General features: G+C 72.8%; 52 protein-coding genes and 1 rRNA gene (1 of these 53 running past the window's edge). 40 read left to right on the forward strand and 13 right to left on the reverse strand.

Features of this window, described 5'->3' with window-relative positions; translation table 11 throughout:
* From rrf to ACIPPS_RS24610, 3 genes are all read left to right on the forward strand, one after another.
* Positions 1–91: ribosomal RNA gene (gene rrf / locus ACIPPS_RS24600) — 5S ribosomal RNA — on the forward strand; the annotation flags it as partial.
* A 213-nt stretch (positions 92–304) separates the two neighbouring features.
* Positions 305–1,618 carry a hypothetical protein gene (locus ACIPPS_RS24605; RefSeq protein ID WP_401435866.1) on the forward strand — a complete coding sequence of 438 codons (1,314 nt, stop codon included), beginning with the start codon at positions 305–307 and terminating at the stop codon, positions 1,616–1,618.
* Positions 1,615–2,370, forward strand: coding sequence for a hypothetical protein (locus ACIPPS_RS24610; RefSeq protein WP_401435868.1), 756 nt, complete (start codon positions 1,615–1,617; stop codon positions 2,368–2,370). The genes ACIPPS_RS24605 and ACIPPS_RS24610 overlap by 4 nt, the downstream gene beginning before the upstream one ends.
* A gap of 55 nt (positions 2,371–2,425) precedes the next feature.
* Here the strand turns inward: ACIPPS_RS24610 and ACIPPS_RS24615 are convergent, their stop codons facing one another.
* Positions 2,426–3,700 carry a DUF1015 domain-containing protein gene (locus ACIPPS_RS24615; RefSeq protein ID WP_401435871.1) on the reverse strand — a complete coding sequence of 425 codons (1,275 nt, stop codon included), beginning with the start codon at positions 3,698–3,700 and terminating at the stop codon, positions 2,426–2,428.
* 82 nt (positions 3,701–3,782) lie between these two features.
* Between ACIPPS_RS24615 and ACIPPS_RS24620 the strand changes: the two genes are divergently transcribed.
* From ACIPPS_RS24620 to ACIPPS_RS24635, 4 genes are all read left to right on the forward strand, one after another.
* On the forward strand, positions 3,783–4,907 hold the full coding sequence (locus ACIPPS_RS24620; protein WP_401435874.1) for an HAD hydrolase-like protein: 1,125 nt from the start codon (positions 3,783–3,785) through the stop codon (positions 4,905–4,907).
* A 131-nt stretch (positions 4,908–5,038) separates the two neighbouring features.
* Positions 5,039–6,094 (forward strand): FecCD family ABC transporter permease, encoded by a 1,056-nt coding sequence (locus ACIPPS_RS24625; RefSeq protein WP_401435876.1) that lies wholly within the window; start codon positions 5,039–5,041, stop codon positions 6,092–6,094.
* The gene (locus ACIPPS_RS24630) at positions 6,091–7,140 is read left to right on the forward strand and encodes a FecCD family ABC transporter permease (protein WP_401435879.1); all 1,050 of its coding nucleotides are present in this window, start codon (positions 6,091–6,093) and stop codon (positions 7,138–7,140) included. The genes ACIPPS_RS24625 and ACIPPS_RS24630 overlap by 4 nt, the downstream gene beginning before the upstream one ends.
* Positions 7,141–7,196: 56 nt before the next feature.
* Complete coding sequence (locus ACIPPS_RS24635; RefSeq protein ID WP_401435882.1) at positions 7,197–8,030, forward strand: ABC transporter ATP-binding protein; 834 nt, start codon at positions 7,197–7,199, stop codon at positions 8,028–8,030.
* Positions 8,031–8,091: 61 nt separating this feature from the next.
* On the opposite strand, the gene ACIPPS_RS24640 is transcribed toward ACIPPS_RS24635, so the two are convergent.
* Positions 8,092–8,439, reverse strand: coding sequence for an SCP2 sterol-binding domain-containing protein (locus ACIPPS_RS24640; protein WP_401435885.1), 348 nt, complete (start codon positions 8,437–8,439; stop codon positions 8,092–8,094).
* A gap of 43 nt (positions 8,440–8,482) precedes the next feature.
* Between ACIPPS_RS24640 and ACIPPS_RS24645 the strand changes: the two genes are divergently transcribed.
* From ACIPPS_RS24645 to ACIPPS_RS24670, 6 genes are all read left to right on the forward strand, one after another.
* On the forward strand, positions 8,483–8,920 hold the full coding sequence (locus ACIPPS_RS24645; protein ID WP_401435887.1) for a hypothetical protein: 438 nt from the start codon (positions 8,483–8,485) through the stop codon (positions 8,918–8,920).
* 7 nt (positions 8,921–8,927) lie between these two features.
* Positions 8,928–9,743, forward strand: a complete 816-nt coding sequence (locus ACIPPS_RS24650) for a TlyA family RNA methyltransferase (RefSeq protein ID WP_401435890.1) — start codon at positions 8,928–8,930, stop codon at positions 9,741–9,743.
* Positions 9,740–10,657: an NAD kinase gene (locus ACIPPS_RS24655; protein ID WP_401435892.1), complete on the forward strand. Its 918-nt coding sequence runs from the start codon at positions 9,740–9,742 to the stop codon at positions 10,655–10,657. Before ACIPPS_RS24650 ends, ACIPPS_RS24655 begins: the two co-directional genes overlap by 4 nt.
* Before the next feature lie 177 nt (positions 10,658–10,834).
* Positions 10,835–12,553 (forward strand): DNA repair protein RecN, encoded by a 1,719-nt coding sequence (gene recN, locus ACIPPS_RS24660; RefSeq protein ID WP_401436827.1) that lies wholly within the window; start codon positions 10,835–10,837, stop codon positions 12,551–12,553.
* Positions 12,554–12,895: 342 nt separating this feature from the next.
* On the forward strand, positions 12,896–13,699 hold the full coding sequence (locus ACIPPS_RS24665) for a hypothetical protein (protein WP_401435895.1): 804 nt from the start codon (positions 12,896–12,898) through the stop codon (positions 13,697–13,699).
* Positions 13,700–13,789: 90 nt separating this feature from the next.
* Positions 13,790–14,878 carry a glycosyltransferase family 4 protein gene (locus ACIPPS_RS24670; protein WP_401435897.1) on the forward strand — a complete coding sequence of 363 codons (1,089 nt, stop codon included), beginning with the start codon at positions 13,790–13,792 and terminating at the stop codon, positions 14,876–14,878.
* A gap of 300 nt (positions 14,879–15,178) precedes the next feature.
* On the opposite strand, the gene ACIPPS_RS24675 is transcribed toward ACIPPS_RS24670, so the two are convergent.
* Positions 15,179–16,801, reverse strand: coding sequence for a PucR family transcriptional regulator (locus tag ACIPPS_RS24675; protein WP_401435899.1), 1,623 nt, complete (start codon positions 16,799–16,801; stop codon positions 15,179–15,181).
* 161 nt (positions 16,802–16,962) lie between these two features.
* Here ACIPPS_RS24675 and ACIPPS_RS24680 point away from each other — a divergent pair, with 161 nt between their 5' ends.
* Positions 16,963–18,483 carry an APC family permease gene (locus ACIPPS_RS24680; RefSeq protein WP_401435902.1) on the forward strand — a complete coding sequence of 507 codons (1,521 nt, stop codon included), beginning with the start codon at positions 16,963–16,965 and terminating at the stop codon, positions 18,481–18,483.
* Between the two features lie 25 nt (positions 18,484–18,508).
* Entirely contained in the window at positions 18,509–20,134 is a 1,626-nt protein-coding gene (locus tag ACIPPS_RS24685; protein ID WP_401435905.1) for a flavin monoamine oxidase family protein, read from the forward strand.
* A 41-nt stretch (positions 20,135–20,175) separates the two neighbouring features.
* On the opposite strand, the gene ACIPPS_RS24690 is transcribed toward ACIPPS_RS24685, so the two are convergent.
* Positions 20,176–21,564, reverse strand: coding sequence for an FAD-binding oxidoreductase (locus tag ACIPPS_RS24690; protein WP_401435908.1), 1,389 nt, complete (start codon positions 21,562–21,564; stop codon positions 20,176–20,178).
* Positions 21,565–21,648: 84 nt separating this feature from the next.
* Positions 21,649–23,451: a glycoside hydrolase family 15 protein gene (locus ACIPPS_RS24695; RefSeq protein ID WP_401435910.1), complete on the reverse strand. Its 1,803-nt coding sequence runs from the start codon at positions 23,449–23,451 to the stop codon at positions 21,649–21,651.
* Positions 23,452–23,692: 241 nt separating this feature from the next.
* On the opposite strand from ACIPPS_RS24695, the gene ACIPPS_RS24700 reads away from it, so the two are divergent.
* The 14 genes from ACIPPS_RS24700 (at position 23,693) to ACIPPS_RS24765 (ending at position 39,323) form a co-directional block, all read left to right on the forward strand.
* Positions 23,693–23,911 carry a hypothetical protein gene (locus ACIPPS_RS24700; RefSeq protein ID WP_401435913.1) on the forward strand — a complete coding sequence of 73 codons (219 nt, stop codon included), beginning with the start codon at positions 23,693–23,695 and terminating at the stop codon, positions 23,909–23,911.
* A gap of 197 nt (positions 23,912–24,108) precedes the next feature.
* On the forward strand, positions 24,109–25,758 hold the full coding sequence (locus tag ACIPPS_RS24705) for a CTP synthase (RefSeq protein ID WP_401435915.1): 1,650 nt from the start codon (positions 24,109–24,111) through the stop codon (positions 25,756–25,758).
* A gap of 79 nt (positions 25,759–25,837) precedes the next feature.
* Positions 25,838–26,467, forward strand: a complete 630-nt coding sequence (locus ACIPPS_RS24710; RefSeq protein ID WP_401435917.1) for an NUDIX domain-containing protein — start codon at positions 25,838–25,840, stop codon at positions 26,465–26,467.
* A gap of 387 nt (positions 26,468–26,854) precedes the next feature.
* On the forward strand, positions 26,855–28,843 hold the full coding sequence (locus ACIPPS_RS24715; protein WP_401435919.1) for a tetratricopeptide repeat protein: 1,989 nt from the start codon (positions 26,855–26,857) through the stop codon (positions 28,841–28,843).
* 147 nt (positions 28,844–28,990) lie between these two features.
* Positions 28,991–30,106, forward strand: a complete 1,116-nt coding sequence (ald, locus tag ACIPPS_RS24720) for an alanine dehydrogenase (RefSeq protein ID WP_401435922.1) — start codon at positions 28,991–28,993, stop codon at positions 30,104–30,106.
* Positions 30,107–30,582: 476 nt separating this feature from the next.
* Positions 30,583–31,608, forward strand: coding sequence for a ParA family protein (locus ACIPPS_RS24725; RefSeq protein WP_329125763.1), 1,026 nt, complete (start codon positions 30,583–30,585; stop codon positions 31,606–31,608).
* Entirely contained in the window at positions 31,593–32,132 is a 540-nt protein-coding gene (locus ACIPPS_RS24730; RefSeq protein WP_401435924.1) for a hypothetical protein, read from the forward strand. The genes ACIPPS_RS24725 and ACIPPS_RS24730 overlap by 16 nt, the downstream gene beginning before the upstream one ends.
* A 49-nt stretch (positions 32,133–32,181) precedes the next feature.
* Complete coding sequence (locus ACIPPS_RS24735) at positions 32,182–33,660, forward strand: segregation and condensation protein A (protein ID WP_401435927.1); 1,479 nt, start codon at positions 32,182–32,184, stop codon at positions 33,658–33,660.
* Positions 33,657–34,265 carry an SMC-Scp complex subunit ScpB gene (gene scpB, locus ACIPPS_RS24740; protein WP_401435930.1) on the forward strand — a complete coding sequence of 203 codons (609 nt, stop codon included), beginning with the start codon at positions 33,657–33,659 and terminating at the stop codon, positions 34,263–34,265. Before ACIPPS_RS24735 ends, scpB begins: the two co-directional genes overlap by 4 nt.
* Positions 34,265–35,521 carry a pseudouridine synthase gene (locus ACIPPS_RS24745; protein ID WP_401435933.1) on the forward strand — a complete coding sequence of 419 codons (1,257 nt, stop codon included), beginning with the start codon at positions 34,265–34,267 and terminating at the stop codon, positions 35,519–35,521. The genes scpB and ACIPPS_RS24745 overlap by 1 nt, the downstream gene beginning before the upstream one ends.
* A 118-nt stretch (positions 35,522–35,639) precedes the next feature.
* Positions 35,640–36,296, forward strand: a complete 657-nt coding sequence (gene pnuC, locus ACIPPS_RS24750) for a nicotinamide riboside transporter PnuC (protein ID WP_401435936.1) — start codon at positions 35,640–35,642, stop codon at positions 36,294–36,296.
* Positions 36,293–37,372 carry an AAA family ATPase gene (locus ACIPPS_RS24755; RefSeq protein WP_401435938.1) on the forward strand — a complete coding sequence of 360 codons (1,080 nt, stop codon included), beginning with the start codon at positions 36,293–36,295 and terminating at the stop codon, positions 37,370–37,372. Before pnuC ends, ACIPPS_RS24755 begins: the two co-directional genes overlap by 4 nt.
* A complete protein-coding gene (locus tag ACIPPS_RS24760) occupies positions 37,369–38,301 on the forward strand; it encodes an NUDIX hydrolase (RefSeq protein WP_401435940.1) in 933 nt (310 codons plus the stop codon). Before ACIPPS_RS24755 ends, ACIPPS_RS24760 begins: the two co-directional genes overlap by 4 nt.
* Positions 38,298–39,323 carry an ADP-ribosylglycohydrolase family protein gene (locus tag ACIPPS_RS24765; RefSeq protein ID WP_401435942.1) on the forward strand — a complete coding sequence of 342 codons (1,026 nt, stop codon included), beginning with the start codon at positions 38,298–38,300 and terminating at the stop codon, positions 39,321–39,323. Before ACIPPS_RS24760 ends, ACIPPS_RS24765 begins: the two co-directional genes overlap by 4 nt.
* Before the next feature lie 141 nt (positions 39,324–39,464).
* Here the strand turns inward: ACIPPS_RS24765 and ACIPPS_RS24770 are convergent, their stop codons facing one another.
* From ACIPPS_RS24770 to ACIPPS_RS24780, 3 genes are read right to left on the reverse strand one after another with little or no spacing between them, the layout of a single operon-like run.
* Positions 39,465–40,154: a DNA polymerase beta superfamily protein gene (locus ACIPPS_RS24770; protein ID WP_401435945.1), complete on the reverse strand. Its 690-nt coding sequence runs from the start codon at positions 40,152–40,154 to the stop codon at positions 39,465–39,467.
* Between the two features lie 10 nt (positions 40,155–40,164).
* The gene (locus ACIPPS_RS24775) at positions 40,165–40,653 is read right to left on the reverse strand and encodes a Rieske (2Fe-2S) protein (RefSeq protein WP_401435947.1); all 489 of its coding nucleotides are present in this window, start codon (positions 40,651–40,653) and stop codon (positions 40,165–40,167) included.
* A gap of 55 nt (positions 40,654–40,708) precedes the next feature.
* A complete protein-coding gene (locus ACIPPS_RS24780; protein WP_401435950.1) occupies positions 40,709–41,044 on the reverse strand; it encodes a DUF952 domain-containing protein in 336 nt (111 codons plus the stop codon).
* 151 nt (positions 41,045–41,195) lie between these two features.
* Between ACIPPS_RS24780 and ACIPPS_RS24785 the strand changes: the two genes are divergently transcribed.
* The 6 genes from ACIPPS_RS24785 (at position 41,196) to der (ending at position 46,261) form a co-directional block, all read left to right on the forward strand.
* Positions 41,196–41,636: a YidB family protein gene (locus tag ACIPPS_RS24785; protein WP_401435952.1), complete on the forward strand. Its 441-nt coding sequence runs from the start codon at positions 41,196–41,198 to the stop codon at positions 41,634–41,636.
* Between the two features lie 124 nt (positions 41,637–41,760).
* Positions 41,761–42,123: a chorismate mutase gene (aroH, locus tag ACIPPS_RS24790; protein ID WP_401435955.1), complete on the forward strand. Its 363-nt coding sequence runs from the start codon at positions 41,761–41,763 to the stop codon at positions 42,121–42,123.
* A complete protein-coding gene (locus ACIPPS_RS24795; RefSeq protein ID WP_401435958.1) occupies positions 42,120–43,208 on the forward strand; it encodes a prephenate dehydrogenase in 1,089 nt (362 codons plus the stop codon). Before aroH ends, ACIPPS_RS24795 begins: the two co-directional genes overlap by 4 nt.
* Positions 43,209–43,414: 206 nt before the next feature.
* Positions 43,415–44,101, forward strand: a complete 687-nt coding sequence (cmk, locus tag ACIPPS_RS24800) for a (d)CMP kinase (RefSeq protein ID WP_401435960.1) — start codon at positions 43,415–43,417, stop codon at positions 44,099–44,101.
* A gap of 53 nt (positions 44,102–44,154) precedes the next feature.
* Positions 44,155–44,742 (forward strand): lysophospholipid acyltransferase family protein, encoded by a 588-nt coding sequence (locus ACIPPS_RS24805; protein ID WP_401436830.1) that lies wholly within the window; start codon positions 44,155–44,157, stop codon positions 44,740–44,742.
* 70 nt (positions 44,743–44,812) lie between these two features.
* Complete coding sequence (gene der / locus ACIPPS_RS24810; RefSeq protein WP_401435963.1) at positions 44,813–46,261, forward strand: ribosome biogenesis GTPase Der; 1,449 nt, start codon at positions 44,813–44,815, stop codon at positions 46,259–46,261.
* A gap of 85 nt (positions 46,262–46,346) precedes the next feature.
* On the opposite strand, the gene ACIPPS_RS24815 is transcribed toward der, so the two are convergent.
* A complete protein-coding gene (locus ACIPPS_RS24815; protein ID WP_401435965.1) occupies positions 46,347–46,619 on the reverse strand; it encodes a hypothetical protein in 273 nt (90 codons plus the stop codon).
* Between the two features lie 188 nt (positions 46,620–46,807).
* Positions 46,808–47,590: a hypothetical protein gene (locus ACIPPS_RS24820; protein WP_401435967.1), complete on the reverse strand. Its 783-nt coding sequence runs from the start codon at positions 47,588–47,590 to the stop codon at positions 46,808–46,810.
* 194 nt (positions 47,591–47,784) lie between these two features.
* Between ACIPPS_RS24820 and ACIPPS_RS24825 the strand changes: the two genes are divergently transcribed.
* The 3 genes from ACIPPS_RS24825 (at position 47,785) to ACIPPS_RS24835 (ending at position 51,104) form a co-directional block, all read left to right on the forward strand.
* Positions 47,785–48,420 (forward strand): transglycosylase family protein, encoded by a 636-nt coding sequence (locus tag ACIPPS_RS24825; RefSeq protein ID WP_401435969.1) that lies wholly within the window; start codon positions 47,785–47,787, stop codon positions 48,418–48,420.
* A gap of 230 nt (positions 48,421–48,650) precedes the next feature.
* Entirely contained in the window at positions 48,651–49,928 is a 1,278-nt protein-coding gene (locus tag ACIPPS_RS24830) for a glycosyltransferase family 4 protein (RefSeq protein ID WP_401435972.1), read from the forward strand.
* A 171-nt stretch (positions 49,929–50,099) separates the two neighbouring features.
* On the forward strand, positions 50,100–51,104 hold the full coding sequence (locus tag ACIPPS_RS24835) for a helix-turn-helix transcriptional regulator (protein ID WP_401435974.1): 1,005 nt from the start codon (positions 50,100–50,102) through the stop codon (positions 51,102–51,104).
* Here the strand turns inward: ACIPPS_RS24835 and ctaD are convergent.
* Complete coding sequence (ctaD, locus tag ACIPPS_RS24840; protein WP_401435977.1) at positions 51,025–52,755, reverse strand: cytochrome c oxidase subunit I; 1,731 nt, start codon at positions 52,753–52,755, stop codon at positions 51,025–51,027. The two genes, ACIPPS_RS24835 and ctaD, sit on opposite strands and share 80 nt — an antisense overlap.
* A gap of 329 nt (positions 52,756–53,084) precedes the next feature.
* On the opposite strand from ctaD, the gene ACIPPS_RS24845 reads away from it, so the two are divergent.
* Positions 53,085–53,288, forward strand: a complete 204-nt coding sequence (locus tag ACIPPS_RS24845) for a proteinase inhibitor I78 (protein ID WP_401435980.1) — start codon at positions 53,085–53,087, stop codon at positions 53,286–53,288.
* A gap of 102 nt (positions 53,289–53,390) precedes the next feature.
* On the opposite strand, the gene ACIPPS_RS24850 is transcribed toward ACIPPS_RS24845, so the two are convergent.
* The gene (locus ACIPPS_RS24850) at positions 53,391–54,422 is read right to left on the reverse strand and encodes a phosphatase PAP2 family protein (protein ID WP_401435982.1); all 1,032 of its coding nucleotides are present in this window, start codon (positions 54,420–54,422) and stop codon (positions 53,391–53,393) included.
* A gap of 405 nt (positions 54,423–54,827) precedes the next feature.
* On the opposite strand from ACIPPS_RS24850, the gene ACIPPS_RS24855 reads away from it, so the two are divergent.
* A complete protein-coding gene (locus ACIPPS_RS24855) occupies positions 54,828–56,486 on the forward strand; it encodes an MFS transporter (RefSeq protein WP_401435984.1) in 1,659 nt (552 codons plus the stop codon).
* Positions 56,487–56,558: 72 nt separating this feature from the next.
* Here the strand turns inward: ACIPPS_RS24855 and ACIPPS_RS24860 are convergent, their stop codons facing one another.
* Positions 56,559–56,570, reverse strand: the end of a protein-coding gene (locus ACIPPS_RS24860) for a cell division protein SepF (RefSeq protein ID WP_401435987.1). It continues 423 nt past the right edge of the window; the window shows 12 of its 435 coding nt (coding positions 424–435); its start codon lies beyond the right edge, outside the window; its stop codon occupies positions 56,559–56,561.

Genomic DNA, 56,570 nt, shown 5'->3' on the forward strand with positions numbered 1-56,570 from the left:
GCCCGGTTACATTCCGAACCCGGAAGCTAAGCCTTTCAGCGCCGATGGTACTGCAGGGGGGACCCTGTGGGAGAGTAGGACGCCGCCGAACAATCTTTCAGGACCCTTGGTCCCAGCGTTCATGCTGGGACCAAGGGTCCTTTTTGTTTTTCCTTGATTTTTTCGCAGCGCGTCGGGGTGCCGGCTGCGCGAGAATGACTGCAGCACCCGAAGACAGGAGTCACGTCGATGTCCACCAACTCTCCCGACGACCGTCCGGAGCGCGAGCCGCGTCGCAGGGACGGCGGCGAGCGGGGCGGCTTCCGTGGCCCGCGTCGTGACGACAACCGCGGTGGCGGCGGTGGCGGCTTCCGCCGTGACGACCGTCCGCGCGACGACCGCCGCGACGACCGTCCGTCGTTCCGTCGCGACGACCGTCCCCAGCGGGATGACCGTCCCCAGCGTGACGACCGTCCCCGTGATGACCGTCGCGACGACAACCGTGGTCGCGACAACCGCGGTGGCGACAGCCGCGGTGGTGACAACCGTGGTGGTTTCCGTCGGGACGACAACCGTGGTGGTGGCGGCTTCCGCGGTGGCGACAACCGCGGTGGCGGCGGTTTCCGTCGGGACGACAGCCGGGGTGGTGACAACCGCGGTGGCGGTTTCCGTCGGGACGACAACCGTGGCGGCGACAGCCGTGGCGGTGGCTTCCGTCGGGACGACAACCGTGGTGGCGGCGGCTTCCGTGGTGGAGACAACCGCGGTGGCGACAACCGCGGTGGTGGTTTCCGCCGTGACGACCGTCCGCGCGACGACCGTCCCTCCTTCCGCCGTGACGACCGTCCGCGCGATGACCGCCGTGACGACAACCGTGGTGGCGGCTTCCGCCGTGACGACCGTCCGCGCGACGACCGCCGCGACGAGCGTCCGTCGTTCCGTCGGGACGACCGTGACAATCGCGGTGGTGACAACCGTGGTGGTTTCCGTCGGGACGACAACCGTGGTGGTGGCGGCTTCCGTGGCGGCGACAACCGCGGTGGCGGCGGTGGCGGCTTCCGCCGTGACGACCGTCCGCGCGACGACCGCCGCGACGAGCGTCCGTCGTTCCGTCGCGACGAGCGCCCGCGTGATGACCGCCGCGACGAGCGTCCCCCCTTCCGCCGTGACGACCGTCCGCGCGACGACCGGGGTGGCGACAACCGTGGTGGCGGCTTCCGTCGCGACGACAACCGGGGTGGAGACAACCGCGGTGGTGGTTTCCGCCGTGACGACCGTCCCTCCTTCCGCCGTGACGACCGCCGTGACGAGCGTCCGTCGTTCCGGCGTGACGACCGTCCGCGTGACGACCGGCGTGACGACCGTCCGTCGTTCCGTCGGGACGACCGGCGCGACGACCGTCCCCGTGACGACCGGCGTGACGACAACCGGGGTGGCGGTGGCTTCCGTGGGCCCCGGCGTGACGACAACCGTGGCGGCGGCTTCCGTCGCGACGATCGTCCGCGCGACGACAGCCGGGGCGGGTACCGCGGGCGTGACGACCGTGACCGGCCCGACCGGGCGCCGATCAAGCGGCTGCCGATCCCGCCGGAGGTCACCGGCGAGGAGATCGACGACGATGTGCGCCAGGAGCTCATGAGCCTGCCCAAGGGGCTGGCCGAGGACGTCGCTCGTAACCTCGTGATGGTCGCCGACCTGATCGACGAGGACCCGGAGCAGGCGTACGCGTACTCGCGTATCGCGCTGCGGCTCGCGTCGCGTGTCGCCGCCGTGCGTGAGGCCGCCGGCTTCGCCGCGTACGCCACGCAGAAGTACTCCGAGGCGCTGGCCGAGTTCCGGGCCGCCCGGCGGATGACCGGTGGTGTCGAGCTGTGGCCCGTGATGGCCGACTGCGAACGTGGCCTGGGCCGGCCCGAGCGGGCGCTCGCCATGGCCGGTGAGCCCGAGGTGCAGAAGCTGGACAAGGCCGGGCAGGTCGAGATGCGGCTCGTCGCCGCCGGTGCCCGTCGCGACATGGAGCAGCTGGAAGCCGCCATCGTGACGCTCCAGAGCCCCGAGCTCGCGTCCAGCGCCGTTCACCCGTGGACCGCGCGTCTGCGGTACGCCTACGCCGACGCGCTCCTCGCGGCCGGTCGTGAGGCCGAGGCCCGTGAGTGGTTCGCCAAGGCGCTGGAGGCGGACAAGGACGGGGCCACGGACGCCTCCGACCGTCTCGCCGAGATGGACGGTGTCGAGTTCGTCGACGCCATCGACGAGGACGAGGACGAGGACGCCGACCGGGGTTCCGACGTCGTCGATGACGATGCCGATGCGGACGACGTCGACGTCGATGTCGCCGACGAGGCGGGACACGGCGACGAGGACCTCGACGAGCGGGACGACCGCGACTGATCGTGTGGCAAAGGGCGGCACCCCCTTCCGGGGGTGCCGCCCTTTTTCCATGCCCTCAGTCGATCGCCAGGCTTCTGAGCACCAGGCCCGTGGCCGGTTTCGGGCCGAAGGACGTCGACTTGCGGGGCATGGTGACGCCTTGTCGTGCCAGGTCCCGTACGACGTCCTCGCGTACCGGATGCATGAGCACCGCCGTACCGCCCCGGCGTTCCGCCTGGGCGACGGCCGCCTCGGTGTCGTGGATGTAGCTGATGTCGTCCGGGGCGTCCGGGATGCTCCAGAGGTGGTCGAGGAGCGTGGCGTGCAGCACCGTAGCGTCCAGGGTGCGCCAGGCCTGCGGGCGGTCCGTCGGGATCGTACGGGCCAGGAGGTCCGGGGCGGGCCGGTCCACCAGGTGGAAGGTGCCGTCGCCGGCGAGGAGGAAGGCGTTGCCTTCCGAGACGGCGGAGGCCAGGGACTCCATGGCTTCCGGGAGGCCCGCGTCGATCCTGCGGATCCGGAAGTCGTCGCCGAGGGCGGCGAGGGCGTCCGCGACCGGGAGGCGGTGGAGCAGGCGGTGGATGGCGCGGACGCGGAGGGGGTAGCGGGCCGTGTCGATGAGCAGGACGAGGCCGTAGTTCCAGGCGCCTGGACCGGCGTGCTCCTCGCGCAGGCGCAGGTACGTCGCCCAGCGGTGGTGGCCGTCGGCGATCAGCGCCTGGTGCTCCGCCAGGCCGGCGGAGACCGCGGCGAGTTCGGCGGGGTCCGTGACCGCCCAGAGGCGGTGGCTGAAGCCGTCCTCCGTGGTGGTGTCGAGCAGGGGCGTGCGCAGGACGGTGCGTTCGACGACGTCCGCCGCTCCGTTGCCGTTGCCCCGGTAGGTGAGGAGGAGCGGCTCGAAGTTGGCGGCGGTGGTCCGCATCAGGGCGGCGCGGTCCTCGACGACGTGCGGCATGACGTCCTCGTGGGGAAGCACGATGCCCTCGGCCGGGGTGGAGAGTTCCAGGGCGCCGATGACGCCGCGCTGGAGGATGTCGCCGCTGCTCTGTTCGTACACATAGAGGGCGGGCTCGGGGTCCGGCGCGAGGACGCCGTCCGCGAGCCAGCGGTCGAGGGTGGCGGCGGCCTTGCGGTGGCGGGTGCCCGGGCTGACGGCCTGCGGCAGGATCAGCCGGACGATGTTGTGGGGGTCGGCGGACTCCAGGTGGTGCAGTCCGTCGGGCCGGACGACGACGTCGTACGGGGGAGAGGTCACGGCGGCCAGGCTGCCGACCCGTTCGGGGACGTATCGAAGTCCCCGGAACGGGACCAGGTGCAGACCGTCGTTGGCCGCAGGACCGCTGGTGTTCATTGAGCAATCGTAAGTGTGCGGTGGCAATGAGCGATGATCGGGGGAGCGGGGACGGCCGACAGGTGAGGAGTGTGTGGTGGGCATGGGCGACGGAGGTCAGGGTGGCCGGGGCGGGTCTGCCGGAACCGGTGGGCGGCCCAGGAGGCTGCTCGGCGGGAGCGCGGCCGCGCTGAGCGAGGCGTACGACACGGCACTCCTCGATCTCGACGGTGTCGTGTACGCGGGTGGTGAGGCGATCGCGCACGCCGTCGACGCGCTGGCGGCGGCCCGGGACGGCGGGATGCACCTCGCGTACGTCACCAACAACGCGTTGCGGACGCCGGACGCGGTGGCCGCGCACCTGACCGAGCTGGGCGTGCCGGCGGAAGCCGGGGACGTCATCACCTCGGCGCAGGCGGTCGCGCGGCTCATCGCCGACGAGGTGCCCGCCGGTTCCCCGGTGTTGGTCATCGGCGGCGAGGGGCTTCGGGTGGCGCTGCGCGAGCGGGGTCTGGAACCGGTGGAGTCGGCGGACGTGACGGGACTTGCCGCGGTGGTCCAGGGGTACGGGGGGCCGGACATGCCGTGGTCGCGGTTTGCGGAGGCGGGTTACGCGGTGGCGCGCGGAGTGCCGTGGTACGCGTCGAACACGGACCTGACGATCCCGGGGGCGCGGGGGATCGGGCCGGGGAACGGGGCGGCGGTGGAGGTCGTACGGATCGCCACGGGCGGTGTCGTGGAGCCGAAGGTGGCGGGGAAGCCGCTGCCGCCGATGCATCGGGAGACGGTGCTGCGGACGGGCGCGGAGCGACCGTTGGTGGTCGGGGACCGGCTGGACACCGACATCGAGGGGGCGTTCAACGGGGGCGTCGACTCGCTGCTGGTGTTCACCGGGGTGACGGACGTGCCGCAGCTGCTGGCGGCGGTGCCGGAGCACCGGCCGACGTATGTGGCGGCGGACCTGCGGGGGCTGTTGACCGGACAGCCGGATGTGGTCGAGACGGAGGGGGCGTTCGTGTGTGGGGGGTGGCGGGCGTCGGTGAGCGGGGGCTCGCTCGTTCTGGAGGGGGAGGGTGACGCCGGCGGGGGTGCTGTCGGTGATGCCGCCGAGGGCGGGTTGGACGTGATGGACGGGGTGCGGGCGCTGTGCGGGGCGGCGTGGTCGGAGGCGGGGGCGGGGGCTTGCGGACTGGACGCGGGGAAGGCGTTGGAGCGGTTGGGGATGTGAGGCCCGCTGCCCGCGGGGGTGCTCCCGGGGGTGCTTCGGGGCGCTCGGGAGGGCCGTGGGACCCGTGAGTGCCGTGGTGCTCGGGAGGGCCGTGGGGCTGGGGGGAAGATAGGGTAGGTTAGCCTAACCTCGTGTTGGTTGAGAGTTCCTCCCGAGTGAGCGCGGAGGCTGCGGAGACCCCTCAGACGAAGGTGCGCAGGCGGTCCCTGCGGGCCCTCGGCCTGCTGGTGGGGCTCGTGGTGCTGCTGCTGGTCTGTGTTCTGAGCATCATGGTCGGTGCCAAGCCCGTGCCCCTCGGCGATGTGTGGCATGGGCTGTTCCAGAACAGCGGGACCGGGAACGACGTCATCGTCCACGACGTCCGGGTTCCCCGGACACTGCTCGGACTCCTGGTGGGAGTCGCCCTCGGCCTCTCCGGGGCCGTCATGCAGGGCCTCACCCGTAACCCGCTCGCCGAGCCCGGCCTGCTCGGGGTGAACGCCGGTGCCGCCGCGGCCGTCGTCTCCGCCATCGCGTTCCTCGGGATCACCGATGTCGACGCCTATGTCTGGTTCGCGTTCCTCGGTGCCGCCGTCGTCTCGGTCGTCGTGTACGTCCTCGGCGGCAGCCGGAGCGCCACCCCCGTACGCCTCGCGCTCGCCGGAACCGCCGCCACCGCCGCGCTCTACGGGTACGTCAACGCCGTCCAGCTGCTCAACTCCGCCGCCCTCGACCGGCTCCGCTTCTGGACCGTCGGCTCGCTCGCCTCCGCCGACATGGACACCGTGCGCCGCGTCGCGCCCTTCATCCTCGTCGGCGTCGTCCTCGCCCTGCTGATCTCCCGGCCGCTCAACGCCATGGAGATGGGCGACGACACCGCCCGCGCCCTCGGCGCGCACCTCAACCGCACCCGGGTCCTCGCGATGGTCGCCGTCACGCTGATGTGCGGCGCCGCGACCGCCGCCTGCGGGCCGATCGTGTTCCTCGGGCTGATGGTCCCGTACCTCGTACGCGCCGCCACCGGGCCCGACATGCGCTGGATCCTCCCGTACGCCGCCGTCCTCGCACCCGCCCTGCTCCTCGGCTCGGACGTGATCGGCCGGCTCGTGGCCCGTCCGGCCGAGCTCCAGGTCGGCATCGTCACCGCGCTCGTCGGCGGACCCGTCTTCATCCATCTCGTACGCCGCAAGAGGATGGCCCAGCTGTGACGTCCAAGGCCGCCCCCACCCGCGCGATACGGACCGGTGGCGGGTTCTCCGTACGGTACGAGCCGCGCGTCGCGTTCGCCGTGTCGGCGCTGCTCGTGCTCACCCTCGCCGCCGGTGTCGTCCTCATCGGCAGCGGAGACTTTCCCATCGCCCCCGGCGACGTCGTCGCCACCCTCCTCGGCGACGGCACACCCGTCCAGGAGTTCGCCGTGATGGACCTGCGGCTGCCGCGCGTCCTCGTCGCCGTCCTCGTCGGCGCCGCGCTCGGCGTCGGCGGTGCCGTCTTCCAGTCGATCTCCCGCAACCCGCTCGGCAGCCCCGACGTCATCGGCTTCGGCCAGGGCGCCACCGTCGGCGCGTTGGGCGTCATCGTCCTGTTCCAGGGCAGCGCCATGGCCGCCGCGGGCGGAGCCGTCGTCGGCGGCCTGATCACGGGCGCGGTGATCTACCTCCTCGCCTGGAAGCGCGGGATCCACGGCTATCGGCTCGTCCTCGTCGGCATCGGCGCGGCCGCGATGCTCACCGCCGTCATCCACTTCCTCATCACCAAGGCCAACCTCGTCGACGCCACCCGGGCCACGGTCTGGATGACCGGGTCGCTGGAGGGGCGCGACTGGGCCCAGTTCTGGCCCCTGTTCGCCGTCTGCTGCGTCCTGATCCCGCTGATCCTGGGCCACGGGCGGGCGCTGCGGATGCTGGAGATGGGCGACGACTCCGCGTACGCCCTCGGTGTGCGGGTCGAGCGGACCCGCATCGTGCTGATGACCTGCGCCGTCGTCCTCGTCGCCGTGGCCACCGCCGCCGCCGGGCCCATCGTCTTCGTCTCCCTGAGCGCCCCGCAGCTGGCCCGCCGGCTGACCCGCTCGCCCGGCCCCAACCTCGCCGCCTCCGCCCTCATGGGCTCCGCGCTGCTGCTCGTCGCCGACTGGACCGCGACCAACGCCTTCGGCGACCGGCAGCTGCCGGTCGGCGTCGTCACCGGTGTGCTCGGCGGCTGCTATCTGCTGTGGCTGCTCGTCACCGAACGCAAGGCGGGACGCATATGACGCACCCGGCGCGTCGTACGACCGATCCGCACGAGAAGAAACCCAGGAGCACCCCCATGGACCGTCAGGCCCAGCGGCTCAGCGCCGAGTCGGTCACCCTCGCCTACGACCAGCGGGTCATCGCCCGTGAGCTGACCGTCGCGATCCCCGACAACTCGTTCACGGTCATCGTCGGGCCCAACGCCTGCGGGAAGTCGACGCTCCTGCGCGCCCTCTCCCGGATGCTCAAGCCCTCCGAGGGCCGGGTGCTCCTCGACGGGCAGAGCATCCACACGATGCCGGCCAAGAAGGTCGCCCGGACCCTCGGCCTGCTGCCCCAGTCCTCCATCGCCCCCGACGGGATCACGGTCGCCGACCTGGTGGCCCGCGGCCGCTACCCCCACCAGGGGCTGCTGCGCCAGTGGTCGCCGGAGGACGAGCGGGTCGTCCAGGAAGCGATGGGGTCGACGGGCGTCGCCGAACTGGCGGAGCGGTACGTCGACGAGCTGTCCGGCGGCCAGCGCCAACGGGTGTGGATCGCGATGGCGCTCGCCCAGCAGACCCCGCTGCTGCTCCTCGACGAGCCCACGACCTTCCTCGACATCCAGCACCAGATCGATGTCCTCGACCTGTGCGCCGAGCTGCACGAGACCCAGGGGCGGACGCTCGTCGCCGTCCTGCACGACCTCAACCACGCGGCCCGGTACGCCACCCACCTGATCGCCTGCCGGGACGGTGAGGTCGTCGCGGAGGGCCCGCCGTCCGAGGTCGTCACGGCCGAGCTGGTCGAGCGGGTCTTCGGGGTCCGCTGCCAGGTCATCGAGGACCCGGAGACGGGAACGCCGCTGGTCGTGCCGGCCGGGCGCAAGGCGCGGGATCGGCGTGTGGCGCGGCCGGCGCTGCAGAAGTGAGGGTCGCTCAAGGAGTGGTGCGCAGGGTCGGGAGTGATCGCGGCTAGAGAAGTGAGGGTCGCTACAGGAGTGCGCGCAGTTTCAGCAGGTCGCGCAAGCCGGCCTCCAGCTTGACCCGGCCGGAGGCCCAGGCCTTCGCGAAGTTCAACTCGCCCGCCACCATCGCCACCAGGTCGTCGCCCGTCATCGCCAGGCGGATCTGCGCCTTGGCGGGCGGCGGGCCCGGCACGGTGTCCTGGACCCGGATCCGGCCGTCCGCGAGGCGGCCGGTGAACGTCGTGTCGAGGTCCGTGATGTGGCAGCTCAGGCTGCGGTCGAGCGCGGCGGCGCTCCGCACCTCGCCGTCGGCGCGCGAGAGATTGTCCGAAAGTCTGTCGAGTGCGCTGCGGCACTCCTCGATCGTGGCCATCGCCGTCGACGGTACCCCAGAGCTTCGCGATAGCGTCGGGCGCATGAGCGACATGACGGACGCAGCGGCGGGGGCGGGTCGGGAGGCGGAGCCGCAGGCGGGGCGGGACGCGGAGGCCGTACGGGAGGGGCGAGGGACGGGCGCGGAGGCTGTACCCGAGCGGGGGACGGGCGCGGAGGCCGTACGGGAGGGGAGCGCGGGCGCGGAGGCCGTACCGGAGCCTGGCGCGGAGGTCGGTTTCGAGGCTGTCGCGCCGGCGCCCCTCGGGGTCGAGCGCGCGCCCACCGGCCGGCTCGGTGTCGACGCCCTCCTGGAGCGGCTGGCCGACGCCGACCGCCTTTCGGCGGACGGACACCTCGAGGTGTACGAGGATGTACACCGTGGACTGCGCGACGAGCTGACCTCGCTCGACGCCGTCCACCCCGGACCGACACCCGTTCCCGGTGCCGGACCGACACCGCCGTACGACCTCAGGAGCTGAACCGAACGTGGCAGGAGTGGCACGCCGCCGTCTGGACGCCGAGCTGGTACGCCGCGAGCTCGCCCGCTCGCGCGAGCACGCCAGCCAGCTGATCGCGGCGGGGCGGGTGAGCGTCGGCAAGACGGTCGCGACCAAGCCCGCCACCCAGGTCGAGACGGCCGCGGCCATCGTCGTCGCCGCCGACGACAGCGACCCGTCCTACGTCTCGCGCGGCGGCCACAAACTGGCCGGTGCCTTCGCGGCCTTCGTCCCGCGTGGGCTGACCGTCGAGGGCCGCCGGGCGCTGGACGCCGGCGCGTCGACCGGCGGGTTCACCGACGTCCTGCTCCGGGCGGGAGCCGCGCAGGTCGTCGCCGTCGACGTCGGCTACGGGCAGCTCGCCTGGTCGCTGCAGAGCGACGACCGGGTCGTCGTCAAGGACCGGACGAACGTACGCGAGCTGACGCTCGACGCGATCGACGGTGTCCCCGTCGACCTCGTCGTCGGCGACCTCTCCTTCATCCCGCTCGGCCTCGTGCTCCCCGCGCTGGTGCGCTGCACCGCGCCCGACGCGGACCTCGTGCTCATGGTCAAGCCGCAGTTCGAGGTCGGCAAGGAACGGCTCGGTACCGGCGGCGTGGTGCGCAGCACCCAGCTGCGGGCCGATGCCGTGAAGAACGTGGCGCGCCGCGCGGGCGAACTCGGGCTCGGGGTCCTCGGCGTGACCGCCAGCCCGCTGCCCGGCCCCTCCGGCAACGTCGAGTACTTTCTGTGGCTGCGGGCAGGGGCGCCCGCGCTGGATCCGGCGGATGTCGACCGCGCCGTGGCGGAGGGACCTCGTTGAGCTCAACGACCGCACCACCTGGTAGCCGTACTGTCTTCCTGCTCGCGCACACCGGCCGGCCGGCCGCCGTGCGCAGCGCCGAACTCGTCGTCCTCGGGCTGCTGCGCAGCGGGATCGGCGTCCGCGTCCTGGAGGCGGAGGCGGCCGACCTGCCGCTTCCGCCGTCCGTGGAGACGGTCCCGGAGGCGTGCAGCGACGCCCTGGAGGGCTGCGAGCTGCTCGTCGTCCTCGGCGGCGACGGGACCCTGCTGCGCGGCTCGGAGTTCTCGCGGGCCTCCGGTGTCCCGATGCTCGGCGTCAACCTGGGACGCGTCGGCTTCCTCGCGGAGGCCGAGCGCGACGATCTGGACAAGGTCGTGGACCGGGTCGTGACGCGGGCGTACGAGGTCGAGGAGCGGATGACCCTCGACGTCGTCGTGTACGAGAACGGTGACGTCCTGCACCGGGACTGGGCGCTGAACGAGGCGGCCGTGCAGAAGGTCTCCCCGGAACGGATGCTGGAGGTCGTACTCGCGATCGACGGCCGGCCGGTCACCGGGTTCGGCTGCGACGGCGTGATCTGCGCGACCCCGACGGGTTCGACGGCGTACGCCTTCTCGGCCGGCGGGCCGGTGATCTGGCCCGAGGTCGAGGCGCTGCTCATGGTGCCGATCGGAGCGCACGCGCTGTTCGCCAAGCCGCTGGTGACGACGCCGGAGTCGGTGCTCGCGGTGGAGGTCGAGCCGCACACGCCGAACGGCGTGCTCTGGTGTGACGGCCGCCGGACGGTGGAACTCCCGGCGGGCGCACGGGTCGAGGTCCGGCGCGGTGCGGTGCCGGTACGGCTCGCCCGGCTGCACCACGCCTCCTTCACGGACCGGCTGGTGGCGAAGTTCGCGCTCCCGGTGTCGGGGTGGCGGGGCGCGCCGCACTGAGCGGGGCCGGGCCCGGGGGCGCCGTGTCGACGTGTGGGGCGCGCTGCTCCGGGTCGGGGGCGGCCCCACCCCCACGGGTGACAGCTGTCCGTCCGACCTGCGGATTCGCCCCGTTCGGGCAGGGGCCGTCGCACAGGTGGGGCCGGACCTCGTAAGGTCGTCCCCGTGTTGGAGGAGATGCGGATACGGTCGCTCGGGGTCATCGACGACGCGGTGGTCGAGCTGTCGCCCGGTTTCACCGCGGTGACGGGTGAGACCGGTGCGGGCAAGACGATGGTCGTGACCAGCCTGGGGCTGCTGCTCGGCGGGCGTGCCGACCCCGCCCTGGTGCGGATCGGCGCCGGTTCGGCCGTCGTCGAGGGGCGGATCACGCTGCCCGAGGGCTCGGCCGCCGCCGTGCGCGCCGAGGAGGCGGGCGCCGAGCTGGACGACGGCGCGCTGCTCGTCAGCCGGACGATCTCCGCCGAGGGCCGCTCTCGGGCCCATCTCGGCGGGCGTTCGGTGCCGGTCGGGCTGCTGGCCGAGCTCGCCGACGAGCTCGTCGCGGTCCATGGCCAGACCGACCAGCAGGGCCTGCTCAAGCCGGCCCGGCAGCGCGGCGCGCTCGACCGGTACGCGGGCGAGGCCGTCTCCGTACCGCTGGCCGCGTACGCGGACGCCTACCGGCGACTGCGGGCCGTGGTGGCCGAACTGGACGAGATCACCACCCGGGCCCGGGAGCGGGCCCAGGAGGCCGATCTGCTGCGCTTCGGGCTCGGCGAGATCGAGGCCGTCGAGCCGCTGGCCGGGGAGGACGTCGAGCTGGCGGCCGAGGCGGAGCGGCTCGGCCATGCCGAGGCCCTCGCCTCCGCGGCCGCGCTCGCCCACGCGGCGCTGGCGGGCCAGCCGGAGGACCCGGAGGCCGTCGACGCGACGACCCTGGTCGCGGGGGCCGGGCGCGCCCTGGAGGCCGTACGCGCGCACGATCCGGCGCTGGCCGCGCTCGCGGACCGGACGGGCGAGATCTCGATCCTGCTCGCCGACGTGGCCGGGGAGCTGGCCGGGTACGCCGACAACCTGGACGCGGACCCGCGGCGGCTCGCGGTCGTCGAGGAGCGGCGCGCGGCGCTGACCCAGCTCACCCGGAAGTACGGCGAGGACGTCGCCGCGGTGCTGACGTGGGCGCAGCAGAGCGCGGCCCGGCTCACCGAGCTGGAGGGCGACGACGAGCGGATCGGCGAACTGACCGCCGAGCGGGACGCGCTGCGGGCCGAGCTGTCCGTCCTCGCGCAGGCGCTCACCGACGCCCGTACGGAGGCTGCGGCCCGGTTCGCCGACGCCGTCACCGCCGAACTGGCCTCGCTCGCCATGCCGCACGCGCGCGTGTCGTTCGCGATCAGCCAGACCGAGGACCCGGACGGGGTCGAGGTGGGCGGTCGCGCCGTCGCGTACTCGCCGTCCGGTGCCGACGAGGTCGAACTGCTGCTAGCCCCCCACCCGGGCGCGCCGCCCCGGCCGATCGCGAAGGGCGCGTCCGGGGGTGAGCTGTCCCGCGTGATGCTGGCGGTCGAGGTCGTCTTCGCGGGGACGGACCCGGTGCCGACGTACCTCTTCGACGAGGTCGACGCGGGCGTCGGCGGCAAGGCGGCCGTGGAGATCGGTCGCCGCCTGGCGAAACTCGCCAAGACCGCTCAGGTCGTCGTGGTCACCCACCTTCCGCAGGTGGCGGCGTTCGCCGACCGGCAGCTGCTGGTGGAGAAGACCAACGACGGTTCCGTGACCCGGTCCGGTGTCACCGTCCTGGAGGGCGAGGACCGCGTCCGCGAACTGTCGCGGATGCTGGCGGGCCAGGAGGACTCGGAGACGGCCCGAGCACACGCGGAGGAACTGCTGGCGACGGCTCGGGCGGACGGCTGAGACTCTCCGGCCGAAGGGCGACGGGGCGGACGGTGCCGCGCACGAGGCCGGACGACGTTTGACGGTGGTCTGACGGCGGACTCCCGCGCGTCCGTTCGTCCCCGGCCCGCTCGCTCGCGACCGTAGCCCGTCTCCGGCCCCCCGCGTCAGAGCGTGGACAGCCGCGCCGCCGCCCCCGGCCGACCGGGACCGGACTCGCCCGCGGCCCGGCGGCGCGAGCGACGGTCGGCCGCTTTCTGCGCGCGGGGCCGCAGCTCCAGCTTCGGCGTCTGATCCTGCTCAAGCCGGTGCCTGTACGCAGAGTGACAGAGGGCACTGACAACGGCGCCGTAGGCTGACGGCGTGATACCGAAGCAGGGCAGGGCGGTCAGGGTGGCGGGGGCCTTCGGGCTCGCGGTGGGGACGACGCGGGTGGTCTACCGGGGGCTGCGGCGGTCCCGCTCAGCTCCTCGGCGACGGCCGCGTGCTGCCGGCGGCGTGCGCTGGGAGCGGACCAACCACGCCGGGCGGACGGTCGATCTGTACGCGGGGCCCGCGGTCGTGGTCGGTTCGGTCGTCGGCGCGGGCAGCGGCCCCGCGGCGCTCGCCGCGCTCGTGGCGGGGGCCTGCGGGGCGTACGACGACTGGAAGGGCGACCACCGGCGGGGGTTCCGGGCGCACCTCGGGGCGCTGCGCGGTGGCGAGGTGACCAGTGGGACCGTGAAGCTCGTCGGGATCGGTGCGGCCGGGCTGGTGGCGGGCGCGCTGCTCAAGGAGCGGCCCGTCGACAAGGTTCTCGCGGGCATCGTGATCGCCGGGACCGCGCACGTCGTCAACCTCGTGGACGTCGCGCCCGGCCGGGCCGCGTTGACGGTGCTCGGGATCGGAGCGCCCGGGCTGCTGCGCGGGTCGGTGGCGGCCGCTCCGATGGGCGCGGCGGCGGCCGTCCTCGCCGACGACCTCGGCGAGCGGACCATGCTCGGCGACACGGGCGCGCACGCGCTCGGCGCGGCCGTCGGCAGCGCGATCGCCGCCGGGAACGGGCGGTTCGGGCTAGTCGTCCACGCGGCCGTGCTTGTCGCGGCGGCGGTTCACGGCGAGCGACGCGACGGTGCCGGTCGGCCGGAGGCCGCGCGGAGGCCGGCGCCCGCGCGCTCACCCATGTGAGTGATAGCGGGCGGCGAGTTGAGGGCCCGGACACGGCCACGACGGGGCTTCGGTGCCGGAACGTGCGTACGGACTGGCATCCTTGGGCGCGTGACACAGCTCCGTACGGTCCAAGTGCTGGGCGGCGGCAGCGCGGGCAGTAGCGCTCACGTCCGATCACTTGCCTCGGGGCTCGTGGCGAGAGGTGTGCGGGTGACCGTGTGCGCCCCGGCCGAACTCGACCGCGCCTACGACTTCCTCGGTGCCGGCGCGCACTTCGTGCCCGTGCCGCGCCGCAACGACCCCGCGACGGTCGCGCAGCTCCGGAACGCGTGCGTCGGCGCCGACGTCGTGCACGCCCACGGGCTGCACGCCTCGGTGCGGGCGACCCTCGCGCTGTCGGGCGCCGCGGTGCGGGGGCCCGCCCTCGTGACGACCTGGCACACCCGCAACCACGTGGACGGAGCGCGCGGGGGGCTGTTGCGGCTGCTGGAACGGAGGACCGCGCGGGCGGCGGCCGTTGTCCTCGGGACCTCTTCGGAGCTGGTCGACCGGGCGCGGCGGCGCGGGGCGCGGGACGCGCGGCTCGCGCCGGTGACGGTGCCCGCGTCGAGGGCGCCGGTCTGCCTGCACGACGGCAAGGCACGGGCGGAACTGGGGGCGGTCGACCGGCCGTTGCTGATGGCGGTCGGGGCGCTCGTGCCGGAGCGGGGCTACGGACTGCTCCTCGACGCGGCGCGCGAGTGGCGGGACATGGACCCGCAGCCGCTGCTGGTGATCGCGGGGGAGGGGCGCGAACGGGCGGCGCTGCAGCGGCGTATCGAGGCCGAGGGGCTTGCCGTGCGGCTGATCGGCCGCCGGGACGACGTGGCGGAGTTGCTTGCGGCGGCGGACGTGGCGGTCCTGCCGTCGCGGTGGGAGGCGCGTGCCCTGCTGGCGCAGGAGGCCCTGCGGCTCGGTGTGCCGCTGGTCGCGACGGCGGTGGGTGGCGTGCCCGAACTGGTCGGTGACGCGGCCGAGTTGGTGCCGTGGGGCGACGCGCCCGCGCTCGCCGCGGCGGTGCGGGGGCTGCTGGAGGACACGGACCGGCGCATGGACCTGGCGGCGGCGGGCCGGGTACAGGCGCGGACGTGGCCGACGGAGGACGAGACCATCGCCCACGTGCTGAGCGTGTATGACGAGTTGGCGGGGCGGCGCTGAGCGGGTGCGGCGGGTTGGTGGGGCGGCGGCGTTGAGCGGGTGCGGCGGGGCGGCGGCGGGGCGGCGGCGCTGAGCGGGTGCGGCGGGGCGGCGGCGGGGCGGCGGCGCTGAGCGGGTGCGGCGGGGTGGTGGGGCGGCGGCGTTGAGCGGGTACGGCGGGGTGGCGGGCGGCGCTGAGCGGGTACGGCGGGCCGGCGGGCGGCGCTGAGCGGCCCCGGCCGGTTGGTGGGGCGGCGCCGAGTGGGGGCGGGGCCGTTCCACCCCACCCCCGCTGCCCAGCCGGCCGCCTGTCCCGTTCCCCTACGGCGTGTGGCGTCTCGCGCGGAGGGCCAAGGAGAGGGCCAGCACCGTTTGCGGGTCGTCCAGGTCCGTGCCCAGGAGTTCCGAGATCCTCGCCAGGCGGTTGTAGAGGGTCTGGCGGTTGAGGTGGAGTTCCCGGGCCGTCTCGGCCTTGCGGCCCGCGTGGGCCAGGTAGGTCTCCAGGGTGGGCAGCAGCGGCGGGCGGGACGTGCCGTCGTGGGTGCGGAGGGGGCCGATCGCCCGGTCCACGAAGGCCGCGAGGTCCGGGTGGTCGCGCAGGCGCCAGAGGAGCAGGTCGATGTCCAGGCGCCGCGCGTCGTACCAGGGGCGGTCCGAGAGGCCCTGAGCCGCCGTCGCCGTCTCGCCCGCGTGCCGCAGGGACGCCGCCGCCGCCGCCCAGCCGCCCGCCACGCCCACCACGACCACCGGCGGATGGCCGCCCCCGCGCTCCAGGCCCGCCCGTTCCACACCCGCCCGCAGCGCCGCCGCCACCCGGTCCGCCACCGCCGTACGCTCCGACTCCGAGCGCAGGCCCAGCAGCAGCGGCACCCGGCCCTCCACGGGCCGGACGCCCAGCAGGGCCGGGACGCCCACCGAGGACAGCTCCTCCAGGACCGCCCGCGCCAGCAGCGCCCAGTTGCCCGACGGGGACAGCTCCGAGGCCAGACGCATCACGACCGGGAGCAGCGGGCCGTCCCCCGGGCGGAAGCCCAGGACACGCGCCTGCGCCGGGGCGTCCTCCGGCGTGATGCGGCCCTCCGCCAGGTCCGTCAGGAAGTCGCCGCGGCCCCGCGCCGCCAGCTCCTCCTCCTGCCGCGCCTGCATCAGGACGACCGCCAGGAGGCCCGCCGCCCGTTCCGCCGCCATGCGGTGCACCTGGGACAGGGGACCGTCGACCGCGAGGAGGACCAGCCGCGCGCGGACCGCGCCCGTGCCCGGGCCTCCTCCCGGCACGTCCACCAGGACCGCGCCCGTCGGCGGGCCCGACTCGCGTGCCGCCCGCTGGCCCCGCAGGCCGTCCCACACCTGGAGCGGATCCGCCGGGCCCGACTCCGTACCCGCCGCGTACAGCAGTTGGCCGTCCGCCGTCTCCAGGAAGACCGGGTTCGCCGTGAAGTCCGCCAGGATGCGCAGCACCTGCGGCACCCCGCCGCCGCCCAGCAGTGCCTCCGTGCACTGCCGGTGCACCTCCTCGGCCTGCCGCAGCAGCGCGTAGTGGCCGTTGACGATCTCGGTGTGGACCTCCTCCGTGACCGCCACGAACGGCACTTCCCGGTGCAGCTGCACCAGCGGCAGGCCCGCCGCGCGCGCCGTCTCCACGATCGTCGCCGGCAGCCGGGAGAAGCGCGGGCCCAGCTCCACGACCAGCGCCGCGATGCCCCGGTCCGCGAGCCTGCGCACGAACGCGCGCTGCTCGGCCGGGCGCGTACCGAGGCCGAGGCCCGTCGTCAGCAGCAGCTCGCCGCCCTTGAGCAACGACGCGATGTTCGGGACCTCGCCGGCGTGCACCCAGCGCACGGTCCGGTTCAGCCGGTCCGCGCCCGCGACCACCTCCGGGAGGCCGCTGCGGAGTCCGGGCAGCTCCAGCGCCCGCTGCACGGTGGTCCCGCCCTGACTGTCCATGGAGCCGGACGCTACCGCCGTCGCTGTTTCGGCGACATCACCTGATGGTCACGGGAGTCGACAGTTCGTCCGAACCGTCGACAACTCGTCGCCCCGTTGGGCCAATTGCGCGACCGCATGTCGATTGTGGCGTACGTCACGCCGGAGGATCCTCTCCGGCCATGGCAGACAACCCCCTCCCCGCGGTGCAGCGCCTCAAGGCGAACTCGGTCGGCGTCGTCGGCGTCGTCTTCATGGCCGTCGCCACCGCCGCCCCGATCACCGCGATGACCGGCAACCTCCCCATCGCCGTCGGCTTCGGCAACGGCGTCGGTGCGCCCGCCGGATATCTCTTCGCGACCCTGGTCCTGACCGTCTTCTCGGTGGGCTACGTGGCCATGGCCAAGCGGATCACGGCCGCCGGCGCCTTCTACGGCTACATCTCGCACGGCCTCGGCCGGATCGCCGGAATGGCCTCGGGCATGCTCGCCGTCCTCGCGTACATCGTCTTCGAGGCCTCGATCGTCGGCGTCTTCGCCTACTTCACCAAGACCACGGTCGCCGATCAGCTCGGTGTGGACCTGCCGTGGATCGTGTACGCGGCGGCGATGCTCGCCGTGACCGCCGGCCTCGCCTACTTCGACATCAACCTCACCGCCAAGGCGCTCGGCGTGATGCTCATCGCCGAGATCGCGGTGCTCTTCGCCGTCGCCACCGCCGTCCTGGTCGCCGGCGGCGGCCCGGACGGCATCCCGGTCGAACCCATCAACCCGAAGAACGCCTTCACCGGCGCCTCCGCCGGTCTCGGCCTCTTCTTCGCCTTCTGGTCCTGGGTCGGCTTCGAGTCGACCGCGATGTACGGCGAGGAGTCCCGCGACCCCAAGCGCGTCATCCCCCGTGCCACCCTGATCTCCGTCGTCGGCGTCGGCCTCTTCTACATCTACGTCTCCTGGATGACGATCGCCGGCAACGGGCTCGGCGGGTCCGTGAAGCTGTCGTCGTCCGCGAACCCGCTCGACCTGTTCTTCGCCCCCACCCAGTCCTTCATCGGCGCCTGGGCCGTCGACGCCTTCCAGTGGCTGCTGCTCACCGGCTCCTTCGCCTGCGGCATGGCCTTCCACCAGTGCGCCTCCCGCTACCTCTACGCCATCGGCCGCGAGGGCTTCCTCCACCCGGCCCTCGGCCGCACGCACCCCAGGCACGGCTCGCCCTACATCGCCTCCTACGTGCAGAGCGCCATCGCGGTCGTGCTGGTCGGCGCCTTCTGGCTCACCGGCCAGGACCCGTACATCCACCTCTACACCCTGCTCGCGATCCTCGGCACCATGGCCATCCTGATCGTCCAGACCCTCTGTTCGTTCGCCGTCATCGGCTACTTCCGCAAGAACCACCCCGAGGACCGGCACTGGTTCAGGACCCTGACCGCGCCCCTGCTCGGTGGCGCGGGGATGACCGCCGTGGTCGTCCTGCTGATCATGAACATGGAGACCGCGGCGGGGCTCGCCGCCGACTCCCTCCTCTTCAAGGCGATTCCGTGGATCGTCGGAGCGGTCTTCCTCGGTGGCCTCGGCCTCGGCTGCTACCTCAAGGTCAGACGCCCCGAGCGTTACGAGATCATCGGCCGGATCGTCCTGGAGGACGCGACCGAGCGCGGTGCCGACGAACCGAGCGCCCCCGCCCCCACCGCCGTACCGCAGAGCTGACACCCTCACCCTCCAGGAGCGCCCCATGGCACGCACGCATCCGATGCACCTCCTGAACCGCCTCGCCGCCGAGCACGCCGACGCCCGTCGGCTCGGCGTCCCCGTCGACGAGCTGAGAGGGATGAGGTCCGACCCGGTCGGCCGCCGCTCCCTCCTGAAGTACGCCGCCGCGACCGGGATCGCCGTCTCCGCGGGCACCGCCGTCTCCCGGCCGGCCGTGGCGCGGGCCGTGACCCCCGCGCGGGTCGCGGTGATCGGCGCCGGGATCTCCGGCCTCACCGCCGCCCTCACCCTCCAGGACGCGGGAGTGAGCCCGACGCTCTACGAGGCGGAACCCTCGCGCGTGGGCGGCCGTATGTGGACCCAGCGGAACCACTGGGCGTACGGGCAGACCTCCGAGATCGGCGGGGAGCTCATCGACACCAGCCACAAGAAGATCCTGGAGCTCTGCCGCCGCTTCGACCTGCCCACCGAGGACTTCCTCGGCGGCGGACCCAACGGCGCGGAGGAAGTCCTCTGGTTCAACGGCGCGTACTACCCGCGCCACCAGGCCGACGAGGACTTCAACGCCGTCTACCATTCCCTGCGCCGCGACCTGTCTGAGGCGGGCGAGGTGCTCTGGAACCGGTCCACGCCCACGGGAACCGCCCTCGACAACATGTCGGTCCACGAGTGGATCGAGTCGAGGGTCCCCGGCGGCCACTCCTCACCGCTCGGCCGCTTCATCGACGTCGCGTACAACGTCGAGTACGGCGCCGACACCACCGAGCAGTCCTCGCTCGCCCTCGTCCTGCTCATGGGCTACCAGACCAATCCGGGCAACTTCAACATCTGGGGCCTGTCCAACGAGCGGTACCACATCACCGGCGGCAACGACCGGCTCCCGAACGCCATCGCGGGCGCTCTCGCCCCCGGCACCCTGCGCCGGGGCTGGTCCCTGACCGCCGTACGGGCCAACGCGGACGGCACCCAGACCCTGACCTTCACCGAGGCCGGCGCCACCCGCACCGTCGTCGCCGACCACACGATCCTCACCGTCCCGCTGCCCGTCCTCCAGCGACTGGACCTCACCCAGGCCGGCTTCGACCCCCTGATGAGGAACCTGCTGCGGGACGCCCGGATGGGGCACTGCACCAAGCTCAACATGCAGTTCGGCACCCGCCCGTGGCGCGGCACCGGCGCCTGGCCCGGGATCTCCGCCGGTGACTGCTTCACCGACAGCGAGGTCCAGCAGACCTGGGACACCACCAAGGTCCAGGGCGGCACGGGAGGCATCCTCATCCAGTACAACGGCGGCAGCCTCGCGAAGGCCCTCACGCCCGCGGGACCGTTCTCCACCGAGTCCGACCCCTACGTACGGAGCCTGGTGACCCGGTACCTGGGCGGTATCGACGCCTTCTTCCCGGGCACCTCCCGGGCGTACACCGGCCGAGCCCAGCTCTCCGCCTGGCACCGCAACCCGAACGCGCTCGGTGCCTACTCCTGCTGGCCGGTCGGCTACCTGCACCGCTACGCCGGGTACGAGGGCACCCCGCAGGGCAACGTCCACATCGGCGGCGAGCACTGCAGCTACGACTTCCAGGGCTTCATGGAGGGCGGCGCCACCGAGGGGGAGCGGGCCGCGCGGGAGGTGATCGCCGCTCTGAGGTGAGTCGGCCGAGGTGAGCCGGTCGGCCGGGGCGGCGGGGCGAGTCAGCCGGCCGGGACGATGTTGTGGTTGAAGCGGAAGACGTTGTCCGGGTCGTACGTGGCCTTCACGGCGGCGAGCCTGCGGAGGTTCTCCGCGCCGAAGCCCGCGACCACCCGGCCCTCGCCCTCGGCGCCGATGAAGTTGAGGTACACCGCCCCCGTCGACCACGGCCGCATGTCGGCCCGTACGTCCCGGACCCACTGTCTCGCCCGCTCGTCGTCCGCCGGATCCACCCAGGTCGCGAACGGGTGGACGGCCCAGGGCGCCGAGCGCCACGGGATCGGGTGGTCGGCGGGGCCGGCCGCCACCGCGCCACCCATCATGAAGAGCACGTGCTGGGTGGCCGTGGGCAGCGGGATCCGGGCGGCGCGTGCGCAGAAGGCGTCCACCGCCTCGTCCGGGAGGCCGTTCAGATACTCCGCCGACCAGTAGTTCCGCAGGCCCGGCGGGTCGTCGATCATGCACTGGAGGTCCGCGTACGCGATGTTCGAGACCATCTCGATCGCGGGCCCCAGAGCGATCAGCGGAGCCGCGAGCTCCCGGACCTCGTCGACCGGGCCCGCGCAGGTGAGCATCGTGCCGCAGAGCAGCCGGCCGACGAGGCGCTCGGGGACGAACGGCTCGGGCGGCGCGGGGAGGTAGATGATCCCGCCGCCCACCTCGTCCGGCGCGCCCGCCGCGAGGTCGCGGAAGGTGCGGATCACCTCCGGCGCGGACTCCGGCAGGAAGAACAGCATCGCGAAGCTCATCTCGGGCAGCTCGTGCAGTCGCAAGGTGAGCGAGGTCGCCACCCCGAAGTTCCCGCCGCCGCCGTGCAGCGCCCAGAACAGCTCGGGACGCGTCTCGGCGTCCGTGTGCACGTGCTTGCCCTCAGCGGTGATCAGCTCCGCGGCGAGCAGGTTGTCGCTGGCGAGGCCGAACTTCCGCTCGAGCCAGCCCGATCCGCCGCCCAGGGTGAAGCCGCCCACGCCCGTCGTGGAGACCCGGCCGCCGGTGGTGGCCAGCCGGAAGGGCTGGGTCGCGCGGTCGAGGTGGCCCATCGTCGCGCCGCCCTCGACCCGGGCCGTCAGGTTCTCGGGGTCGGCGACGACCGCGTGCATCCGGCGCAGGTCGACGACGAGACCGCCGTCGACGAGGCACGAGCCGGCGACGCTGTGCCCGCCGCCGCGCACCGCGACGGGCAGCTCGGTCTCCCGGCCGAAGACGACCGCGTTGCCCACGTCCTCAGCGGTCGCGCACTGGGCGATGACGGCGGGACGTCGGTCGATCATGCCGTTGTGGATCTTCCGGGCGTCGTCGTAGCCCGGATCGCCGGGCACGCACACCTCGCCGGCCAGGTCCTCACGCAGTCCGGCCAGCGCCGCCGGCGGAACGCCGATCTGGGGAGCCATGGGTGAGCCCCCCTTCCTGAAGGGGGGACGGGGCCCTCTCAGCCTATTCCGGCGTGCCGGAACACGCGCCTCGTACGGTGCCCCTCAGCCGCCGTACGCCCCGCTCGCCGTCAGGCGCAGGGCCGTGTCGATCAGCGGGACGTGGCTGAACGCCTGCGGGAAGTTCCCCACCTGGCGCTGGAGCCGCGAGTCCCACTCCTCGGCGAGGAGCCCCAGGTCGTTACGGAGCGCCAGCAGGCGTTCGAAGAGCTTGCGGGCCTCGTCGACCCGGCCGATCATCGCCAGGTCGTCGGCGAGCCAGAACGAGCACGCCAGGAACGCGCCCTCGTCGCCCTCCAGACCGTCCACGCCCGCGTCCTCGCCCGCCGTCGGGTAGCGCAGGACGAAACCGTCCGCGGTGGACAGCTCGCGCTGGATCGCCTCGATCGTGCCGATCACGCGCTTGTCGTCCGGCGGCAGGAAGCCCATCTGCGGGATGAGCAGCAGCGAGGCGTCCAGCTCCTTGGAGCCGTACGACTGGGTGAAGGTGTTCCGCTCCTTGTCGTAGCCCTTCTCGCAGACGTCCCGGTGGATCTCGTCGCGCAGCTCGCGCCAGCGCTCCAGCGGGCCGTCGGCGTCCCCGGACTCGATGAGCTTGATCGTGCGGTCGACCGCCACCCACGCCATGACCTTCGAGTGCACGAAGTGCCGGCGCGGCCCGCGGACCTCCCAGATGCCCTCGTCGGGCTCGTTCCAGTGGGTCTCCAGGTAGCGGATCAGCTTGAGCTGGAGCAGGGAGGCGTAGTCGTTGCGGGACAGGCCCGTCATGTGCGCCAGGTGCAGCGCCTCGGTGACCTCGCCGTAGACGTCCAGCTGGAGCTGGTTGGCCGCGCCGTTGCCGACCCGGACCGGGCCGGAGTTCTCGTAGCCCGGCAGCCAGTCCAGCTCCGCCTCGCCGAGCTCCCGCTCGCCCGCGATCCCGTACATGATCTGGAGGTTCTCCGGGTCGCCCGCGACGGCGCGGAGCAGCCAGTCCCGCCAGGCGCGGGCCTCCTCGCGGTAGCCGGTGCGCAGCATCGACGACAGGGTGATCGCCGCGTCGCGCAGCCAGGTGTAGCGGTAGTCCCAGTTCCGTACGCCGCCGATCTCCTCCGGCAGGGAGGTGGTCGGCGCCGCGACGATGCCGCCGGTCGGCGCGTACGTCAGCGCCTTCAGCGTGATCAGGGAGCGGACCACGGCCTCCCGGTACGGGCCGTGGTACGTGCAGTGCTCCACCCAGTCGCGCCAGAAGTCCTCGGTCGCCTCCAGCGAACCCTCCGGGTCCGGCAGGGCGGGCGCCTCCTTGTGCGAGGGCTGCCAGCTGATGGTGAAGGTGACCCGGTCGCCCGGCGTGACGGTGAAGTCCGAGTACGTCGTGAGGTCCTTGCCGTGCGTCTCGGCGTCCATGTCCAGCCACACCGAGTCGGGGCCCGCGACGGCGACCGTGCGGTCGCCGACCTTGTGGACCCACGGCACCACGCGTCCGTAGCTGAACCGCATCCGCAGCGCGGAGTGCATCGGCACCCGGCCCGAGACGCCCTCCACGATCCGGATGAGTTGGGGCGCCCCGTCGCGCGGTGGCATGAAATCGGTCACCCGGACCGTGCCGCGCGGGGTGTCCCACTCGGACTCCAGGATGAGCGAGTCGCCCCGGTAGCGGCGGCGGTCCGCGGGCGCCGGGGGAGCGCCGTTGGGGCCGGCAGGACCGACCCGCCAGAATCCGTGTTCCTCGGTCCCGAGGAGTCCCGCGAAGACGGCGTGCGAATCGAAGCGGGGCAGGCAGAGCCAGTCGACACTGCCGTCCCGGCAGACCAGGGCGGCGGTCTGCATGTCTCCGATGAGTGCGTAATCCTCGATGCGCCCGGCCACGTGCTCTCTCCAGATCGAACGGCCACGTCCACCCCGAGGGGGTGGTTACTACAGGTCAACGGTCAACGGATGTTGACGATCGGCGGCGAGTGTCCGAGCAGGATACGACGCGTTCCGACACGCTCTCGTAACGCCGTTGCGCTGATCGGGTGAGCATCCCTTGACATGCCGCTCGTCACCCGGCCCAGACGCCGCTCCTCCCCGGCCTGACGCCGATCATGCCCCGGCGTCCACGCTGATCATGCCTCGGCTTCCACGCCGATCCCGCCCGGCGCAGCGGGAGCTCCTGTCCCGCTTCACACCGATCATGCCCCGGCTGTCGACGGCGCTGCTGTCCGCCTTCACACCGATCATGCCCCGGCTGTCGACGGCGGCGCTGTCCCGCCTCCACGCCGATCACGCTCCGGTGGCCGTCGACGCCGCTGTCCCGGCGCGGTCGGCGCGCCCGGAGGGCGCGTAGCCGTCCGTGCGCGCCCGACTGCCCCGTGTGGCCGGAAGCGGTCTCCCGATGTCGCTGATACCCTGGTACCCCGTGGACCGGTGGGAAACGGCGACAGCCGAGGACCCCGCAACCGCAGCGACGGCACCCCCCGATTCTTCCGGAGGGCACGCCGGAACGCACCTTCAGAACGCGACCACGGGAGCCCCCTCTTGGCGATGCCGCCCAAAACCACGACGACCAAGCACATCTTCGTCACCGGGGGTGTCGCCTCCTCCCTCGGGAAGGGCCTGACCGCCTCCAGCCTGGGTGCGCTCCTCAAGGCGCGGGGCCTGCGGGTCACGATGCAGAAGCTCGACCCGTACCTGAACGTCGACCCCGGCACGATGAACCCCTTCCAGCACGGCGAGGTGTTCGTCACCAACGACGGCGCCGAGACCGACCTGGACATCGGTCACTACGAGCGCTTCCTCGACGTCGACCTCGACGGCTCGGCCAACGTCACCACCGGCCAGGTCTACTCGCAGGTCATCGCCAAGGAGCGGCGCGGCGAGTACCTCGGCGACACCGTCCAGGTCATCCCGCACATCACCAACGAGATCAAGTCCCGGATCCGCCGCATGGCGACCGACGACGTCGACGTGGTCATCACCGAGGTCGGCGGCACGGTCGGCGACATCGAGTCGCTCCCCTTCCTGGAGACCGTCCGTCAGGTCCGCCACGAGGTCGGCCGCGACAACGTCTTCGTCGTGCACATCTCGCTGCTGCCCTACATCGGCCCGTCCGGCGAGCTGAAGACCAAGCCGACCCAGCACTCCGTCGCCGCCCTGCGGAACATCGGTATCCAGCCGGACGCCATCGTGCTGCGCGCCGACCGCGAGGTCCCCACCGCCATCAAGCGCAAGATCTCGCTGATGTGCGACGTGGACGAGGCCGCCGTCGTCGCCGCCATCGACGCCAAGTCGATCTACGACATCCCCAAGGTGCTGCACACCGAGGGCCTTGACGCGTATGTCGTGCGCAAGCTCGACCTGCCCTTCCGTGACGTGGACTGGACCACCTGGGACGACCTGCTCGACCGCGTCCACAACCCGGAGCACGAGGTCACCGTCGCGCTCGTCGGCAAGTACATCGACCTGCCCGACGCGTACCTCTCGATCACCGAGGCCATGCGGGCCGGTGGCTTCGCCAACAAGGCGCGGGTCAAGGTCAAGTGGGTCACCTCCGACGACTGCAAGACCGCGGCCGGCGCGGCGAAGCAGCTCGGTGACGTCGACGCGATCCTGATCCCCGGTGGCTTCGGCGACCGCGGTGTCAACGGCAAGATCGGCGCCATCCAGTACGCCCGTGAGAACAAGGTGCCGCTGCTCGGCATCTGCCTGGGCCTGCAGTGCATCGTGATCGAGGCCGCCCGGAACCTGGCCGACATCCCGGACGCCAACTCCACCGAGTTCGACGCCGCGACCGCCCACCCGGTCATCTCGACCATGGAGGAGCAGCTCGCGTACGTCGAGGGCGCCGGCGACCTCGGCGGAACGATGCGCCTGGGCCTGTACCCGGCGAAGCTCGCCGAGGGCTCCATCGTGCGCGAGGTCTACGACGACCAGCCGTACGTGGACGAGCGTCACCGCCACCGCTACGAGGTGAACAACGCCTACCGCGCGGAGCTGGAGAAGAAGGCGGGCCTCGTCTTCTCGGGCACGTCCCCGGACAACAAGCTCGTCGAGTACGTCGAGTACCCGCGCGAGGTGCACCCGTACCTGGTCGCGACCCAGGCCCACCCGGAGCTGCGCTCGCGTCCGACGCGTCCGCACCCGCTCTTCGCCGGCCTGGTGAAGGCGGCCGTGGAGCGCAAGACGGGCAAGTAGGACGACGCGTTAACGTTGCCGGGGTACGCAGGCCTTACCAGGCCGGTACCCCGGCTTTCGTGTGTGTGGGAGGACGAACATGGAGTTGCAGGACACCCCGCAGGAGTGGCGGGTCGTCGCGACGACGACGCCGTTCCAGGGAAACAAGACGAGTGTCCGCACGGACGACGTGGTCATGCCCGACGGCGCGGTCGCGCGCCGCGACTACCAGGTCCACCCCGGCTCGGTGGCGGTCGTCGCGCTCGACGACGAGGACCGGATGCTGGTCCTGAAGCAGTACCGGCACCCCGTGCGGGAGAAGCTCTGGGAGATCCCGGCCGGGCTGCTCGACGTACCGGGGGAGAACCCGCTGCACGCGGCGGAGCGCGAGCTGTACGAGGAGGCGCACGTCAAGGCGGAGGACTGGCGGGTCCTGACCGACGTGTACACGACGCCCGGTGGCAGTGACGAGGCGGTACGGATCTTCCTGGCGCGGGACCTGTCGGAGGTCCAGGGCGAACGCTTCGAGGTCGCGGACGAGGAGGCGGACATGGAGCTGGCCCGGGTCCCGGTCGCCGACGTCGTGCGGGGCGCGCTGGCGGGGGAGCTGCACAACAACTGCCTGGTGGTGGGCGCCCTCGCGCTGACGGCGGCGCGGGCGGAGGCCGGAGGGCTCGAGGCCCTGCGCCCGGCCGACGCGCCGTGGCCGGCCCGCCCGTTCAGCACGTAGCGCCGACCTCGACCGCCTGGGTCGCGGGCAGGCGGTCCGTACGGCGGCGGGAGCCGCCGTGCGACGTCCGGGGCCCCGCCGCCCAGCGGGACGACTGCCCCCGCGGTCGGCGGCCGAGGCCGGCCCGCCGGCCGGCGGTCGGCGGGCGGGCGTGCGGTCGACGGGCGTGCGGTCGGCGTGCGGTCGACGGGCGTGCGGTCGACGGGCGTGCGGTCGGCGGGCGGACCCCCTGACCGGGATGGTGATGTGACCATCGGTTGATCCGATCGGGGGATTGTTCCGCCGCGCTCCGCCAGGGACCGGCCACCCCCTGAACTACGCTCGGGATCGCCCGTGCGGAGACCCCCGCGGGATCGGCTCGTGCGCAGGTGGACGGGAGCGTGGCCCGTGACGGATCAGGCGGTGGCGGCGACGGGCGGGGTGCGGAACTTCTACGGCCGGCAGCGTGAGTTGAAGGCCCTGCGCGCCGACATCGAACGGACCGGACTCGACACCCTCGCCGGCCACAAGGCCCCCCGCGCCCGGGTCCTGCTGATCGCCGGACGCCCCGGTTCCGGGCGGACCGCGCTCGCCGAGGAGCTCGTCGCCCACCTCGCCACCGCCTACCCCGACGGGGTGTTCCGCGCCCGGCTCACCGAACCCGGCGGCGGCCCGGTCCCCACCGCGCGCGCCGCCCAGGGCCTGCTCCGGGACCTCGGCGTCGCCGAACCGCCCGGCGCCGGGGAGGAGGAGCTGACCGCGCTCGTGCGCGAGGCCCTCGCCGACCGCCGTGTCGTCCTCGTCCTCGACGACTCCGTCGACGCCGAGCAGGTCGACCCGCTGATCCCGGACAACCCCGACGCCCTCGTCGTCGCCGTCGCCAAGGGCCCGCTCACCGGCATCACGGACGTCCGGCCCTGCACCCTCGGCGGCCTCGACCCCAAGTCGGCGATCGAGATGCTCACCGGCTACACCGGCTCCGTACGCGTGACGGTCGACCCGCAGGCCGCCGAGAGCCTCGTGGAGGAGTGCGGCGGCCAGCCCGGCGCCGTCGTCCTGGCCGGCGGCTGGCTCGCCGCCCACCCCAAGGCCTCCGTCGCCGACCTCGCCAAGCGGCTGCGCGCCCTCTCCGGCGACCCGCTCTCCCGTGCGTTCCAGCTGGTCCACGAATCCCTCGCGCAGCCGGCCGCCCGGATACTGCGCTACCTCACCCTCGCCCCGCTCGGCCGGGCCGACGCCCACACCGCCTCCGCCCTGGCGGGCTGTTCCGTCTCCGCCGCCACGAACGCCCTGGCCGGGTTCGTCACGCTGGAGCTCGTCACCGAGGGGGCGGACGGGCAGTACGCGCTTCCCGGCCATCTCGTGCCGTTGCTGCGCGAGCAGCTGGAGGAGCGCGACCGGCCCGCCGAGGTACAGCTCGCCCGCGCCCGGATGCTGGAGCGGACCGTCCGGCTCCTCCAGTCCTGCCGTGCGGTCACCGAGCCCGAGGGGTCCGCGGCCCGCAAGAAGCTCGCCGGACTGCCCCGCGCCCTGCGCTTCCCGAACGCGCCCGCCGCCGCCGCGTGGCTGGAGAGCCGCCGCCCTGTGCTGCTGGCCTCCGCCCGCCTCGCCGTGGCCGACGGCGAGCTCGACACCCTGGCACGCCGTCTCGTCGCCGCCCTGGTCAGGGCCGAGACCGCGCACCGGGGCGCCGAGGCCGCGGCGCCCGAGCTCTACGGCCTGCACGCGCTGGTCCTGGACGTGGCCGAGCGGCGCGGGCTGCACCGGGAACGGGCCGCCGCGCTGCTCAACCTCGCCGACCTCGACGCCAGGACCGGCCGTACCGAGGACGCCCTGACCCGCTACCGGGCCGCTCTGGACGCCGGGCGGGCCGCGAACGACCCGTACGCGACCGGCCGCGCGATGGAATCCGTAGGCGGTTCCTACCAGGAGCTCGGGGACTGGCAGCGGGCCGGCGACTGGTACGGCCGGGCCCTCGCCCAGCGCCTCGCCCGCGACGAGCGCGCCGACCAGGCCCGGCTGTACGGACGGCTCGGCGCGGTCCAGACCTACGCGGGCCGCTACGGCGAGGCCCTGCGGAACTGGCGCGCGGCCGCCGCGGGCTACCGGCGGCTGGCCGATCTCCCGGGCTACGCACGGGCGTTGAGCGAGGCGGCCCGGGTCCAGGAGTACGCGGGACGGCCCGAGGAGTCCCTGCGGACCTGCGAGGAGGCGGTGGAGTGGGCCCGGCGCGCCCAGGACGTACGGCTCCAGGCGGCGCTTCAGCTCCGGCTGGCCGACACCCTCGACCGGCTCGGCGACCCCGCCGCGGCCCGTTTGCACCGGTCCGCGGCCGAAAGACTCCTTGGAAGCGAGGCTTCCGCCTGCGAAATCCGTAGTGCTTCCGTCGAAGATTAATGCTTTGCAAGGCTAGACACGGGGAACTCCTTCATTAGACTGGGTGCGCCGCGATCGACCGCGGTCTGCCCCGGTGTGCTCCGGTACATCCGGGTATGTATCGCAGTGCACCCCCGTTATCCCCTGATTCAAGGACCGTGATCGACGATGAAGGTCGGCATCCCCCGCGAGGTCAAGAACAACGAGTTCCGCGTGGCCATCACCCCCGCCGGTGTCCACGAGCTCGTCCGCAACGGCCACCAGGTCTTCATCGAGCAGAACGCCGGTGTGGGCTCCTCGATCACGGACGCGGAGTACATCTCCGCGGGCGCCCAGATCCTGGCCACCGCGGACGAGGTCTGGTCCACGGCCGACCTGCTGCTGAAGGTCAAGGAGCCGATCGCGGAGGAGTACCACCGCCTCCGCAAGGACCAGACCCTCTTCACGTACCTGCACCTCGCCGCCTCCCGCGAGTGCACGGACGCGCTGCTGGAGTCCGGCACCACCGCCATCGCCTACGAGACCGTCGAGACCGCGAGCCGCGCCCTGCCGCTGCTCGCCCCGATGTCCGAGGTCGCGGGTCGCCTGGCCCCGCAGGTCGGCGCCTACCACCTGATGCGCTCGGTCGGCGGCCGCGGCGTGCTCCCCGGCGGCGTCCCCGGCACCCACGCCGGCGAGTGCGTCGTCATCGGCGGCGGCGTCTCCGGCTGGAACGCCACCCAGATCGCCGTCGGCATGGGCTTCCACGTGACCCTGCTCGACCGTGACATCAACAAGCTCCGCGAGGCCGACAAGATCTTCGGCACCAAGGTGAAGACGATCGTCTCCAACGCCTACGAGCTGGAGAAGGCCGTCGTCGAGGCCGACCTCGTCATCGGCGCCGTCCTCATCCCGGGCGCCAAGGCCCCGAAGCTGGTCACCAACGAGCTCGTCGCCAAGATGAAGCCCGGAAGTGTCCTTGTCGACATCGCGATCGACCAGGGCGGCTGCTTCGAGGACTCCCACCCGACCACCCACGCCGAGCCGACCTTCCAGGTCCACGACTCGGTCTTCTACTGCGTCGCCAACATGCCGGGTGCGGTGCCGAACACCTCCACCTACGCCCTGACCAACGCCACGCTGCCCTACATCGTGTCGCTGGCGAACAACGGCTGGGTCGAGGCGCTGCGCCGCGACGCCGCCCTCGCCCTGGGCCTCAACACCCATGACGGCAAGGTGGTTTACAAGGAGGTCGCCGAGGCGCACGGCCTCCCGCACGTCGAGCTGGCCAGCCTCCTGGGCTGACCTTCTTGGACGTCGCGTCAACGCGCGCCGTCAACCTCACGCATCCGGCCGGACCTTGTGCACCAAGGTCCGGCCGGATGTGTATCCGGCCACGTCCGGGGCCCTGTGCAACTCGCCTCGAACGTAACCCTTTAACCGTTTCGCGCACCCCCGAAACGTGCGGATGCGTGGCTGCGCACCCTTGACAGAGAGGTGTTCGGTTGCCGACACATCGGGCCGGGTCCGGCGGATTGTGTTGCTGCGGAGCGGTGACACGCCATAGAGTCGCCAACCGTCGGCATGGTGCCACGCTGACCTATCGATAAATGTTCCTGGTGACATCCAAGGAGGTAAGACGACTTGTGAATGAGTCGACATTTACTCCCGGGGGCGGACAGCCAGGAATCCCTGTCGGCTCCGTCGCCGTCCGTACCTTCGCGTCCCACGCGAACCAGGAGACGCACGCGACGCATCAGCCCGTGACGACAGCCCACACGATGAAGATGATGGACGGCCTACACGTGAACGCCACGGCCGGCAACGAGAGTGGCCGAGAGTCCACCCACTTCGCCGCCTACGACGAGGTGCCCGAGGGGCACTTCTACGACCCTGACGCCGAGTACGAGCCCGACCCGGAGTACGCGGCCACCCTCGCACCCGACGCTGCCCGTCAGCGCCGCGAGCGGATCGGCCCCACCGGACGGCCCCTGCCGTACTTCCCGATCCCGGGCCCGCTGACCGACCACGGCCCCGCGAAGATCATCGCGATGTGCAACCAGAAGGGCGGCGTCGGCAAGACCACGTCGACCATCAACCTGGGCGCCGCTCTCGCGGAGTACGGACGGCGGGTGCTGCTCGTCGACTTCGACCCGCAGGGAGCCCTGTCGGTCGGTCTCGGTGTGAACCCCATGGAGCTCGACCTCACCGTCTACAACCTGCTCATGGAGCGGGGCATGTCGGCGGACGAGGTCCTGCTCAAGACCGCCGTGCCCAACATGGACCTGCTGCCGAGCAACATCGACCTCTCCGCGGCCGAGGTGCAGCTGGTCAGCGAGGTCGCGCGCGAGTCGACGCTCCAGCGCGCCCTGAAGCCGCTGATGAACGACTACGACTACATCGTGATCGACTGTCAGCCCTCGCTCGGCCTGCTGACCGTGAACGCGCTGACGGCGGCTCACAAGGTCATCGTGCCGCTGGAATGCGAGTTCTTCGCGCTGCGCGGTGTGGCCCTGCTGACCGAGACGATCGAGAAGGTCCAGGAGCGGCTGAACCCGGAACTGGAGCTCGACGGCATCCTCGCCACGATGTACGACTCCCGGACGGTGCACAGCCGTGAGGTGCTCGCGCGGGTCGTCGAGGCCTTCGACGACCACGTGTACCACACGGTGATCGGCCGGACCGTGCGCTTCCCGGAGACCACGGTCGCCGGTGAGCCCATCACGACATACGCGTCGAACTCCGTCGGTGCCGCCGCCTACCGCCAGCTCGCCAGGGAGGTGCTCGCCCGGTGTCACGCCGAGTGAGTCTGCCCGGCGCCGACGAACTGTTCCGTACGACCGGGGGGATGGCGCTGCAGTCGTCCTCACCCCGTGGCCGGGTACCGGCCCCGGCGGGCGAGAGCGACACGGAGGCGGCGGAGGGCTCGGGCTCCGCGTCCGGCTCGAACGGCGCTGCCGGCTCCGGTTCCGGTTCCGCCGAGCACTCGGCGGCGCAGCCCGCGGAACAGTCGGAGCAGCGGGCCCGCGCGGTGGAGTCGTCGGGCGGCCAGGCTCCCGCTCCGGCCTCGGCGCCCGCCCAGGCGCGCAGGCGCGGCCGGTCGCCGAACCGCCGGCCGAGCGGGCGTGAGCGGCACGACGAGAAGATCACGGTCTACGTCTCCGCCGAGGAGCTGATGGACCTGGAGCACGCCCGCCTGGTGCTCCGGGGCGAGCACGGCCTGGCGGTGGACCGGGGCCGGATCGTCCGCGAGGCGGTCGCCGTGGTCCTGGCGGACCTGGAGTCCCGGGGCGACGCGAGCATCCTCGTGCGCCGCCTGCGCGGTCGCTGAGGGTAGCCTGCGGGCTGCGACGCCGCCCCCTGCACCCTTCTGGACCCCGATGCCCCCACCCCCTGCCGAAACGTCCCGCCCACCGCGCCGCCGCGCCCTGGGCAAGGGCCCGGGCACGACACCTACGGCCGCGCCCTCGCCGTCGCCCTCGCCCGAGGAGCCGCTGTCGGCCGCGGACGGGGCACCTGCGCGGGAGCCCGCGTCCGCCGAGGCGGGCCCGGAGCCCGCGGCTGACGCGGCGCATGCGCCGGAGCCCGCGGCCGACGCGGCGCATGCGCCGGAGCCCGCGGCCGACGCGGCACCTACCCGGGAGCGCGCGGCTGACGCGGCCCCTGCGCCGGAGCCTGCGGCTGACGCGGCCCCTGCACCGGAGCCCGAGGCCGCAGCGGCCGCCGAGGCGGGTCCGGGGGCGAGGGCGGGTGTCGACCCCGGCGGTGAGGCGCCCGGCGGCATCCTGCCGGGGAGTGACCTGCCCGGCGGGGACCTGCCCGGTGGGGACCTGCCCGGTGGGGACCTGCCCGGCGGGGACCTGCCCGGCGGGGACCTGCCCGGCGGGGACCTGCCCGGCGGGGACCTGCCCGCCGATGACGGGCCCGCGAGCGCCCTCCCCGCCGGTGACCCGTCCGGCGGGGACCTGCCTGGGAGTGACCCGCTCGCCGCCGCCCCGCCCGCCGCCGCCCCGCCCGCCGCCGCCCAGCCCGGCGACGACCCGGCCGGCAGTGACCCGCCCGGCGCCGACGACGGGCGGTTCACCGTTCGGCTGGCGAACTTCGAGGGGCCCTTCGACCTGCTCCTCCAGCTCATCTCCAAGCACAAGCTCGACGTCACCGAGGTCGCGCTCTCCAAGGTCACCGACGAGTTCATGGCGCACATCCGCGCCATGGGGCCGGACTGGGACCTCGACCAGACCACCGAGTTCCTCGTCGTCGCCGCGACCCTGCTCGACCTCAAGGCCGCCCGGCTGCTGCCCGCCGCCGAGGTGGAGGACGAGGCCGACCTCGCGCTCCTGGAAGCGCGGGACCTGCTCTTCGCCCGGCTCCTGCAGTACCGCGCGTACAAGCGGATCGCCGAGATCTTCGGCGAGCGCTGGGAGACCGAGGGACGGCGGTACCCGCGGACCGTCGGGCTCGAGGCCCATCACGCCGACCTGCTGCCCGAGGTGGTCATCTCCATCGGCGCCGAGGGCTTCGCCCGGCTCGCCGTCAAGGCGACGCAGCCCAAGGCCAAGCCGCAGGTGTACATCGACCACATCCACGCCCCGCTGGTCAGCGTCCGCGAACAGGCCGGGATCGTCGTCGCCCTCCTGCGCGAGCGCGGGAGCGTCAGCTTCCGGGAGCTCGCCGACGGCGCCGACGACACCCTCACCGTGGTCGCCCGCTTCCTCGCCCTCCTGGAGCTCTACCGCGAGAAGGCCGTCGCCCTCGACCAGGAGGACGCCCTCGGCGAGCTCACCGTCACCTGGACCGGCGGCGAGCGGGAGACCCAGGTCACCGACGAATTCGATCAACCCGTGGAGGAGAAGGCATGAGCGACCTCAAGCCCGCCCTCGAAGCCGTCCTGATGGTCGTCGACGAGCCGGCCACCGAGGCCCACCTGGCCAAGGTCCTGGAGTGCGGCCCCCGCGAGGTCGGCGACGCCCTGCGCGAGCTCGCCGACGAGTACACCCTCCAGGGTCGCGGTTTCGAACTGCGGCTGGTCGCCGGCGGCTGGCGCTTCTACTCCCGCCCGGAGCACGCCGCCGCCGTCGAGTCCTTCGTCCTCGACGGCCAGCAGGCCCGGCTCACCCAGGCGGCCCTGGAGACCCTCGCGGTCGTCGCGTACCGCCAGCCGGTCAGCCGGTCCCGCGTCTCGGCCGTGCGCGGCGTGAACTGCGACGGGGTCATGCGCACCCTCCTCCAGAGGGGTCTCGTGGAGGAGGCGGGCGCGGAACCCGAAACAGGTGCGATCCTGTACAGGACGACGAACTACTTCCTGGAGCGGATGGGCCTGCGCGGCCTGGACGAGCTCCCGGAGCTCGCGCCCTTCCTCCCCGAGGCGGACGCGATCGAGGCGGAAACGCTGGAAGGGGTTCCGTCGTTCGATCCGGATCTCCCGGATCGTGAAGACGCAGACGACAAGACGACGGACATTTGATGCGAAGCAGCAGCGGCAGGAACAGCAGCGGAAACAACGGCGGGAGCCGTGGTGGCAACAGCGGCGGCCGCGGCGGCAGCAGCGGCGGCCGCGCCGGCAGCGGTGGCGGTGGCGGCTACCGGGGTGCCGGTGGCAGCGGGAGCGGTGGCGGCCTCGGTTACCGCGGTGCCGGTTCCGGTGGCAGCGGCAGCGGTGGCGGTGGCGGTTACCGGGGTGGCGGCGGTGGCGGTGGCCGCGACGACAGGCAGGGCGGCGGCGACCGGCCGCGCAACCCGCGCCCCGAGGAGCGCCGCTACGACGTGGGCAGCGCGTCCGAGGCCCCGAAGAAGGGCCGCGGGGCCGCGGCCCGCGGCGGCGCCAAGGGTGGCCCGAAGGCACCCCAGGGCGGCACCCCGCCCCGTCGCGGCCCGCACGGACAGCGGCAGTCCCCGGCCCGCTCGCGTGAGCTCGACGCCAAGATCGAGCAGCGCAACCGCGAGCGGTACGAGAACCGTCCCGAGATCAAGACGCCGAAGACCTTCCCGGGCGCCGAGCAGGAGGGCGAGCGGCTGCAGAAGGTGCTCGCCCGCGCCGGTATGGGCTCCCGCCGCACCTGCGAGGAGCTGATCGAGCAGGCCCGCGTCGAGGTCAACGGTGAGATCGTCCTGGAGCAGGGCAAGCGCGTCGATCCCGAGCGGGACGAGATCAAGGTCGACGGCCTGACCGTCGCCACCCAGTCGTACCTCTTCTTCGCGCTGAACAAGCCGGCCGGTGTCGTCTCCACGATGGAGGACCCCGACGGCCGCCAGTGCCTCGGCGACTACGTCACCAACCGTGAGACCCGGCTCTTCCACGTCGGCCGGCTCGACACCGAGACCGAGGGCATCATCCTCCTCACCAACCACGGTGAGCTGGCCCACCGCCTCACGCACCCGAAGTACGGCGTGAAGAAGACCTACCTGGCCGCCATCACCGGCCCGCTGCCCCGCGAGGTCGGCAAGCGGCTCAAGGACGGCATCCAGCTGGAGGACGGCTACGCCCGCGCCGACCACTTCCGGGTCGTGGAGCAGACCGGCAAGAACTACCTGGTCGAGGTCACGCTGCACGAGGGCCGCAAGCACATCGTGCGCCGGATGCTCGCCGAGGCGGGCTTCCCGGTCGAGAAGCTGGTCCGCACCTCCTTCGGCCCGATCGGTCTGGGCGACCAGAAGTCGGGCTGGCTGCGCCGTCTGACCAACACCGAGGTCGGCATGCTGATGAAGGAAGTCGGCATGTAACGCCCGTCGCCGTACGTGAGGAAGCCCGTGACCGCCGCACCGCGGTCACGGGCTTCTTCGTACTTGTGGGCGGAGCCCGCCACCCTTTATAGTCAAGATGACTCTTAAGGAGGCGGGCGTGAGCCTCGCGGATTTCCTCGAACCCCTGCAACAGCCGCTCTTCACCGTGCTCGACACCCCGGTCAGCTGGACCGAGGTGCTCGGCTTCGGCAGTGGTGCGCTCTGCGTCTGGCTGGTCGCCCGCCAGCACCTCGCCAACTGGCCGATCGGCATCGCCAACAACCTCTTCTTCGTCCTGCTCTTCACGCAGGCGGGGCTGTACGCCGACGCCTGCCTCCAGATCGTCTTCATCACCCTTGCCGCGTACGGCTGGTGGACCTGGACCCACGGGGGTGGACCAGGCTCCGACGTCCTCCCGGTGCGCCGCACCACGCGCACGGAGTGGACCTGGCTGCTCGCGGCGGGGGTGGTGGGGACCGTGGCGCTCACGCTCCTGCTGGAGCGTGCCACCGACTCGACCGTCCCCTTCTGGGACGCCCTGACGACCGCGCTCTCCCTCATGGCGACCTACGGCCAGTGCCGGAAGAGACTGGAGTCCTGGTGGCTCTGGATCGCCGCCGACATCGTCTACGTGCCGCTGTACGCGTACAAGGAGCTGTACCTGACCTCCCTGCTCTACGTCGGCTTCATGACGCTCTGCGTCCTCGGACTGCGCGGCTGGAGCCGCGACCTCGCCTCCCGGCGCGCGGTTCCGGTGGAGGTGGCGGCGGCATGAAGCGCTACGGACACGGCCTGGTCCTCGGCAAGTTCTATCCGCCGCACGCCGGCCACCACCATCTCGTGCGCACCGCCCACGACCGGTGCGAGCGCCTCACCGTGCTCGTCTGCGCCTCCTCGGTGGAGACCCTGACCCTGGACGAACGCGTCGCGTGGATGCGGGAGATCCATCCCGACGCGCTGGTCGTGGGGGCCGTCGACGACATCCCCGTCGACCTCCACGACCCGGATGTGTGGGCGGCCCACATGGCCGTCTTCCGGTCCGCGGTGCGCGAGCCGGTCGACGTCGTCTTCACCTCGGAGCCGTACGGCGAGGAGCTCGGCCGCCGCTTCGGCGCCGACGCCGTCTGCGTCGACCCGGACCGTACGCTCTTCCCCGTCTCCGGCACCGCCGTGCGCAAGGACCCCGTCGGCTCCTGGGAGTTCCTCGAAGCCCCGGTGCGGGCCGCGCTCACCCGTCGCGTGGTCGTCCTCGGTGCCGAGTCCACCGGTACGACCACCATGGCCCGCGCCCTCGCCGAGCACTACCGGGCCCGGGGCGGCGTCTGGGCGGGCACGCGGTGGGTGCCGGAGTTCGGGCGCGAGTTCAGCGAGTTCAAGCTCGCCGAGCTGCGTACCCTGCGCCCCGAGGCCTCCTGGGAGGACGTGGCCTTCCACTCCGAGGACTTCCCGCTCATCGCGTCGCGCCAGGCCGAGCTTGAGGAGGAGGCGGCACGGTCCGGTTCGCCCGTGCTCTTCTGCGACACCGACGCCTTCGCCACCACCATCTGGCACGAGCGGTACATGGGCACCACGAGCCCGGCGACCGGCGAGATCGCCGCGCGCGGCCGCCAGCACCTGTGGCTGCTGACCGACCACAGGGGAGTCGCGTTCGAGGACGACGGCCTGCGGGACGGGGAGCATCTGCGGCCCTGGATGACGGCGCGCTTCCACGCCCAGCTCGCCCACACCGGGCGCCGTAACGCCGTGCTGACCGGGCCGCACGAGGAGCGACTCGCGGCGGCGGTCGCGGCCGTGGACGCGCTGCTCGCCGAGGGCTGGGCCCTCGCCGACCCGCTTCCGGAGCGCCGATGACCGGGCCCGAGGCACCGGACGGCCACGACGCCGGCCGACGCGACGGCCACGGCGAGGGCGGCGACGCCGGCCGAGGCGACGCCGGCAGCGACGACCAAGGCGACCGACGCGACGCCGGCCCCGGTGGCGGTCGTCACGACGGCTACGGGCCCGGTGGCGGTCGTCACGACGGCTACGGGCCCGGTGGCGGCGGTCGTCACGACGGCTACGATCCCGGCGCGTTCGAGCCGTTCGCCGTCACCGTCGACCTCGCCGTCTTCACCGTCCGCGCCGAGCGGCTGCACGTGCTGCTCGTCGAACGCGGCCGGCAGCCGTACGCGGGGGACTGGGCGCTCCCGGGCGGCTTCGTGCTGCCCCGGGAGTCCGCGGAGCTCGCCGCCCGCCGCGAGCTGGCCGAGGAGACCGGCCTGTCCGACGACACCGTCGCCGGACTCCACCTCGAACAGCTGCGGACGTACAGCGAGCCGGACCGTGACCCCAGGATGCGGGTCGTCTCCGTCGCCTTCGCCGCGCTCGTCCCGGACGCGCCCGAGCCGCGCGGTGGCGGGGACGCGGCGCGTGCGCGGTGGGTGCCGTACGGGACGCGGGGCGGCCTCGGGCCGCCGCTCGCCTTCGACCACGACCGGATCCTCGCCGACGCCCACGACCGCGTCTGCGCCAAGCTCGAGTACACCTGTCTCGCCACCGCCTTCTGTCCGCCGGAGTTCACGATCGGCGAGCTGCGGCAGGTGTACGAGACGGTCTGGGGCGTCGAACTCGACCGCCCCAACTTCCGGCGCAAGGTCCTCGCCACGCCCGGCTTCGTCCGGGCCGTGGAGGGACCGCCGCGCCTCACCGGCGGACGGGGGAAACCGGCCGCTCTCTACCGGGCGGGAGAGGCCACGGCCCTCCACCCGCCGCTGCTGCGACCGGAGGGACGATCCACATGACGACACAGGCGACGAAGCAGGCCGCCACCGGCTCCTTGATCGGGCTGGCGCTCGGGGACGCGCTCGGCTTCCCGACGGAGTTTCTCGACGTGCCGGCGATCCTGGCGACGTGCGGCCCCTGGCGGGCCATGGAGCTTCCGGTACGGCGCGGGACGGCGTACATCACCGACGACACGCAGATGACGCTGGCCCTGGCGCGGGGGATCAGGACCGCCATGGACCAAGGGGTGCTCGCCCCGCTCCGCATGGCGGGGCCGGTCCGTGAGGAGTTCGTCGACTGGTACCACTCCCCGGAGAACAACAGGGCTCCGGGCAACACCTGTCTGAGCGCCTGTGAGCTCCTCGACAGCGACCGCGTGTGGCAGGACGCCAGCCAGCTCCACTCCAAGGGGTGCGGGGCCAACATGCGGGTGGCGCCGCTGGGTCTCGTACCCGGCCTGAGCGAGGAGCAGCGGGCCGGTGCGGCCCAGCTCCAGTCGGCCCTCACGCACGGCCACCCGACCGCGCTGGCGGCCTCCGACCTGACGGCCCGCGCCGTGTACCTGCTCGCGCGGGGCGTCGAGCCGACGGGCCTGGTCGGGCACCTGCGCTCGTACGCGTACGAGAACCGCTCGGTGTACCGCGAGTCCTGGCTCGGCGACCTGTGGACCCGCTCCCAGGACCCGTCGGCCCGGCACTTCGTCGAGCGCGGCTGGGACGAGTGCCTGGCGGTCCTGGAGAAGCTGGACGCCGTGCAGCGTACGGCGGACCCGGAGCTCGACCCCTGCACGTACACGGGCGACGGCTGGATCGCCGAGGAGGCCCTCGCGACCGGTCTCCTCTGCTTCCTGCTCTTCCCCGAAGACCCGGTCACGGCCCTGCGCCGGGCCGCCTGCACCCGCGGCGACTCGGACTCGATCGCCTGCCTGACGGGCGCCTTCGCGGGCGCCCACCTGGGCGCGGGGGCATGGCCCAAGGAATGGGAGGAGCGGATCGAACACCGCTCCGAACTCCTCTCCCTGGGCGCCCTCTGGGACCGCTGAGCACCCCTGGGAAGCTGGGGTCATGACCGTAGCCCTCGTACCCGAAGCCGACCTCTCCACCGTCGCCGCGCAGCAGCCCGACCCGACGCGACCGTGCTGCCGACATGCCAAAGGCCGTGCCGGGCGCGGTAGTCGGCGACGCTAAAGGGCGCGCAGGGCCGATGCGCGGCGGGCGCGGATCAGGAAGTCCTCGACGCGGGCCTGGTCCGGCGCCGCCGGGAGGGGGGAGCGGGTGGCCGCGGCGTCGGCCTCCTCGGTGAGCCGGGTCATCCAGGACTCGACCTCCGCCCACGGGACCTCGCCCCGCTTGACCGCCAGGAGGTGGTCCCGGTCGGTGCCGACGTGGATGGTCAGCTCACCGGTGCGCAGCAGGTCGCGGCAGCTCATCAGGAGCCGCAGCAGATGCATCGCGTGCTTCCAGCGCGGCTCCCCGTACTGGCGGACGTCCGCGTCGAGCTTCCTGCGCTGGCCGGCCGCGTACCGGACGAAGGTCTGGTGCGCCTGGCGGGAGAGGAACGCCTCGCGGAGCGCCACCAGTTCGCGGCCGGTGTCGTCGATGTGCTCGACGACGGGGGAGTGCAGGCACTCCAGGACGTTCGGGTTCGCGCGCAGGGCCAGTTCGCAGAATCGTTCCAGCTCCCAGCTGAACTGCTCCTTCGCGGGCCCCTCCACATGCGCCGGCGGCTTGTCGAAGCGCCAGAACAGCGGCGTCGGGGCGAGGAAGACGCCCCGGCGGTCGGTGTCGCTGTCCTCGGTCTCCAGGCCGAAGGCGCGCGACCCCATGACGCAGGAGTAGATCGTGTGGTCGCGCACCAGGTCTGCCGAAGTCATGCGGGCCAGGCTACGCGAGGGTGATGGAGTCCCCCGACACCGTGATCTCCTCCGCCGGGAGCGGGCGGGTGGCCGGTCCCACGACCACCGATCCGTCCGTGATCTTGAACTTGGAGCCGTGGCACAGGCAGTCGATCGTGCCGTTCTCGACCTTGCCTACGATGCAGCCCTGATGCGTGCAGACCGCCGAGAACGCCTTGAAGTCACCGGCGGTGGGCTGGGTGACGACGACCTTCTCCTCTTTGAAGATCGTTCCGCCGCCGACCGGGACGTCGGTGATCGTCGTGAGCGCCTCGCCGTCCTCCTCGCCCGGCTCCGTCGTCTCGGGCGAGGACGTCGCCGGCGTGCTCGGCTCGTCGGTGGTGACCTCGCCCGTGGGTGTCGGGTTGTCGGTCGTCCCGCCGCTGTCGCCGTCGGAGCCGCAGCCGGTGGCGAGGGCGGCGACGGAACCCGCACCGGCCATCAGGACGGTACGGCGGTTCGTGGCTTCTGGATTCATGCCGTACAGCTTGGCCGCGCGCCCCCGCCCGCGGCCCGCAACACGCCTGGGGGCGTCAGCTCCAGGGCGTCAGCTCCCCCGCACGGCCGTCGGAGTCCCGGCGCACCTCCAGGACCGCTGTGACGGCCGCCCGTTCGATCGGCCCGTAGACGTGCGGGAAGAGCGCGTCCTCCGAGCCCTCCCAGCGCACCTCGGCGCCCAGCCGGGACTCGTCGACGACCAGGACGAGGAGGGGGCCGTGGACGCCCCGGTAGTGCGCGTCCGCGGCGGTCAGCGCCGCCGTCTCGTCCGGCGAGCAGTGGACGAAGCCCTCCGAGGCCAGCGAGGGCGGGGCGTAGGGGAGTTCGGGGTCGGCGGACCATTCGTCCAGCGGTACGACGTGCAGCAGCATGCCGACAGTTGTACCGCGCGCTCCGGGGCGTCGTTCGCCGGGCTCGCGACCGTGCCCCGCGCGCCCCCGCGACCGTCGACTACCCCAGGTGGCGGCACGGTCCGGTCTGGGTGACATTGACCGTGTTCCATCCCGGACGAAAGGCAGGATCATGGCAGGAAACGATCTCGGCAGTCTCCTCGGGGGTCTCCTCGGAGGCGGCGGGCAGAGCGGCGGGCAGAGCGGCGGGCAGGCCGGCGGCGGTGCGAACATCCTCGGCTCGCTGCTCGGCGCGCTGATGGGCGGCAAGGGGACGGCCGACGGCTCCAACCCGCTCGGCGGTCTGATGGACATGCTGACCAGGTCGGGCCTCGCCGACCAGGCGCAGTCCTGGGTCGGCAACGGCCAGAACCAGCCCGTCACCGGCCGGCAGGTCGCCCAGGCGCTCCCCGACGACACGCTGCAGAAGGTCGCCCAGGACGCCGGCGTCAGCCCGCAGCAGGCCGCCGACGAGATCGCCCAGGTCCTGCCCTCGGCCGTCGACAAGCTGACCCCCCAGGGCCAGGTGCCGTCCGGCTCCCTGGAGGACCTCATCCGGCAGCAGCAGCTCTGACCCGGCACCCCCGGCGGCGGCCCCCTCGTCTCGGAGGGCGGTCGCCGCGACGGTGTGTCCGTAGGGCTGACTAGGCTGATCGGAGCACTCTCGCAAGGTTCGCAGGTCAGGTAAGGAGCACGACGTGGCGGTACGAGCGGTCCGAGGCGCCGTCCAGCTGGAACGGGACGAGGCCGGACACATGCGCGAGCAGGTCGAGGAGCTGCTCACCGCCGTCCTGGAACGCAACGCGCTGCAGACCGACGACCTGATCAGCATCTGGTTCACCGCCACGCCGGATCTGCACAGTGACTTCCCGGCCGCCGCCGCGCGCCGCATCGGCATGGACGACGTGCCGCTGATCTGCGCGCAGGAGCTGGACGTCGAGGGCGCCATGCCGAGGGTCGTACGACTCCTCGCGCACGTCGAGTCGGAGTTGCCCAAGTCCGCGATCGCGCACGTCTACCTCGGTGCCGCGGCCGCCCTGCGCAAGGACATCGCCCAGTGAGAACCGCGCTCGTCATCGGAACCGGCCTGATCGGCACCTCGGCGGCGCTCGCGCTCGCCGGCCGTGGCGTCGCCGTCCACCTCCGCGACCACGACCCGGCCAGCGCCCGCACGGCGGCGGCGCTCGGCGCCGGCACGGACGAGGCGCCCGAGGGTCGCGTGGACCTCGCGATCGTCGCCGTACCCCCGGCCCACGTGGCCACCACACTGGCGACGGCCATGCGGGAGGGCGTCGCGCGCGGCTACCTGGACGTCGCGAGCGTCAAGGGCGGCCCGAAGCGGGAGCTGGAGGCGCTGGGGCTCGACCTGACCACGTACATCGGGACGCACCCGATGTCCGGCAAGGAGCGCTCCGGCCCGCTGGCGGGCAGCGCCGACCTCTTCGAGGGCCGGCCCTGGGTCCTCACCCCCACCCGCGACACCGACACCGAGGTCCTGAACCTGGCCCTGGAGCTGGTCGCGCTCTGCCGCGCCGTCCCGGTGGTCATGGACGCCGACGCCCACGACCGCGCGGTCGCGCTCGTCTCGCACACCCCGCAGCTGGTCTCCTCGATGGTCGCCGCCCGGCTGCAGGAGGCCGACGAGACGGCGGTACGGCTCTGTGGCCAGGGCATTCGCGACGTCACCCGGATCGCCGCCTCCGACCCGCGCATGTGGGTCGAGATCCTGTCGGCCAACCCCGGCCCGGTCGCCGACGTCCTCGCGGGCGTCGCGGCCGACCTGGACGAGACGGTTCGGGCGCTCCGCTCGCTCCAGTCCTCCGACGAGGACAAGCGCCGTGAGGGCACCGACGGCGTCGAGGACGTCCTGCGCCGCGGCAACGCGGGGCGCGCCCGGGTCCCGGGCAAGCACGGCGCGGCCCCGGCGCAGTACGAGACCGTCGCCGTCCTGATCAGCGACCAGCCGGGCGAGCTGGCCCGCATCTTCGCGGACGCCGGCCGCGCGGGCGTCAACATCGAGGACGTCCGCATCGAGCACGCGACCGGGCAGCAGGCGGGTCTGGTCCAGCTGATGGTGGAACCCTCGGCGGCCCCGACCCTCGGCGCGTCCCTGCGCGAGCGGGGCTGGGCCCTGAGGACGAGCTGACGGGCGAGCCCGAACCGCGCAGGGGCAGGCCGACGGGCGAGGCGGGCGTCGAGCCGGGTGCGGCGGGCCACCGACGGTGCTCCGCCCCGTCGGCCGACCGGGTGAGGCCGGCGGCGGGCGGCCCTCGGCCGGACGGGTGGCCAGGACTCGGTAACCTTGGGGTGGCCCCCCGCGTCCCGCGAGGCCCTACCGCGTACCCCAGGAAGGTGTTCCCCACCGTGGAAACCGTGATCGTCGCCATCGACGGGCCCTCCGGCACGGGCAAGTCGAGCACCTCGAAGGCGGTTGCCGCCAAGCTGGGTCTGAGCTACCTGGACACCGGGGCGCAGTACCGCGCGATCACCTGGTGGATGATCAGCAACGGCGTCGACGTGCACGACGCCGACGCCGTCGCCAACGCCGCCGCCAAGCCCGTCATCGTCTCGGGCACCGACCCGGGCCGCCCCACGATCACCGTCGACGGCGCCGACGCCGCCGGGCCCATCCGTACCGAAGAGGTCACCTCCAAGGTCAGCGCCGTCAGCGCCGTCCCCGAGGTACGGGCCCTGATCACCGAACTCCAGCGGTCCATCGCCAAGGAGACCGAAGGCGGCATCGTCGTCGAGGGCCGGGACATCGGCACCACCGTCCTGCCGGACGCCGACCTGAAGATCTTCCTCACCGCGTCCCCCGAGGCCCGTGCCGCCCGCCGCTCCGGCGAGCTCAAGGGCGTCGACGTGGCCGCCACCCAGCAGGCCCTGATCAAGCGGGACGCGGCGGACTCCAGCCGTAAGACCTCCCCGCTCGCCAAGGCCGACGACGCCGTCGAGGTCGACACCACCGACCTCACGCTCGACCAGGTGATCGAGTGTGTCGTGACCCTCGTCGAGGAGAAGAGGGCGGCCGCGAAGTGACCCAGCCCTCCGAGAAGGGCGCCGCCGTCGGCCGTGGCATCGGCATCGGGCTGATGTACGGCCTGTGGAGACCGCGCGTCCTCGGCGCCTGGCGAGTGCCGGCCGCCGGACCCGTCATCTTCGCCGTCAACCACGCCCACAACATCGACGGCCCCATGCTCATGGGCACCGCCCCCCGCCCGGTGCACTTCCTGATCAAGAAGGAAGCCTTCGTCGGGCCCCTCGGGCCCTTCCTGGAGGGCATCGGGCAGCTCAAGGTCGACCGCGACAGCACCGACCGGACCGCGATAGCCAACGCCCTCGCGGTCCTGGAGCACGGCGGCGTCCTCGGGATCTTCCCCGAGGGCACCCGGGGCGACGGCGACTTCGCCTCCCTGCGCGCGGGCCTCGCCTACTTCGCCCTCCGCAGCGGCGCCCCGATCGTCCCGGTCGCCGTCCTGGGAAGTTCCGACCGCGGCGGACGGTTGGTCAAGGCACTGCCGCCGCTGCGCAGCCGCGTCGACGTCGTCTTCGGCGAGGCCTTCGAGGCGGGCGACGGCAGCGGCCGGCGCACCCGCAAGGCGCTGGACGAGGCCACCGTACGCATACAGGAGCGGCTGACCGCCCACCTGAAAAACGCCAGGCGCCTCACCGGGCGCTGAGCGAGACTCTGAGTAGTGGGCCCCGAGGCTCGGGGACCCACCGACCACGAATGATCAAGGAACGGACTTCATGAACGACCAGCACGACCACGGGGCACTTGGCGACGCCGAGTACGCGGAGTTCATGGAGCTCGCCGCGGGAGAGGGCTTCGACGTCGAGGAGGTCGAAGGCGCGATCGAGGAGGCCGGGCACGGCCCGCTCCCCGTCCTCGCCGTCGTCGGCCGCCCCAACGTCGGCAAGTCGACCCTGGTGAACCGGATCATCGGCCGCCGCGAGGCCGTCGTCGAGGACAAGCCCGGCGTCACCCGCGACCGCGTCACCTACGAGGCCGAATGGGCCGGCCGCCGCTTCAAGGTCGTCGACACCGGCGGCTGGGAGCAGGACGTCCTCGGCATCGACGCCTCCGTCGCCGCCCAGGCGGAGTACGCCATCGAGGCCGCCGACGCGTGCGTCTTCGTCGTCGACGCCACCGTCGGGGCCACCGACACCGACGAGGCCGTCGTCAGGCTGCTGCGCCGCGCCGGCAAGCCCGTCGTCCTGTGCGCCAACAAGGTCGACGGCCCCTCCGGCGAGGCCGACGCCACCGCCCTGTGGTCGCTCGGCCTCGGCGAGCCGTACCCCGTCTCCTCGCTGCACGGCCGCGGTACGGGCGACATGCTCGACGCCGTCCTCGAGGCCCTGCCCGAGGCCCCCGCGCAGACCTTCGGCAACGCGATCGGCGGCCCCCGCCGCATCGCCCTCATCGGCCGCCCGAACGTCGGCAAGTCCTCGCTCCTGAACAAGGTCGCCAACGAGGACCGCGTCGTCGTCAACGAGCTGGCCGGCACCACCCGCGACCCGGTCGACGAGCTGATCGAGCTCGGCGGCAAGACCTGGAAGTTCGTCGACACCGCGGGCATCCGCAAGAAGGTCCACCTCCAGGAGGGCGCGGACTACTACGCCTCCCTGCGCACGGCCGCCGCGATCGAGAAGGCCGAGGTCGCCGTCGTCCTGATCGACACCACCGACAACATCTCGGTGCAGGACCAGCGCATCATCACGATGGCGGTGGAGTCGGGCCGCGCGCTCGTCATCGCGTACAACAAGTGGGACGAGCTCGACGAGGAGCGGCGCTACTACCTGGAGCGCGAGATCGACACCGAGATGCAGCAGGTCTCCTGGGCTCCTCGGGTCAACGTCTCCGCGAAGACCGGCCGCCACATGGACAGGCTCGTCCCGGCCATCGAGACCGCGCTCGCCGGCTGGGAGACCCGCGTCCCCACCGGCCGGCTGAACGCCTTCCTCGGTGAGCTGGTCGCCGCCCACCCGCACCCGATCCGCGGCGGCAAGCAGCCCCGCATCCTCTTCGGCACGCAGGCCGGGACCAAGCCGCCCCGGTTCGTGCTCTTCTCCTCCGGCTTCCTGGAGGCCGGCTACCGCCGCTTCGTCGAGCGCCGGCTGCGCGAGGAGTTCGGCTTCGAGGGCACGCCGATCCACATCTCGGTGCGGGTCCGCGAGAAGCGCGGCCGCAAGAAGTAGCCGGACAGCGGCAAGGAAGAACGGCGGAGGGCCGGGGCGATGTGCCCCGGCCCTCCGCCGTACCGCTGTCTCCCGCTGCCGGGTCCTACAGCCCCCTGCGGGGCCCCGGCGGAAGTGCCGCCGGAACGTGGTGCTGCGCCGACCACGCCGTCGGCTGCGCCGTGTACCGGTGCAGCCCGTGCCCCTGGCCTCCGTACAGTCCCGCGCCCACCTGCGTCCCGAAGGCCCGGAAACCCAGGTCCTCCTCGCCGCTGCGGTCTCCCGGCAGCGCGCGGAAGGACCGGCGGTACTCCGAGTAGAGCGCGTCGTAGATCGGCGTCGCCGACTGACCTTCCACGAGGTCCTGCGCCGGGCGCATGGACGGGATCGGACTCGGACAGGGCTGGCGGGGTGGGTCGTATGTGTGCACGTATGTGCCAACGACCCCGCCCTCCGTCGGATGCGGGCGGCTCTCCGAAAGAGACGCCCGCCGGGGCCGGGGCACGGTCGGAACCCCCGCGCCACCAGGGACGTACGGGGGTCCTAAGGCGGGGCGCCCGTGCTCCGTCACGTGCCGGCCAGCGGCATCGCGGCCGCCACCAGACGGCCGTTCGCCGCCGCCTTCTCCAGGGCGTCGCGCAGCAGGTCCTCGCGCGGCTGCTGGCCGATCGAGCCGACCGGGGCGGCGAAGACCAGGACCGTGTGCGACTTGTTGGCCGCCGCGCGCCAGCCCTCGGTGACCTGGAGCGGCTGGTGCGCCTGCCACCAGGCGGCCTGCCCGCTGCCGCCCGTGCCCGGCTGGAGCACCGAGTGCAGCTGGCCCATGGCGACCAGCACGGACCAGCCCGGGAGCGTGGCCGGCTTCTGGTTCACGTCGGCGATCGGCTGGAAGCCCTGCTCCACCAGGAGCGGCAGGAACTCGTCGCTCAGCCCGTCCGTACCCGGGCGGGCGACCGGCGCGGTCGGTTCGACGACCAGAGCCGGGTGCAGCTCGCCGCCGATCAGGACGAGACCGCTGGTGACACCCAGCACCGCCTGCTCGGGGTGGGCGGCGGCGAGCTCGTCCGCCGCGTCGGTCGCGGCGATGGAGCGCACGGCGCCCTGCAACTGCTCCTCGGCGACCTTGACGACCTGGGACGGGATGCAGCTGGCGTGGGCGAACGCCAGGACGGCGGTCTCCTCGCCGACGAACAGCACCGTGCTCGTGCGCTCCTGCTCGGAGTCGCCCGGCGTGCGGCAGGAGGTGCAGTCGTAGCTGCCCGGGGCGTTGTCGCCGGCGAGCAGCCGGTCGGCTTCTTCGTCGCCGATCTCGGCGCGTACGTCCTCGCTGACGTCGAGCATGCGCGGCACGGGGGGCTCCCTGGACTCGGTACGTGCGACGCCGGGCGGTTCCCGGCACGTCTCATGACGAGTTCAACGGGGAAGGCTCGGCCGGGGTCACGCGTCCGGGTGAGGCAACTTGTGTGACTCCGACCGGGTGGGGCACGCGTGTCCTCCCGCGCGGCACCGGGCCGCGCCGCCCGTCACCTGCCTAGCCTGCCGCGATGACGATGATCAGATGGTGGACAGCCGGTGCGTCAGCCGCCGCCGCGCTGATGACGCTCCTTCCGACCCCGGCGACGGCGGCCGCGCACCAGCCGGCAGCGCACCAGCCGGCCGGGCAGCGGGCGGCGGTGCGGCAGGTGGCGGTGGAGCGGGTCGCGGTGGAGCGGCGTGTGGCGGCGGCCCCCGGGGCCCCCGCGTACGCCTGCGCCAAGGACCAGTGGCCGTGGGGCTGTGTCGCCCTGTGCGAGAGCAGCGGCCGCTGGCACGTCAACACGGGCAACGGCTTCTACGGCGGGCTGCAGTTCTGGCAGCCCACCTGGGTCGAGCACGGCGGACTGCGGTACGCCGAGCGCGCCGACCTGGCGACCCGTCAGCAGCAGATCACCGTCGCCGAGGCGGTGCTGCGCACCCAGGGGTGGGCGGCCTGGCCGGTCTGCTCCAAGCGGTACGGGCTGAGCGGGCGGGCGCATGTGGTGCAGCCGGGCGACACGCTGAGCTCGGTCGCGCGGAGGTTCGGGATCGCGGGCGGCTGGCAGGCGCTGCACAAGGCGAACCGGAGCGTCGTCGGGGCGGACCCGAACCGGCTCCTCGTCGGCACGATGCTGCGGATCTCCCCGCTCACCGCGCTGCGCTGAGACACCTCCTGCTGAGGCACCCTCGCCGCGCTGCCGGCCCTGAACACGGCGGGCGGCCGCGGGCGTTCGCGACGCGGCTCACCGTCACTTCCCCTCCGGCGGTGAGCCGCTTCACGTCGTGGTCCGGCTGTGAGCAGACCGCCCCGGAGGAGACCGCCCGTCGACCTGGGCGCCCACCGCAGTACAGTCGCTCTTCATCGACCGACTGACCACGGGGGACCCGCAGCCCGATGCGCATCTCGTTCCTGCTCCACAACGCGTACCACATCGGTGGCACCATCCGGACGACGTTCACCCTCGCCCAGGTGCTGGCCGAGCGACACGAGGTGGAGATCGTCTCGGTGTTCCGGCACCGTGACGAGCCGGTGCTCGGCGTCCCCTCCGGCGTGACCCTGCGTCACCTCGTGGACCTGCGCGGGAACAGCCCCGACTACGACGGCGAGCACCCCGACATCTCCCGGCCGGCCCGGGTCTTCCCGCGCGGCGACGGCCGGTGGAAGCAGTACAGCGCGCTCACCGACGCCCGGATCGGCGCGCACCTGGCGTCCGTCGAGGCCGACGTGGTGGTGTCGACCCGGCCCGGGCTCAACGTCCACCTCGCCCGGCAGACCCGGCGCGGGCCGGTCCTCGTCGGCCAGGAGCACCTGATCCTGGACGGCCACACCTACCGGCTGCGCCGCGAGATCGCCCATCGGTACGCGGTCCTGGACGCCGTCACCACGGTCACCGAGGCCGACGCCCGCTCGTACCGGACCCGGCTGCGGCTGCCGGGGGTCCGGATCGACGCGGTGCCCAACAGCGTGCCCACGCCCGGCCTCCCGCCCGCCGACCCCGCCTCGAAGATCGTCGTCGCGGCGGGCCGACTGACCCCGGTCAAGCGGTACGACGTCCTGGTGGACGCCTTCGCCGAGGTGGTCGCGGCCCGCCCGGACTGGAAGCTGCGGATCTACGGCGAGGGCGACCAGGGCGGCGACACGAGGCCGGCGCTCGCCCGGCAGATCGAGAGGCTCGGCCTGGGGGAGAACGTCTTCCTCATGGGCATGGCCAACCCGATGGAACCGGAGTGGGCCAAGGGCTCGATCGCCGCCGTCACCTCGCGGCGCGAGTCCTTCGGCATGACCCTCGTCGAGGCGATGCGGTGCGGGCTGCCGGTCGTCTCCACCGACTGCCCGTACGGCCCCCGGGAGATCGTCGAGGACGGGGTCGACGGCCGGCTGGTGCCGGTGGACGACGCCCCCGCCGTGGCCCGGGCCCTGCTCGAACTCATCGAGGACGACGAACTGCGCGCCAAGACCGCGCGGGCGGCGCTCACCGCGTCCGAGCGCTTCGACCCGGTCCGGATCGCCGCCCGTCACGAGGAGATCTGGAGCGAACTCGTCGCCCGGGGCGCGAGCGGCCGCGCCCACGGCCGGCTGCGCGAGACCCGCCACCGCGCGGTCGGCACCCTGGTCGACGCCGGCTACGAACTGAAGCGCCGGATCGGGGTTCTCGTACGCCGCTTCCGCTGAGCCGCGGTCGTCCGAGCCGCGGTCGTCCGAGCCGCGGTCGTCCGAGCCGCGGTCCTCCGAGCCGCGGTCGTCGTGTACGGCCCGCGGCGGACGGGCCGCGGCGCAGAGCCCGCAGCGCGCAGCCGCCGTTGAGGACCGTGGCTGTCCGCGAGGGCTGGCAGACTCGGGGCCATGTTGGAGACCTCCGCACGGCTGCTGCGTCTGCTCTCGCTGCTGCAGGCCCACCGCGAGTGGTCCGGCGCCGACCTCGCCGACCGGCTCGGGGTGACCACCCGGACCGTGCGCCGGGACGTCGACCGGCTGCGCGAGCTCGGTTACCCGGTCAACGCCAGCCCCGGCACCGGCGGCGGCTACCAGCTGGGCGCCGGTGCCGAGTTGCCGCCGCTGCTGCTCGACGACGACGAGGCCGTCGCCGTCGCGGTCGGGCTGCGCACGGCCGCCGGGCAGGGCGTCGAGGGCATCGGCGAGGCCTCCGTACGCGCCCTGGCCAAGCTGGAGCAGGTGCTGCCCGGCCGGCTGCGCCGCCGCGTGAGCACCCTCAACGCCTTCACCGTGCCGATGCTGCGCACCCCCGTCGACGTGGTCGACCCGGCCGTCCTGACCGAGCTGGCCAACGCCTGCCGGGACAGCGAGCGGCTGCGCTTCGCGTATCGCGACCACGGCGGTGCGGCCACCCGCCGCACGGTCGAGCCGCACCGCCTGGTCTGCACCGAGCGCCGCTGGTACCTGGTCGCCTGGGACGTGGACCGGGGCGACTGGCGTACGTTCCGGGCCGATCGGATCGAGCCGAGGCCGCCGCACGGCCCGCGCTTCCCGCCCCGCGAGCCGCCCGCCGAGGACCTGGCCGCCTATGTCGCGAAGGGCGTCTCCCGTGCGGCCTACGCGGCCGAGGCGACGATCCGGCTGCACGTCCCGCTCGCCGAGGCGGCCGCGGCCGTCGGGCCGATGGACGGCGTGCTCGAGCCCGACGGGGACGGCGCCTGTCTGCTGCGCGCGGGTGCGGGCAGCCTCGCCGGCATGGTCGTCCATGTGCTGATGCTGGGCCTCGAGTTCGAGGTGGTGGCCCCGGCGGAGCTGGACGACTGGGTCCGGGTGCTCAGGGACCGGCTGTCCCGTTCGCTGGATCGCTCGGCGGACTCGGCGGCTCATCCGGGGCCGGAGCGTCCGGAGCCGTGAGCCGCAACCGCTCGTAGGCCACGAACTCCGGGTGGTGCAGGTCGAACGCCGGTGACTCGGAGCGGATCCTCGGGACCGCGTCGAAGTTGTGCCGGGGCGGCGGGCAGGACGTCGCCCACTCCAGGGAGCGACCGAACCCCCAGGGGTCGTCCACCTCGACCTTCGGCGCGTAGCGGGCGGTGACCCACACGTTGTAGAGGAACGGCAGCGTGGACGCGCCGAGCAGGAACGCGCCGATGGAGGAGACCGTGTTGAGCGCCGTGAACCCGTCGGCGTCCAGATAGTCGGCGTACCGCCGGGGCATGCCCTCCGCGCCGAGCCAGTGCTGCACGAGGAACGTCATGTGGAAGCCCACGAACAGCGTCCAGAAGTGCACCTTGCCCAGGCGCTCGTCGAGCATCCTGCCGGTGAACTTGGGCCACCAGAAGGTGAAGCCGGCGAAGGTCGCGAAGACCACCGTGCCGAAGACCGTGTAGTGGAAGTGGGCGACGACGAAGTACGAGTCGGTGACGGCGAAGTCCATCGGCGGCGAGGCCAGGATGACGCCGGTCAGCCCGCCGAAGAGGAAGGACACCAGGAAGCCGACCGACCAGAGCATGGGCGTCTCGAAGGAGAGCGAGCCCTTGAGCATCGTGCCGGTCCAGTTGAAGAACTTCACCCCGGTCGGCACGGCGATCAGGAACGACAGCAGCGAGAAGAACGGCAGCAGCACCGCCCCGGTGGCGAACATGTGGTGCGCCCACACGACCACCGAGAGGCCGGTGATCGTCATGGTGGCGGCGATGAGGGTCGCGTAACCGAAGATCGGCTTGCGGGCGAAGACCGGGATGATCTCGCTGACGATCCCGAAGAACGGCAGCGCGATGATGTAGACCTCGGGGTGGCCGAAGAACCAGAAGAGGTGCTGCCACAGCAGCGCCCCGCCGTTCTCGGGCTGGAAGACCAGCGAGCCGAACCGCCGGTCGGACTCCAGGACCAGCAGCGCCGCGGCCAGCACCGGGAAGGCCATCAGGACCAGGATCGCGGTGAAGAGGACGTTCCAGGTGAAGATCGGCATCCGGAACATCGTCATGCCGGGCGCCCGCATCCCGACGATCGTGGCCAGGAAGTTCACCGAGGTGAGGATCGTGCCGAAGCCGGAGAGCGCGAGGCCCATGATCCACAGGTCGGGGCCGATGCCGGGGGAGCGCTCCAGGCTGTTGAGCGGGGCGTAGGCGGTCCAGCCGAAGGCGGCGGGCCCGCTCGGCACGAGCAGCGAGCCGAGCACCATCAGGCCGCCGAAGAGGAACAGCCAGTACGAGAACATGTTCAGCCGCGGGAAGGCGACGTCGGGGGCGCCGATCTGGAGCGGCACCAGCTCGTTGGCGAAGCCGGCGAAGGTGGGCGTCGCGAAGAGCAGCAGCATGATCGTGCCGTGCAGCGTGAACGCCTGGTTGAACTGCTGGTTGTCGAGGAGCTGGAGGCCGGGGCGGGCCAGCTCGGCCCGCATCAGCATCGCCATCACCCCGGCGGTCAGGAAGAAGAGGAACGAGGTGACCAGATAGAGGTGGCCGATCTTCTTGTGGTCGGTGGTGGTGAGCCAGTCGATCAGGACCCGCCCATGCCGTTCCCGCGGTGATTCGACGGCCGCGGTCGCGGTGTCGGTGCCCATCGACGCCTCCGGTTCCGAGTCGTCCGGACATGATGCGCGCCTCTGGGGCGGGGACGGGGGAGGCGGGCCGACGGGATGCTCCGGTCGGCCGAACGTGTGCGCGTCCTGCGAGGAAATCGTGAATACCGCGCGGGCGTCACAGTCCCCTGAATTCGGCCGACCGGACGGCGGAACGGAATTCCGGAAGCCTTCGCGGGAACTGTCCGAAGCGCCCTTCAATTCCCGTCGATTCGGCCGGAAACTGCCCTGACGAGTGACGGTCGGCGTGTCAAACATACGTCGAGAAGCTGTGACACAAGCGTGACCGGTAAGGGACTAACGTGATCCCCATGACATCCAAGCCGACCATCCCCGTACCGCCGGAAGACTATGTGGGACTCGACCGGGAGCACGCCGAACGGCTCGCCCGCGACCATGGCTGGAGCGTGGTCCGCTCCCTGCCGCCGGGCTCGATCATCACGATGGAGTACCTGGAGGGCCGCATCAACTTCGAGGTGGCGGACGACACCGTCACCCGTTGCTGGCTCGGCTAGACCCGCCCTCCGGGGCGGGCCGCACGACGAAGGGCCCCGGCGGGTTCGCCGGGGCCCTTCCGCTGTCGTGGGGGGTGTCGGTACGTCGGTGCGTCCGTCCGCTCAGCCGCCGGTGAGCGGCCGCGAGCGCGGCGGTCGACGGCTGCCGGCCGGGGCGACCGGCGGCCGCTCCGGGCGCGCGGAGTGCCCCGCGTGTCCGGCATGGGCCGTGTGCGTCCGGGTGCCGGCGAGCGGCGGCGCGAGCCGGCCGTCCGCCCGTGGGGCGGACGAGGCCCGTCCGCTGTGGGCGCCGACGGTCTCCCTGACCGGCTCCTCGGCCGCGGCCGGGCGCTGCGGGTACAGCGTGGTGCGCGGCCCACCGGTCGCCACGGGCAGCGAGGGGACCAGCCGGCGACGGGCCCGCAACTGCTCGCGCAGCCGGTCGCGGGCGCTGAGCACGATGGCCTCCACCCGGCTGATCAGCGGCTCGCACCAGGGCAGCGCCAGCAGGATGAGCAGCCCGGCGGCCCAGCCGAGCAGCACGTCGCTCAGCCAGTGCGTACCGATGTAGACCGTGGTCAGGCCCACGCCGAGCGCGACCACGGCGGAGAGCGCCGAGAGATAGCGCCGGGCCCGCGGGGTGGTCGCCAGATAGGCCAGGATGCCCCAGGTCACGACCGCGTTGGCGGTGTGGCCGGAAGGGAATATATCGCCGCCCGCGAAGAGCTCGGCCGAGCCGATCTGCGTCGCGTAGTGGGGACCGAGGCGGCCGAGTCCGAGCTTGACCGCGCCGACGGTGACGTTGAGCAGGAGCAGAGCGGCGCCGAGGGTGAGCAGCGGCCGCAGGGTGTGCTGGCGCCAGGAGCGCCAGCCCAGCCAGGCCGCCACCATCACGGCCGTCGGGCCGCGCTGGCCGAGAACGACGTAGTAGTCGAGGAAGGGGTGCAGGTCCGGCCACTGCTGATAGGGCCGGAAGAGCATGATCTTCCAGTCGAGGGTCACCAGCCAGGTCGAGAGCAGCACGGCCACGACGATGGCGAGATAGAACGCCAGCGTCCCGCCGAAGAGGGCGAGACGCGTGCGGGTCATCCCCGGGACCTCTATCTTCGGCGGTTCCGGCTCCCGGTCCAGCCGGGCAAAGATGTCGGTACGCACCCAATCGACGTTACAGGGAGTGAGTGTCGACCTTGGTCGATCCGGTGTCTTTGTGATGACGATGTGATGTGGAGTAGGTCTCAGCGCGGGGTTTATTCCTGGCGCCTGTCTGAGAATCCGATGACCTTGATCCCTATGGGGGGCAGGTGACTTTCCGGAAGTCTGTTTGTACGTCCCAGGGATTTCCCAAACAGTTGTGCGGGGCGAATTCGAGGCGACACGCGGCCCCGGTGGAGTGGCGTAGGACACACCCGGCGGCCCGCCGGGGTGAGAGCTGCACCACGCTCTCGTGCCGCGAACTCGCGTACGCTGACTGCTCACTCGCCCGTCGATGCCGGGCCGCCCGGGGATCCGAACCCCCGGCCGGCGCCCGCCGATGCGAGGGGTTCACTGGGAGGTACGTACATGCAGCGGACGATCACGCCCGGGGCACGGCTCCGTGCCGCCGCCGACGGCGCCAACCGCTGGGTCGTCCTCGTCGTCCTGTGCGTCAGCCTGCTGCTGGTCGCGCTGGACGCCACCGTGCTCCACGTCGCCGTCCCCTCCCTCACCGAGGACCTGCGCCCCAGCTCCACCGCGCTGCTCTGGATCGTCGACGCCTACCCGCTGATCTGTGCCGCGCTGCTCATCCTCTTCGGCACGCTGGGTGACCGGGTCGGCAGACGGCGGGTCCTGCTCCTCGGCTACGCGCTCTTCGGTGTCGCCTCGGCCGTCGCGGCCCTCGCCACCGCCCCCGGCGTCCTGATCGGCGCCCGCGCCCTGCTCGGCGTCGGCGGCGCGATGATCATGCCCGCCACCCTCTCGATCCTCCGGGCGGTCTTCCCCGACCGGCGCGAGCGGGCCACCGCCATCGGTATCTGGACAGCCGTGGCCGCCGTCGGCGCCGCCACCGGTCCGGTGCTCGGCGGCTTCCTGGTCGAGCACTACTGGTGGGGCTCGGTCTTCCTGATCAACATCCCGCTGATGGCGCTGATCCTGCCGCTCGGCCGCTGGCTGCTGCCCGAGTCCAAGGGGAGCGACGACGGCCCCTGGGACGTGGTCGGCGCGCTGATGGCCGCCGCCGGCGTGCTCGGCGCGGTCCTCGGCGTGAAGCGGATCGGCGCGGGCGAGTACCTGCTCGCCCCGGCGACCTGCGCCCCGCTGCTCCTCGGCGCGGCGCTGCTGATCCTCTTCGTCCGCAGGCAGAAGCGCCGCGAGCACCCGCTGATCGACATGCGGCTGTTCTCGCGGGCCGCCTTCACCACGTCCGTCGGCTGCATCGTGCTCGCCATGCTGGCCCTGGTCGGCCTGGAGCTGATCGCCGTCCAGTACCTCCAGCTCGTCCTCGGACTCAGCCCCCTGGAGACCGGGCTCAGGCTGCTGCCGCTCACCTTCGCGGCCATGGCGGCCGGCGCCACCGGCTCGTACACCCTGCGCCGGATCGGGCCGCGCCGGATGGTCGGCTGGGGCTTCGTCCTCACCGCCGCCGCCGTGCTGCTGCTCGTCATGATGGGCCAGCACGACCGGCCGCTCCTGCTCACCTGCGGCTTCGTGCTCCTCGGCTTCGGGCTGCAGACCACCCTCTTCTCCGCCTACGAGTCGATGCTCAGCGAGGCCCCACCGGAGAGCGCGGGCGGGGCGGCGGCCATCGGCGAGACCTCCTACCAGCTCGGCGCCGGCATGGGCATCGCGCTGCTCGGCAGCGTGATGAACGCGGCGTACGCCCCCGGCCTGGCCTCCGTCCCCGACGTGCCGGCCGAGGCGAGCAGGGCCGCCGCGAACTCGCTCGGTGAGGCCTACCAGGTCGCCGACCAGCTCGGCGGCCCGGCGGGTGCGGCGCTGTACCACGCGGCCCGGCACGCCTTCGTGGACGGCCTGCACATCACCCTGTTCGTCAGCGCCGGCCTGCTGCTGGTCGGGGCGCTGATGGCGCTGCGGCTGCCGCGCGTCATGGAGTGCACGGTCGATCCGGAGGACCTGGTGACGCCGGCCCCCGAGGAGGCGTCGGCCCCCGAGGAGGTACGGGTGCCGGCCAGCCGTGAGCCCGTCGAGCCCGCCGCCGCGTCCGGTCGCCGGACGCGCTGAGGCGCGCCGGAGGCGCCGGACGGTGATCGGTGGGCGTTCTCCGGAGCCGCCCGGTGCGAGGCGGCCCCGGGCTCAGCTCTGGTT

The sequence above is a fragment of the Streptomyces sp. NPDC090127 genome (genome assembly GCF_044746945.1).
GTDB lineage: Bacteria > Actinomycetota > Actinomycetes > Streptomycetales > Streptomycetaceae > Streptomyces.

Excerpts from the sequence above, each read along its gene's own strand:
- ACIPPS_RS24610 (WP_401435868.1), top strand. The coding sequence starts at position 1,615 with ATGAGCCTGCCCAAGGGGCTGGCCGAGGACGTCGCTCGTAACCTCGTG.
- ACIPPS_RS24615 (WP_401435871.1), bottom strand. The coding sequence starts at position 3,700 with ATGAACACCAGCGGTCCTGCGGCCAACGACGGTCTGCACCTGGTCCCG.
- ACIPPS_RS24620 (WP_401435874.1), top strand. The coding sequence starts at position 3,783 with ATGGGCGACGGAGGTCAGGGTGGCCGGGGCGGGTCTGCCGGAACCGGT.
- ACIPPS_RS24635 (WP_401435882.1), top strand. The coding sequence starts at position 7,197 with ATGGACCGTCAGGCCCAGCGGCTCAGCGCCGAGTCGGTCACCCTCGCC.
- ACIPPS_RS24640 (WP_401435885.1), bottom strand. The coding sequence starts at position 8,439 with ATGGCCACGATCGAGGAGTGCCGCAGCGCACTCGACAGACTTTCGGAC.
- ACIPPS_RS24645 (WP_401435887.1), top strand. The coding sequence starts at position 8,483 with ATGAGCGACATGACGGACGCAGCGGCGGGGGCGGGTCGGGAGGCGGAG.
- recN (WP_401436827.1), top strand. The coding sequence starts at position 10,835 with ATGCGGATACGGTCGCTCGGGGTCATCGACGACGCGGTGGTCGAGCTG.
- ACIPPS_RS24675 (WP_401435899.1), bottom strand. The coding sequence starts at position 16,801 with ATGGACAGTCAGGGCGGGACCACCGTGCAGCGGGCGCTGGAGCTGCCC.
- ACIPPS_RS24680 (WP_401435902.1), top strand. The coding sequence starts at position 16,963 with ATGGCAGACAACCCCCTCCCCGCGGTGCAGCGCCTCAAGGCGAACTCG.
- ACIPPS_RS24685 (WP_401435905.1), top strand. The coding sequence starts at position 18,509 with ATGGCACGCACGCATCCGATGCACCTCCTGAACCGCCTCGCCGCCGAG.
- ACIPPS_RS24690 (WP_401435908.1), bottom strand. The coding sequence starts at position 21,564 with ATGGCTCCCCAGATCGGCGTTCCGCCGGCGGCGCTGGCCGGACTGCGT.
- ACIPPS_RS24700 (WP_401435913.1), top strand. The coding sequence starts at position 23,693 with ATGCCTCGGCTTCCACGCCGATCCCGCCCGGCGCAGCGGGAGCTCCTG.
- ACIPPS_RS24705 (WP_401435915.1), top strand. The coding sequence starts at position 24,109 with ATGCCGCCCAAAACCACGACGACCAAGCACATCTTCGTCACCGGGGGT.
- ACIPPS_RS24710 (WP_401435917.1), top strand. The coding sequence starts at position 25,838 with ATGGAGTTGCAGGACACCCCGCAGGAGTGGCGGGTCGTCGCGACGACG.
- ald (WP_401435922.1), top strand. The coding sequence starts at position 28,991 with ATGAAGGTCGGCATCCCCCGCGAGGTCAAGAACAACGAGTTCCGCGTG.
- ACIPPS_RS24725 (WP_329125763.1), top strand. The coding sequence starts at position 30,583 with ATGAAGATGATGGACGGCCTACACGTGAACGCCACGGCCGGCAACGAG.
- ACIPPS_RS24735 (WP_401435927.1), top strand. The coding sequence starts at position 32,182 with ATGCCCCCACCCCCTGCCGAAACGTCCCGCCCACCGCGCCGCCGCGCC.
- scpB (WP_401435930.1), top strand. The coding sequence starts at position 33,657 with ATGAGCGACCTCAAGCCCGCCCTCGAAGCCGTCCTGATGGTCGTCGAC.
- ACIPPS_RS24745 (WP_401435933.1), top strand. The coding sequence starts at position 34,265 with ATGCGAAGCAGCAGCGGCAGGAACAGCAGCGGAAACAACGGCGGGAGC.
- ACIPPS_RS24755 (WP_401435938.1), top strand. The coding sequence starts at position 36,293 with ATGAAGCGCTACGGACACGGCCTGGTCCTCGGCAAGTTCTATCCGCCG.
- ACIPPS_RS24760 (WP_401435940.1), top strand. The coding sequence starts at position 37,369 with ATGACCGGGCCCGAGGCACCGGACGGCCACGACGCCGGCCGACGCGAC.
- ACIPPS_RS24765 (WP_401435942.1), top strand. The coding sequence starts at position 38,298 with ATGACGACACAGGCGACGAAGCAGGCCGCCACCGGCTCCTTGATCGGG.
- ACIPPS_RS24770 (WP_401435945.1), bottom strand. The coding sequence starts at position 40,154 with ATGACTTCGGCAGACCTGGTGCGCGACCACACGATCTACTCCTGCGTC.
- ACIPPS_RS24775 (WP_401435947.1), bottom strand. The coding sequence starts at position 40,653 with ATGAATCCAGAAGCCACGAACCGCCGTACCGTCCTGATGGCCGGTGCG.
- ACIPPS_RS24780 (WP_401435950.1), bottom strand. The coding sequence starts at position 41,044 with ATGCTGCTGCACGTCGTACCGCTGGACGAATGGTCCGCCGACCCCGAA.
- ACIPPS_RS24785 (WP_401435952.1), top strand. The coding sequence starts at position 41,196 with ATGGCAGGAAACGATCTCGGCAGTCTCCTCGGGGGTCTCCTCGGAGGC.
- ACIPPS_RS24805 (WP_401436830.1), top strand. The coding sequence starts at position 44,155 with ATGTACGGCCTGTGGAGACCGCGCGTCCTCGGCGCCTGGCGAGTGCCG.
- der (WP_401435963.1), top strand. The coding sequence starts at position 44,813 with ATGAACGACCAGCACGACCACGGGGCACTTGGCGACGCCGAGTACGCG.
- ACIPPS_RS24815 (WP_401435965.1), bottom strand. The coding sequence starts at position 46,619 with ATGCGCCCGGCGCAGGACCTCGTGGAAGGTCAGTCGGCGACGCCGATC.
- ACIPPS_RS24825 (WP_401435969.1), top strand. The coding sequence starts at position 47,785 with ATGACGATGATCAGATGGTGGACAGCCGGTGCGTCAGCCGCCGCCGCG.
- ACIPPS_RS24830 (WP_401435972.1), top strand. The coding sequence starts at position 48,651 with ATGCGCATCTCGTTCCTGCTCCACAACGCGTACCACATCGGTGGCACC.
- ACIPPS_RS24835 (WP_401435974.1), top strand. The coding sequence starts at position 50,100 with ATGTTGGAGACCTCCGCACGGCTGCTGCGTCTGCTCTCGCTGCTGCAG.
- ctaD (WP_401435977.1), bottom strand. The coding sequence starts at position 52,755 with ATGGGCACCGACACCGCGACCGCGGCCGTCGAATCACCGCGGGAACGG.
- ACIPPS_RS24845 (WP_401435980.1), top strand. The coding sequence starts at position 53,085 with ATGACATCCAAGCCGACCATCCCCGTACCGCCGGAAGACTATGTGGGA.
- ACIPPS_RS24855 (WP_401435984.1), top strand. The coding sequence starts at position 54,828 with ATGCAGCGGACGATCACGCCCGGGGCACGGCTCCGTGCCGCCGCCGAC.